The sequence below is a fragment of the Pseudoalteromonas sp. SWXJZ94C genome (assembly GCF_015864385.1).
Lineage (GTDB): Bacteria > Pseudomonadota > Gammaproteobacteria > Enterobacterales > Alteromonadaceae > Pseudoalteromonas.
In genome coordinates this window covers 1-57,671 of record NZ_JADYXF010000023.1, presented here as the reverse complement: position 1 = coordinate 57,671, position 57,671 = coordinate 1, and the positions used below count along the sequence as shown (strand labels likewise).

49 protein-coding genes, 2 pseudogenes and 2 riboswitches are annotated in these 57,671 nt (G+C 38.5%); of the genes and pseudogenes, 26 read left to right on the top strand and 25 right to left on the bottom strand.

From position 1 onward, the window contains the following. Positions 1-151: 151 nt before the first annotated feature. A complete protein-coding gene (locus I6F65_RS11590) occupies positions 152-1,117 on the top strand; it encodes an HrcA family transcriptional regulator (RefSeq protein ID WP_024610342.1) in 966 nt (321 codons plus the stop codon). Positions 1,118-1,175: 58 nt separating this feature from the next. Then, positions 1,176-1,787, top strand: coding sequence for a nucleotide exchange factor GrpE (gene grpE / locus I6F65_RS11585; protein WP_024610343.1), 612 nt, complete (start codon positions 1,176-1,178; stop codon positions 1,785-1,787). 27 nt (positions 1,788-1,814) lie between these two features. On the opposite strand, the gene I6F65_RS11580 is transcribed toward grpE, so the two are convergent. Then, positions 1,815-3,017 (bottom strand): multidrug effflux MFS transporter, encoded by a 1,203-nt coding sequence (locus I6F65_RS11580; RefSeq protein ID WP_166110770.1) that lies wholly within the window; start codon positions 3,015-3,017, stop codon positions 1,815-1,817. A 319-nt stretch (positions 3,018-3,336) separates the two neighbouring features. Here I6F65_RS11580 and I6F65_RS11575 point away from each other — a divergent pair, with 319 nt between their 5' ends. Further along, entirely contained in the window at positions 3,337-4,134 is a 798-nt protein-coding gene (locus I6F65_RS11575; protein ID WP_166110773.1) for a M48 family metallopeptidase, read from the top strand. 76 nt (positions 4,135-4,210) lie between these two features. Here the strand turns inward: I6F65_RS11575 and I6F65_RS11570 are convergent, their stop codons facing one another. The 3 genes from I6F65_RS11570 to I6F65_RS11560 all read right to left on the bottom strand — a co-directional run bounded on the left by I6F65_RS11570 (position 4,211) and on the right by I6F65_RS11560 (position 7,649). Next, positions 4,211-5,227, bottom strand: coding sequence for an alpha/beta fold hydrolase (locus tag I6F65_RS11570; RefSeq protein WP_166110776.1), 1,017 nt, complete (start codon positions 5,225-5,227; stop codon positions 4,211-4,213). 189 nt (positions 5,228-5,416) lie between these two features. Beyond that, positions 5,417-6,205 (bottom strand): nucleoside-binding protein, encoded by a 789-nt coding sequence (locus I6F65_RS11565; RefSeq protein ID WP_197112982.1) that lies wholly within the window; start codon positions 6,203-6,205, stop codon positions 5,417-5,419. Positions 6,206-6,335: 130 nt separating this feature from the next. Then, positions 6,336-7,649, bottom strand: a complete 1,314-nt coding sequence (locus tag I6F65_RS11560; protein WP_024610348.1) for a Na+/H+ antiporter NhaC family protein — start codon at positions 7,647-7,649, stop codon at positions 6,336-6,338. Between the two features lie 372 nt (positions 7,650-8,021). Here I6F65_RS11560 and dapB point away from each other — a divergent pair, with 372 nt between their 5' ends. The 8 genes from dapB (at position 8,022) to I6F65_RS11520 (ending at position 17,783) form a co-directional block, all read left to right on the top strand. Beyond that, the gene (dapB, locus tag I6F65_RS11555; protein WP_197112980.1) at positions 8,022-8,825 is read left to right on the top strand and encodes a 4-hydroxy-tetrahydrodipicolinate reductase; all 804 of its coding nucleotides are present in this window, start codon (positions 8,022-8,024) and stop codon (positions 8,823-8,825) included. 362 nt (positions 8,826-9,187) lie between these two features. Continuing rightward, positions 9,188-10,324, top strand: coding sequence for a glutamine-hydrolyzing carbamoyl-phosphate synthase small subunit (gene carA, locus I6F65_RS11550; RefSeq protein WP_007375827.1), 1,137 nt, complete (start codon positions 9,188-9,190; stop codon positions 10,322-10,324). Between the two features lie 16 nt (positions 10,325-10,340). Further along, entirely contained in the window at positions 10,341-13,559 is a 3,219-nt protein-coding gene (carB, locus tag I6F65_RS11545) for a carbamoyl-phosphate synthase large subunit (RefSeq protein WP_024610350.1), read from the top strand. 48 nt (positions 13,560-13,607) lie between these two features. Next, entirely contained in the window at positions 13,608-14,084 is a 477-nt protein-coding gene (greA, locus tag I6F65_RS11540) for a transcription elongation factor GreA (RefSeq protein WP_024610351.1), read from the top strand. Positions 14,085-14,418: 334 nt separating this feature from the next. After that, a complete protein-coding gene (locus I6F65_RS11535; RefSeq protein ID WP_197112978.1) occupies positions 14,419-15,477 on the top strand; it encodes a S66 peptidase family protein in 1,059 nt (352 codons plus the stop codon). 80 nt (positions 15,478-15,557) lie between these two features. Continuing rightward, positions 15,558-15,739, top strand: a riboswitch (FMN riboswitch). A gap of 247 nt (positions 15,740-15,986) precedes the next feature. Next, complete coding sequence (ribB, locus tag I6F65_RS11530; protein ID WP_197112992.1) at positions 15,987-16,640, top strand: 3,4-dihydroxy-2-butanone-4-phosphate synthase; 654 nt, start codon at positions 15,987-15,989, stop codon at positions 16,638-16,640. Between the two features lie 276 nt (positions 16,641-16,916). After that, on the top strand, positions 16,917-17,303 hold the full coding sequence (locus tag I6F65_RS11525; protein ID WP_197112976.1) for a hypothetical protein: 387 nt from the start codon (positions 16,917-16,919) through the stop codon (positions 17,301-17,303). 78 nt (positions 17,304-17,381) lie between these two features. Beyond that, a complete protein-coding gene (locus tag I6F65_RS11520) occupies positions 17,382-17,783 on the top strand; it encodes a hypothetical protein (RefSeq protein WP_197112975.1) in 402 nt (133 codons plus the stop codon). Between the two features lie 118 nt (positions 17,784-17,901). Here I6F65_RS11520 and I6F65_RS11515 read toward each other — a convergent pair whose 3' ends face one another. Further along, on the bottom strand, positions 17,902-18,558 hold the full coding sequence (locus I6F65_RS11515; protein WP_197112974.1) for a nitroreductase family protein: 657 nt from the start codon (positions 18,556-18,558) through the stop codon (positions 17,902-17,904). Between the two features lie 368 nt (positions 18,559-18,926). After that, on the bottom strand, positions 18,927-19,952 hold the full coding sequence (locus I6F65_RS11510; RefSeq protein WP_197112973.1) for a zinc-binding alcohol dehydrogenase family protein: 1,026 nt from the start codon (positions 19,950-19,952) through the stop codon (positions 18,927-18,929). 133 nt (positions 19,953-20,085) lie between these two features. On the opposite strand from I6F65_RS11510, the gene I6F65_RS11505 reads away from it, so the two are divergent. The 3 genes from I6F65_RS11505 to rhlP are packed head-to-tail and all read left to right on the top strand — an operon-like array spanning position 20,086 to position 22,222. Beyond that, complete coding sequence (locus I6F65_RS11505) at positions 20,086-21,021, top strand: LysR family transcriptional regulator (protein ID WP_197112972.1); 936 nt, start codon at positions 20,086-20,088, stop codon at positions 21,019-21,021. A gap of 13 nt (positions 21,022-21,034) precedes the next feature. Continuing rightward, on the top strand, positions 21,035-21,379 hold the full coding sequence (locus I6F65_RS11500; protein ID WP_197112971.1) for a lactoylglutathione lyase: 345 nt from the start codon (positions 21,035-21,037) through the stop codon (positions 21,377-21,379). A 48-nt stretch (positions 21,380-21,427) separates the two neighbouring features. After that, complete coding sequence (gene rhlP / locus I6F65_RS11495; protein ID WP_197112990.1) at positions 21,428-22,222, top strand: rhombotarget lipoprotein; 795 nt, start codon at positions 21,428-21,430, stop codon at positions 22,220-22,222. 69 nt (positions 22,223-22,291) lie between these two features. Here rhlP and I6F65_RS11490 read toward each other — a convergent pair whose 3' ends face one another. The 3 genes from I6F65_RS11490 to I6F65_RS11480 form a co-directional block, all read right to left on the bottom strand. Continuing rightward, positions 22,292-23,182 carry a dienelactone hydrolase family protein gene (locus I6F65_RS11490; RefSeq protein ID WP_166110803.1) on the bottom strand — a complete coding sequence of 297 codons (891 nt, stop codon included), beginning with the start codon at positions 23,180-23,182 and terminating at the stop codon, positions 22,292-22,294. 179 nt (positions 23,183-23,361) lie between these two features. Next, positions 23,362-26,511 (bottom strand): efflux RND transporter permease subunit, encoded by a 3,150-nt coding sequence (locus I6F65_RS11485; protein ID WP_197112970.1) that lies wholly within the window; start codon positions 26,509-26,511, stop codon positions 23,362-23,364. A 2-nt stretch (positions 26,512-26,513) separates the two neighbouring features. Beyond that, a complete protein-coding gene (locus tag I6F65_RS11480) occupies positions 26,514-27,692 on the bottom strand; it encodes an efflux RND transporter periplasmic adaptor subunit (protein ID WP_166110809.1) in 1,179 nt (392 codons plus the stop codon). 169 nt (positions 27,693-27,861) lie between these two features. Here I6F65_RS11480 and I6F65_RS11475 point away from each other — a divergent pair, with 169 nt between their 5' ends. After that, positions 27,862-28,125: a YkgJ family cysteine cluster protein gene (locus tag I6F65_RS11475; RefSeq protein WP_197112968.1), complete on the top strand. Its 264-nt coding sequence runs from the start codon at positions 27,862-27,864 to the stop codon at positions 28,123-28,125. A gap of 159 nt (positions 28,126-28,284) precedes the next feature. On the opposite strand, the gene I6F65_RS11470 is transcribed toward I6F65_RS11475, so the two are convergent. Further along, a complete protein-coding gene (locus I6F65_RS11470) occupies positions 28,285-30,141 on the bottom strand; it encodes a TonB-dependent siderophore receptor (RefSeq protein ID WP_197112966.1) in 1,857 nt (618 codons plus the stop codon). A gap of 209 nt (positions 30,142-30,350) precedes the next feature. On the opposite strand from I6F65_RS11470, the gene I6F65_RS11465 reads away from it, so the two are divergent. After that, entirely contained in the window at positions 30,351-30,860 is a 510-nt protein-coding gene (locus I6F65_RS11465; RefSeq protein WP_166110815.1) for a peptide-methionine (S)-S-oxide reductase, read from the top strand. A gap of 361 nt (positions 30,861-31,221) precedes the next feature. Here the strand turns inward: I6F65_RS11465 and I6F65_RS11460 are convergent, their stop codons facing one another. From I6F65_RS11460 to I6F65_RS11450, 3 genes are read right to left on the bottom strand one after another with little or no spacing between them, the layout of a single operon-like run. Beyond that, complete coding sequence (locus I6F65_RS11460; protein ID WP_166110818.1) at positions 31,222-31,518, bottom strand: hypothetical protein; 297 nt, start codon at positions 31,516-31,518, stop codon at positions 31,222-31,224. Between the two features lies 1 nt (position 31,519). Next, positions 31,520-32,395, bottom strand: coding sequence for an SUMF1/EgtB/PvdO family nonheme iron enzyme (locus I6F65_RS11455; RefSeq protein WP_197112964.1), 876 nt, complete (start codon positions 32,393-32,395; stop codon positions 31,520-31,522). Between the two features lie 3 nt (positions 32,396-32,398). After that, the gene (locus I6F65_RS11450) at positions 32,399-33,409 is read right to left on the bottom strand and encodes a hypothetical protein (RefSeq protein ID WP_024612705.1); all 1,011 of its coding nucleotides are present in this window, start codon (positions 33,407-33,409) and stop codon (positions 32,399-32,401) included. Positions 33,410-33,792: 383 nt separating this feature from the next. Here I6F65_RS11450 and I6F65_RS11445 point away from each other — a divergent pair, with 383 nt between their 5' ends. After that, positions 33,793-34,461, top strand: a complete 669-nt coding sequence (locus tag I6F65_RS11445; protein ID WP_197112961.1) for a DUF4166 domain-containing protein — start codon at positions 33,793-33,795, stop codon at positions 34,459-34,461. Positions 34,462-34,519: 58 nt separating this feature from the next. Next, positions 34,520-34,900 (top strand): SMI1/KNR4 family protein, encoded by a 381-nt coding sequence (locus I6F65_RS11440; RefSeq protein ID WP_197112960.1) that lies wholly within the window; start codon positions 34,520-34,522, stop codon positions 34,898-34,900. A gap of 141 nt (positions 34,901-35,041) precedes the next feature. On the opposite strand, the gene I6F65_RS11435 is transcribed toward I6F65_RS11440, so the two are convergent. The 4 genes from I6F65_RS11435 to I6F65_RS11420 form a co-directional block, all read right to left on the bottom strand. After that, positions 35,042-35,593 (bottom strand): DUF4136 domain-containing protein, encoded by a 552-nt coding sequence (locus I6F65_RS11435; protein ID WP_024612708.1) that lies wholly within the window; start codon positions 35,591-35,593, stop codon positions 35,042-35,044. A 406-nt stretch (positions 35,594-35,999) separates the two neighbouring features. Continuing rightward, positions 36,000-38,774: an ATPase gene (locus I6F65_RS11430; RefSeq protein WP_197112958.1), complete on the bottom strand. Its 2,775-nt coding sequence runs from the start codon at positions 38,772-38,774 to the stop codon at positions 36,000-36,002. Further along, the gene (locus tag I6F65_RS11425; RefSeq protein ID WP_165728258.1) at positions 38,771-39,319 is read right to left on the bottom strand and encodes a hypothetical protein; all 549 of its coding nucleotides are present in this window, start codon (positions 39,317-39,319) and stop codon (positions 38,771-38,773) included. Before I6F65_RS11425 ends, I6F65_RS11430 begins: the two co-directional genes overlap by 4 nt. A gap of 3 nt (positions 39,320-39,322) precedes the next feature. Continuing rightward, positions 39,323-40,594, bottom strand: coding sequence for a hypothetical protein (locus tag I6F65_RS11420; protein ID WP_165728259.1), 1,272 nt, complete (start codon positions 40,592-40,594; stop codon positions 39,323-39,325). Between the two features lie 222 nt (positions 40,595-40,816). Between I6F65_RS11420 and nhaD the strand changes: the two genes are divergently transcribed. After that, positions 40,817-42,064: a sodium:proton antiporter NhaD gene (gene nhaD, locus I6F65_RS11415; protein ID WP_007375803.1), complete on the top strand. Its 1,248-nt coding sequence runs from the start codon at positions 40,817-40,819 to the stop codon at positions 42,062-42,064. Positions 42,065-42,165: 101 nt separating this feature from the next. Then, a riboswitch (Lysine riboswitch) is annotated at positions 42,166-42,338 on the top strand. A 75-nt stretch (positions 42,339-42,413) separates the two neighbouring features. Continuing rightward, positions 42,414-43,817 carry a lysine-sensitive aspartokinase 3 gene (lysC, locus tag I6F65_RS11410; RefSeq protein ID WP_024612712.1) on the top strand — a complete coding sequence of 468 codons (1,404 nt, stop codon included), beginning with the start codon at positions 42,414-42,416 and terminating at the stop codon, positions 43,815-43,817. Between the two features lie 72 nt (positions 43,818-43,889). Here lysC and I6F65_RS11405 read toward each other — a convergent pair whose 3' ends face one another. Beyond that, positions 43,890-44,648, bottom strand: a complete 759-nt coding sequence (locus I6F65_RS11405; RefSeq protein WP_197112956.1) for a 4'-phosphopantetheinyl transferase superfamily protein — start codon at positions 44,646-44,648, stop codon at positions 43,890-43,892. A gap of 141 nt (positions 44,649-44,789) precedes the next feature. Between I6F65_RS11405 and I6F65_RS11400 the strand changes: the two genes are divergently transcribed. Next, positions 44,790-46,112: a sodium-dependent transporter gene (locus I6F65_RS11400; RefSeq protein ID WP_197112954.1), complete on the top strand. Its 1,323-nt coding sequence runs from the start codon at positions 44,790-44,792 to the stop codon at positions 46,110-46,112. A 93-nt stretch (positions 46,113-46,205) separates the two neighbouring features. Here the strand turns inward: I6F65_RS11400 and I6F65_RS11395 are convergent, their stop codons facing one another. Both I6F65_RS11395 and I6F65_RS11390 read right to left on the bottom strand, forming a co-directional pair. Then, a complete protein-coding gene (locus tag I6F65_RS11395; RefSeq protein ID WP_197112952.1) occupies positions 46,206-47,186 on the bottom strand; it encodes a 2-hydroxyacid dehydrogenase in 981 nt (326 codons plus the stop codon). Positions 47,187-47,317: 131 nt separating this feature from the next. Beyond that, complete coding sequence (locus tag I6F65_RS11390) at positions 47,318-47,881, bottom strand: glutathione peroxidase (protein WP_197112950.1); 564 nt, start codon at positions 47,879-47,881, stop codon at positions 47,318-47,320. 121 nt (positions 47,882-48,002) lie between these two features. Between I6F65_RS11390 and I6F65_RS11385 the strand changes: the two genes are divergently transcribed. Beyond that, positions 48,003-48,884, top strand: a complete 882-nt coding sequence (locus I6F65_RS11385) for an NAD(P)-dependent oxidoreductase (RefSeq protein ID WP_166115263.1) — start codon at positions 48,003-48,005, stop codon at positions 48,882-48,884. A gap of 574 nt (positions 48,885-49,458) precedes the next feature. Here the strand turns inward: I6F65_RS11385 and sbcB are convergent. After that, positions 49,459-50,904 carry an exodeoxyribonuclease I gene (gene sbcB / locus I6F65_RS11380; RefSeq protein WP_197112948.1) on the bottom strand — a complete coding sequence of 482 codons (1,446 nt, stop codon included), beginning with the start codon at positions 50,902-50,904 and terminating at the stop codon, positions 49,459-49,461. 367 nt (positions 50,905-51,271) lie between these two features. Here sbcB and I6F65_RS11375 point away from each other — a divergent pair, with 367 nt between their 5' ends. The 4 genes and pseudogenes from I6F65_RS11375 (at position 51,272) to I6F65_RS11365 (ending at position 54,071) form a co-directional block, all read left to right on the top strand. Next, a complete protein-coding gene (locus I6F65_RS11375) occupies positions 51,272-52,546 on the top strand; it encodes an ATP/GTP-binding protein (protein WP_197112946.1) in 1,275 nt (424 codons plus the stop codon). A 3-nt stretch (positions 52,547-52,549) separates the two neighbouring features. Next, positions 52,550-53,251 (top strand): RloB family protein, encoded by a 702-nt coding sequence (locus I6F65_RS11370; protein WP_197112944.1) that lies wholly within the window; start codon positions 52,550-52,552, stop codon positions 53,249-53,251. Positions 53,252-53,388: 137 nt separating this feature from the next. Continuing rightward, positions 53,389-53,475: pseudogene (locus tag I6F65_RS21795) on the top strand (alpha/beta hydrolase); the annotation flags it as partial. 188 nt (positions 53,476-53,663) lie between these two features. After that, on the top strand, positions 53,664-54,071 hold the full coding sequence (locus tag I6F65_RS11365; RefSeq protein WP_197112942.1) for a hypothetical protein: 408 nt from the start codon (positions 53,664-53,666) through the stop codon (positions 54,069-54,071). Positions 54,072-54,216: 145 nt separating this feature from the next. Here the strand turns inward: I6F65_RS11365 and I6F65_RS11360 are convergent, their stop codons facing one another. From I6F65_RS11360 to I6F65_RS22110, 4 genes and pseudogenes are all read right to left on the bottom strand, one after another. Next, complete coding sequence (locus I6F65_RS11360; protein ID WP_197112940.1) at positions 54,217-55,248, bottom strand: hypothetical protein; 1,032 nt, start codon at positions 55,246-55,248, stop codon at positions 54,217-54,219. Between the two features lie 8 nt (positions 55,249-55,256). Continuing rightward, positions 55,257-56,075, bottom strand: a complete 819-nt coding sequence (locus tag I6F65_RS11355) for a hypothetical protein (protein WP_197112938.1) — start codon at positions 56,073-56,075, stop codon at positions 55,257-55,259. A gap of 288 nt (positions 56,076-56,363) precedes the next feature. Further along, on the bottom strand, positions 56,364-57,083 hold the full coding sequence (locus I6F65_RS11350) for an ISAs1 family transposase (RefSeq protein WP_197112936.1): 720 nt from the start codon (positions 57,081-57,083) through the stop codon (positions 56,364-56,366). A 58-nt stretch (positions 57,084-57,141) separates the two neighbouring features. Beyond that, positions 57,142-57,397: pseudogene (locus I6F65_RS22110) on the bottom strand (ISAs1 family transposase); the annotation flags it as partial. Positions 57,398-57,671: the final 274 nt, after the last annotated feature.

The following is a 57,671-nucleotide window of genomic DNA, read 5'->3' as shown; positions in this document are numbered from 1 at the left end:
ATTGCTAGAGTAACTCAAAATAGAAGTGTTTGAAAACACAGATTTTAGCAAAGTTATTATGAAGCAATTGATTGACTAATTAATCAGGTTTTTTCAAGTATGAGTTTGTGTCAGTACTTGAAATAACCACAAACGCCCCGATATATGTTTCATGCAACAAGATGTAGATACCATGAAAATAAACCCGCGAGATCAGCAAATTTTTTCAGCTGTTATGAACATGTACTGTAATGGTGAGGGTTTACCCGTTCCATCAACAAAAATAGCCAAGCTAAAAGGCATGGCGGTGTGTTCGGCTACTGTTCGTAATGCAATGGCTCGCCTAGAAAAAGTGGGCTTATTGTATTCGCCTCATACATCGGCAGGTCGAGTGCCTACAAATGAAGGGTTTGATTATTGGTTTAATGAGTTTTTTCCATTGGCTGATATTGCTAATTATTGGGAACCAGAGCAAGCACAATTAGTTGAACTTGCTCATGGGCTGAGCCAAAAATACCAAGTGTGTTGTTGTGTAGGTTTACCACAAGCAAGTTCTCAGCAAGTATTTAGAGTAGAGGTTCTCGATTTTGATTCAACAGACTGGCTTATCTTATTAATAGATAGGGCAGGGCAGAGTCATAATATTTGCATTGATAAGCCACATGATTCATCAGACTCTGTTCGCTACCAATTTGCTACATGGTTAAATACAGTATTTAGCCAACAAACATTAATGGAAGGCTTGTATCGTATGCAAGCTATGGCTAATACTGCACCTCGAAATTGTCATGATTCGCTTAACCAGTGGACTCGTCAACTTAGTCAGAAATTAGGTTCAGATAACAGTATTGTTGTCGGAGAAAATTACCTCTACAAACAAATCGATTGTGAACAAAGTTTAAATATAGGTGTTTCATTTTTAAATTATGTAGAGGATAAGCTTGCCTTTAAAAATGGTTTATCGGTACTTAATAGTGAAGAGCTTCCTTTTACTGAGTGTAATGAGTTGATTGTTATTAGCGTGCCATATTTTCAAAATCAGGAATACCAAAGCCGTTTTTGTATAATTTGCCCTAAATCGGCGCAAATTGAAGAAATAATCCAAGAATTTAAATTAATTGAGACCTCTAACTCTTGAATCTTTTTATTCAACCCCCATAATTACCGCAGTTGAAAAGAATTGGAGCAAATATTTTATGTCGGAACAGACGCAAAAACCAGAACAAGAAGTAGAACTAAACGAAGAGCTAGCTCAAATGCAAGCTGATGTAGAGGCAGCAGTAGAAGCCGCTGATCAACATGCAGATGAAGAGCAGAGCCCTGAAGCAGAAATTGCAATGTTATACGCAGAGCTTGAAGCGGCTAAACAAACGATTGCTGATCAAAAAGACGGCGTTGTTCGCGCAGCAGCCGATGTTGATAATATTCGTCGTCGTGCAGCACAAGATGTAGAAAAAGCGCATAAATTTGCATTAGAAAAGTTTGCTAACGAATTGCTACCTGTAATTGATAACCTTGAGCGCGCTATTGAGTTTTCTGATAAAGAAAACGAGACTTTGAAGCCATTGCTTGAAGGTATTGATATGACCGTTAAAAGTTTTAACGAAGCGGTTGCTAAATTTGGTGTTGAAATTGTAGACCCACAAGGTGAGCAATTTAACCCTGATTTTCATCAAGCAATGTCGATTCAACCAAGTAACGATGTATCGCCAAATACAGTACTTGCAGTAATGCAAAAAGGCTATAAATTGAATGGTCGTTTATTACGCCCTGCAATGGTTATGGTATCTAAAGCAGCTGATGCTTAATTAATATTAGTTTTGAATAAAAATGCCTCATTGTGAGGCATTTTTTTTGTCTTTTATACGATGAATAATCTGTACAATAATAGTTAATATAACTGCACCAAACATTAAACTCGAAAATGGTACTGCGCTTTTAGCATGCATTAGTACAAGCAAAGGTCCTACTAAGGCACCGCTGCCAAATCTTAGAGTACCGATTACGGCAGTAGCCGTGCCGGTGTTTTTTTCAAACTTCATTAAAATAAGTGAATCGGCGTTACTTGCTGTTACTCCCAAGCTCATCATTAATGGTGCAATGCTCGCCACTATGTAATACAGCGGCATTTCTAATAGACTAAACGTTAGTAGTGCAGTGCCTGAAATAAATCCACATGTGAGTCCGTAGTAAAGCATTTTTCGTGAGCCAACTCGCGGAACTATGCGTGTGTTTAAAAAATTACCAAACATGAGTGCCATTACGTTAAAGGCAAATAACACCCCAAATAATTGTTCAGAAACTTTAAATAAATCGAGATAGATAAAAGGTACTGATGTTAAAAAGCAAAAAAATCCAAACGACACAAACATAGAACTTAATATATCTGCACGTGCATCGGTATTGCTTAGTACGGTTTTATAACTATCAAAAAATAATGCTAATCCTTTTTTTTCATTTGTATGAATAGGTATATCGATTAAATACACTTGCACAAACGCTAAAATAATAAAGCTATAGGTAGCTAATACTAAAAAAATAGTCGACCAAACAGAAAAGCCTAAAATAAATGAGCCAATAGAGGGGGCAAGTAGTGGTGCAACCATCATGATCATAGACACGTAAGACATACCTTTAGCCGTGTTTTTTTGATATATGTGCCTAATAATACCCGGTACAACCACTGTTGCTGCAGCACCAGTAAATGCTTGCACTGCTCTAAGGATCCAAAAAGTATGTATTTCAGTTGTAAAAGCAAGCGCCATTGAGCTAATACCAAATAAGGTTAAACCTAATTTAGCAAGTTTACGACGACCAATTTGATCAGCAATAGGGCCAAAAAAAAGCATGCCTAACGAATAGCCCGCTAAATAAATACTCAAAGATATTTGTACATTTGGCATGTTTGTTTGTAAATCGTTTGCAAGAACAAGCATTGCAGGCAAATACATATCAATAGCAAGCGGAGTAATAGCCACAATACTCGCTAATAAAGGTAATAAAATACGGATGTTAAAAGACGAGGTCGAGGCGCCCATGTATAAACTCAATCATGACTAAAACGTGGCTCATAGTGTAACAGGGCAAGGTGATTGGATAAACTTAGTTTGCCTGCTAACTTTATAGCTTTATCTCAAATATCAATATAATAATAAACACAATTTAGTATTTCTGAGTAAATTGGTTCTAATGCAAAATAAAACATTTATGTAAGAGTATATTTAGCGCTATTAATAGGTTATTCAGCTTGTTTGCAGCAACTGACTTTTAATGTAATTAGCATAAAGCAAAGATTTTAAACTGGCACCGTGTTTGCTATTCTACAGTTAATGAAAATAATGATTTAAGAGAAACACGATGAAAAAATTGGTAATTGCAATATTAGCGACAGCGGTTCTAGCAGGTTGCAAAACATCTCCAACAGGACGTACGCAAATAGCACTTTATTCAGATCAACAAATGAGTGAAATGGGCACTGCAAGTTTTGCTGAAATGAAAAAAAGTCAGCCCGTTAATACTGATGCTAAAACGAATGCTTACGTAAATTGCATTGCTGAAAAAGTGGTTGCTGTATTACCAAAAGAATATGCTTCTCAAAATTGGGAAGTGGTTGTGTTTGAAGATGAATCTGCTAATGCATTTGCATTACCAGGTGGCTATATTGGTGTACACACCGGTTTGTTAAAAATAGCAACTAACCAAGACCAGCTAGCGACAGTGTTAGGGCATGAAGTAGGTCACGTTATTGCTGAGCATTCAAATGAGCGTGTTTCACAAAGCTCAATTTTAGATACCGGTATGCAACTTGGCAGTGCTGCACTTGAAATGGGTAATATTCAATACCGTAACGAAATAATGCAAGGCTTAGGTTTAGGCGCTCAATATGGTGTGGTTTTACCATTTAGCCGCTCACATGAGTCTGAAGCAGATGAAATTGGTTTAGATTTAATGGCAGAAGCTGGTTTTAACCCAGAGGAATCGGTAACGCTTTGGCAAAACATGAGTGCTGCGAGCAGTGGTACAACACCTGAGTTTTTATCAACTCACCCAGCACCAAGTAATCGTATTAAAAATTTACAAGCGCAAATGAGTAAAGCGCTTGGTGAACAAAGCACAGCTAAAGCACAGGGAAAAAACCCACAGTGTAAGCTGTAACTTAGTTTATATAAATTTAAATCCCCCTGTAAGTAGCTTACTTACAGGGGGATTTTTAATTACTATCAATAAATAATTATTTAGTGCTAAGTGCTTTTTCAAATACGCCTTTAAAGCGTTCAAAATCTTCTATTTGAGGTAAGTGCCCTAGGTTATCAAGTTCAAACAACTGTGCGTCAGGGATCAGCGCAGCGGCTTGTTTACCTAATTTATCGTATCGACCAAGCTCGTAGTTAACTCCGTCTTTTTTCCAGTTCCGACCAGGACCTGTTCTGTCTCGTGTACCAATAATTAATTTAACGGGTACTGTAAAGTTTTTAAATTCAGTAATAACAGGTTGAGTGAAAATCATATCGTATGTTTTAGCGTTTACCCATGCCATTTTTTCTTTATCTGGACCTTGGATTTGCCCTGTTATAAAGTCAGTTAAAGCTGAATATGTTGCATTCCACTTCCCATCATAATAATTTTTTTGCTGGTAATTTCTTACACCCTCAGGTGTTTTTGCTAATTCGTTTTTATAGAAAAAGTTAGTATCTTTGTAATCAACATATTGCAGGTAGTTTTCTAGCCCAATAGGGTTCAGTAAAATTAATTTGCTTGTAGTATTTGGATACATTAATGCAAAACGACTCGCTAGCATTCCACCCATAGAGTGCCCCAATACAATCGACTCTTTTATATTAAGCGAATCCATTAATGCATGTGTATGGTGGGCAAGAGTTGCAAACGAATACTGGTAATCCGTTGGTTTGGACGATTTACCAAAACCAATTTGATCAGGAATTAACACTCCATACCCTAATGATTGAAGGTACTGGGCTGTTGTTGTCCAGTAGTCAGCATTAAAGTTTTTTCCATGCATAAGTGTAACAACAGGCATATCGGTTTTTGTTGGTTTTAAGTAAATATAAGCCATTTTTAATGATTGTTTTTGTGACTCAAGTGCAAAATAATTCACTTTAAAATCGTAGTCATAATTACTTAAAAGTGCATCATAGGAAAGGGTAGATGTATCTTGAGATGTACCTGCTAAGGCATTGTTTGTTATTAATAATAAAGTAGAAAAACAAATAACTTTAATCGACGACATTCGTTACTCCTATTAAGGATAAAAACATGAACCGCATTAGGTAAGGCTCAAAATAAAGTATCACAATAACTAAATCTTAAGTGCTATTCAATTGGCGCTCTATAATGATCAAGGGTTATTTAAATTTAAAGCATAAAAAAGCGAAGCTAAATGAGGCTTCGCTTATTGTAAGTGTTTGAATCTTTATGTTTAAAATGTCCACTCAACATGGATTTGTGGAACTGACTCAGTTACATCTGTTCCTAGTTTGTTATGCCAGTATTGCCATTCCATACCTAAAAGCAGGGTGTTTTCTTTCATTTTAAAAGCGTGACCTAAATCCCAAGTAACAATCGGTTGTGCAAGTATCCACGCACGTACCTTGTTACCAAACTCGTCTTCACGTTCTGCTATATATTCTGCGTGACCTTTAAAGCTAAATTTTTGTGAGCCAATAGTGAAAGGATATTCAAAGGCGGCGTCAAACATCCAACTATTTGTTTCAATAGGTGCACCGCCTTTTGCTACGCCTTCACTATCATCAATGTAGGCAGTGACTAGCGTTTGAAAAAAGTAAAATCCAGGTATATCCCAACTTAGCTTAACACCAGGTAGGTATTTCATTACTTTTGCATCGCCTGCTACGTTAATGCCTGCGGTTAGACCAACATCTAATAATGCGCCAGAACTTATTTTTTTACCTGTAATGACTGATAAGCTAATCGTTGAATACCACTCTGCATAAAAATCAGCATCCTGATAATCGTCATCTATATCGTCTTTACTGTAATCAATAAAGAAGAAATTATCGCCGTAGTCGTAGCCAGATGCATGTTGGACTGAATACACAGTGGTATCGGACTTTTGCTCAGTAAACGGATTTTTTTGATTGCCATTATTAATATGCAACGCTGTACTGCTCCAATTAGCAGCAAATGTTGGATTAGTAAAAACACAGGTAGATAAAGCAAGAAGAGGGAGTACATTTTTAATTTTCATAAGAATTTTTAACTATAAATTTAGTGGCACGCGAAAAGCGAAATTATAGCAGAAGTGATTGATTTGTTGAGTGTTAAATTAACATATGTTGCAGCTGTCTATTAAGCTGCAACATATAAATGCTAACGTATTAAGCTTTATTACGGCGTAAGCAAATAATTGCAATTGCAGTAAATGCTAAAATAAAGCAGTAATAAGAAGACGTTGAAACTTCCCACGGGCTAATTTTAAACGTGGCACCTAATAACAATGCTTGGGCACCGTATGGCAAAGAACCCTGTGTTACACAGGCAAATATATCAAGTAAACTTGCAGAGCGTTTACCAGTTATTTCACCGTCGTCAGCCAGCTTTTTAGCAATAGGACCCGCGACAATAATTGATACCGTGTTATTAGCAATACACATATTACTTGTCATAACTAATGCTGCAATACCTAATTGATCAGCCACTTTACGATGCCATTTTGCAATGATTTTTGTAATTGCCTGAATCTTATGAGCAATATAATCAAGGCCACCATTAATGCGAATAAATTCAGATAATCCACCAATAAACATAGAGAGTAAAAATATCTCCTGCATGTCGGTAAAGCCTTTGTAAATATCTTTTACAAAGCTTGCGCCTTCGTAACTTCCTGTAAAGCCCATAAGTGCAGCAAAAATAATACCGCTAAATAACACTACAAATACGTTTAAGCCAGCAACGGCTAACACTAAAATAAAGGCATAAGGAAGTACTAACCAAATATCGTAATCTTTGGTTTCAACTACTTGTGCAGCAGGTGTTAAGTAAAACAACAAGCCAATAGTTAGTATTGCAGCGGGTACTGCTATTTTAAGATTCTCTTTAAACTTGTCTTTCATTTCACAGCCCTGCGTTCGCGTAGCTGCAATAGTGGTATCTGAAATAATTGATAAGTTATCGCCAAACATAGCGCCAGATACAATCGTACCGGCCATTAACGCAGGGTCGATACCTGTTTTGATGGATACTGCATATGCAATAGGGCCAATAGCACCAATCGTTCCCATCGACGTACCCATTGCAGTAGATACAACCGCTGCAATTAAAAATAAACCAGGAAGTAATAACGAAGGTGGAATAAGTGATAAGCCAGCATTTACTACCGCATCTACACCACCGGTTGCACTGGCAACGGCAGAAAACGCACCTGCAAGTAAGTAGATTAAACACATGGTAATAATATTGTTGTGTCCGGCACCTTTAATAAAGGTCTCTACACACTCGTTTACCGTGCCTTTATTTAAAATAAACGCAAGCATAATGGCAGGTAATATAGCCACTGGAGCAGGAAGTTGATAAAAAGCGTAATCAACCCCTTGAGATTGCAAATATAAACCTGAGCCTAAAAATAGTGCTACAAAGGTTAAAAGGGGTAGTAAAGAAAGTATTGCTTTGTTTTTGTTAAATGATGGCTGCATCATAATCCTCGAAACCAGTTAATTTACAACAGCCAAAAATTCCTCTTTTAGCTGAATTTAGCAAATCTACCTACTATGTTAATCATTAACAAAATTAGGAGAGTGCAGCGCCCGCAAGCCAAAGACCAAATCGACGCGAAAGAGAAGTTTAAATGTATAGATGGCTAAAGTAAACTGGTATTGTTATTATTATTAAATTAAAAGCTTACCTGACTATTGCATGACTTTTAGATAATATCTACAAAGTAACGCGATTTTCAGCGATTAATATTTGTCCAACTGCATAAAAGTGCCCAAGCGCGTATTTGCAGTGCTCCGGATATATACTCAGATTAGTAAAAAACGGATTCAAATTTAAATTAGGTAAAAACAATGACTACAAATCGAATAGGTGTTTTTGGTGCTAACGGCAGAATGGGCTTAGCTCTACTAGAAGCTGCGACAATTAAAGAGCAAACACAGCTTACAGGTGCATACGTTCGTAGCAGTTCGCCGTTATTGGGAATTGATGTAAATCAGATAAATAGTGCAGCCGATAAAAATGTTAGCTTTAGCGACGAAAGTACAATAGATAATGTAGATGTTTTAATCGACTTTACACTTCCTGCTGGTATGAAAAACCATTTAAAAACCGCTGTAGCACAAAAAATCCCTATGGTTATTGGTACTACGGGTTTAACAAGCGACGATATGGCACTTTTACACGATGCAGCTAAATATATTCCTATTGTGTTTGCTAGAAACTACAGTGTTGGCGTGAATGTATTACTTAACCTTGTGCAAACAGCAGCAACTAAATTTGGTGACGATTTAGATATCGAAATATTTGAAGCGCATCATCGTCATAAAATTGATGCGCCATCGGGTACTGCACTGGCAATAGGCGAGTCAATTGCGCAGGCGAAAGGTTGGAATCACGACGATGTTGCAGTATATGACCGAAGCCAAGTAGAAACAGCTAAATCGCAAAATGAGATTGGTTATTCGGTGCTAAGAGGGGGCGATATAGTAGGTGAACACACTGCATACTTCGCTACAATGGGCGAAAGGCTCGAATTGACCCATAAGGCAAGTTCAAGAATGACCTTTGCACTAGGCGCTATAAGAGCTGCAGGCTGGTTGCAAAATAAACCAGTAGGACTTTATGATATGCAAGATGTGCTAGATCTAAAGTAGTTTAGTTACCTTTTTAGCTGTTTGGGTCTAATTTCACCTAAAGTCACTTGTTTATTACAATTTACTAAATAGTATTAGACCTAAAAGGCAACTTAATGTAATATGCAGCCAATTTGCCAAAAATTACTAAATGCGTGTTTCCAATTATACCCAAATGGCTAGTAAATCCGGGGTTTCAGTGGGAATAAAAATAGTTTTAGGCAAGAAAAAATGATTGAAGGTTGAATGCTTTACATCTGCATCATTTAAGACTGCGTAAAACAATTTAAGCTCACAGAAATCTGGTTTTGACGATCCCTCTGGGTATTGGCGGGGTGTTAAGCAATTGCTTACTCCCGTTTTTTACTGTTAGGAGGTTTAACTTGACTAAATCCGCTCTGTTAGTCCTAGAAGACGGCACAGTGTTTCGCGGTACTGCAATCGGCGCTGACGGCATGTCAGTCGGTGAAGTAGTATTCAATACGTCTATGACTGGTTATCAAGAAATTTTGACTGATCCATCATACGCGGAACAAATCGTAACTTTGACGTACCCACATATCGGTAATACGGGTACCAACAGCGAAGACGAAGAAGCGAATCAAATTTGGGCTAAAGGCCTAGTGATCCGTGATTTGCCACTGCTAGCGAGTAATTTCCGTAACGAGCAATCGTTAGATGATTACTTAAAAGAACGTAATATTTTAGGTATTGCGGACATCGACACCAGAAAGTTAACTCGAATTTTGCGTGATAAAGGCGCACAAAACGGGTGTATTATTGCCGGTGACGAGCTAGACGAAAATAAAGCGCTACAAGCCGCGCAAGCCTTCCCAGGTTTAAAAGGTATGGATTTAGCAAAAGTTGTCTCAACCAAGGAAAATTTTGAGTGGCGCGAATCAAGCTGGACATTAGGCGAAGGATTTAAAACCCTTGATGCTGCTGATGAAAAGTTTCATGTTGTTGCCTACGACTTCGGTGTAAAGCGTAATATTTTACGTATGCTTGTAGACCGTGGTTGTAAACTTACAGTAGTACCAGCGCAAACTTCTGCCGCTGACGTACTGGCTTTAAACCCTGATGGTATCTTCCTATCTAATGGCCCTGGCGATCCTGAGCCATGTACTTACGCTATTGATGCAATTAAAACCTTTTTAGAAACCGACACACCTATTTTTGGTATCTGTTTAGGTCATCAGTTATTAGCCCTTGCCTCAGGTGCTAAAACAGAAAAAATGAAATTTGGCCACCACGGCGCTAACCACCCAGTTAAAGACCTAGACCGCGATGTAGTTATGATCACAGCTCAAAACCATGGTTTTGCAGCTCAAGAGTCAAGCCTGCCAAGTACGCTTCGTGCCACGCACAAATCGTTATTTGACGGAACGCTTCAAGGTATTCATCGTACAGATAAACCTGCGTTTAGCTTCCAGGGTCACCCTGAAGCAAGCCCTGGTCCGCACGATGCAGCCCCATTATTTGACCACTTCATCGATTTGATGCAAGCGCGTAAACACTAATTTAACTGGAGTAATAATGCCAAAACGTACCGACATAAAAAGCATTCTTATCTTAGGCGCAGGCCCAATTGTAATTGGTCAAGCTTGTGAATTTGACTACTCTGGTGCTCAAGCGTGTAAAGCACTTAGAGAAGAAGGCTACAGAGTTATATTAGTTAACTCAAACCCTGCAACTATCATGACCGACCCTGATATGGCCGATGCAACATACATCGAACCAATTCACTGGGAAGTGGTAGAAAAAATTATTGAAAAAGAAAAGCCAGATGCAGTACTGCCTACAATGGGTGGTCAAACGGCATTAAACTGTGCGCTTGAACTAGACAAGCACGGTGTATTGGCTAAACATGGCGTTGAACTAATTGGTGCAACGGCCGATGCAATCGACAAAGCAGAAAACCGCGAACGTTTCGATATCGCAATGAAAAACATTGGTCTAGAGTGTCCTCGTGCTGAGATTGCTCACTCTATGGATGAAGCCAAAGACATCATAACGCGCATTGGTTTACCATGTATTATCAGACCTTCTTTTACTATGGGCGGCACCGGCGGCGGTGTGGCGTATAACTTAGAAGAGTTTGAAGAAATTTGTGAGCGTGGCTTAGATTTATCGCCAACGAACGAATTACTAATTGATGAATCACTGATTGGTTGGAAAGAGTACGAAACAGAAGTTGTACGTGATAAAAACGACAACTGTATTATTGTTTGTACCATTGAAAACTTTGACCCTATGGGTGTTCACACTGGCGATTCAATCACCGTTGCACCAGCGCAAACTCTAACCGACAAAGAATACCAAATTATGCGTAACGCCTCTATGGCAGTATTACGTGAAATTGGTGTAGAAACTGGTGGTTCGAACGTACAGTTTGGTATTAATCCTGAAGATGGCCGTATGGTTATCATTGAGATGAACCCACGTGTATCACGTTCATCTGCACTAGCATCAAAAGCAACGGGTTTCCCAATTGCTAAAATTGCAGCAAAACTAGCAGTAGGTTACACACTTGATGAACTTCAAAACGACATTACCGGTGGCAAAACACCCGCGTCTTTTGAGCCTTCAATCGATTACGTTGTAACAAAAATTCCTCGCTTTAACTTCGAAAAATTTGCCGGTGCTAACGACCGTTTAACTACGCAAATGAAATCAGTTGGCGAAGTAATGGCAATTGGTCGTAACCAACAAGAGTCGTTACAAAAAGCATTACGTGGTCTTGAAGTGGGTGCAACGGGATTCAACCCGATAGTTGCGCTTGATGACCCTAAAGCAAAAGAAAAAATAATTCGTGAACTACGTGAGCCAGGCGCTGAGCGTATTTGGTACATTGCTGATGCAATGCGCCATGGCATGAGCGTTGATGATGTTTACGAACTGACTAAAGTTAACCGCTGGTTCTTAGTACAAATAGAAGACATTTTAAAAGACGAATCAAAAATAGCGAAAGTAGGCATGGCGGGTTTAAATGCTGACTTCCTACGTAAACTTAAGCGCAAAGGCTTTGCAGATCCGCGTATAGCAGAAATTGCAGGTGTATCTGAAGCTGAAATTCGTAAAAAACGTCATTTATTAAACATCGTACCAGTATACAAACGTGTTGATACGTGCGCTGCAGAATTTAGCTCAGACACTGCTTACATGTATTCAACTTACGATGAAGAGTGTGAAGCTAACCCAACAGATCGTGATAAAATCATGGTTATTGGTGGTGGTCCAAACCGTATCGGTCAAGGTATTGAGTTTGATTACTGTTGTGTACATGCCTCGCTTGCGCTTCGCGAAGACGGTTACGAAACTATTATGGTTAACTGTAACCCTGAAACGGTATCTACAGATTACGATACATCTGACAGGTTATACTTCGAACCAATTACGCTTGAAGACGTACTCGAAATCGTACGTGTTGAAAAGCCAAAAGGCGTTATCGTGCAGTACGGTGGTCAAACACCACTTAAGCTAGCGCGTGAGCTTGAAGCAAACGGCGTACCAGTGATTGGTACTTCACCTGATGCGATTGACCGTGCAGAAGACCGCGAACGCTTCCAACAACTTGTTGAGCGTTTAAACTTACTTCAGCCAGAAAATGCAACAGTAACTTCAACCGAAGAAGCTTTACTTAAATCAGTTGAAATTGGCTTCCCGTTAGTAGTACGCCCGTCGTATGTACTAGGTGGTCGTGCAATGGAAATTGTATACGACGAAGATGATTTACGTCGCTACATGACCGAAGCTGTACAAGCATCAAACGAAGCACCTGTATTACTGGACCGTTTTTTAGATAACGCGATTGAAGTTGACGTTGACGCAATTTGCGACGGCGAACAAGTAATCATCGGCGGTATTATGGAGCACATTGAGCAAGCGGGTGTTCACTCAGGTGACTCAGCCTGTTCATTACCTGCACATTCTTTATCACAAGAAGTGCAAGACGTAATGCGCAAGCAAGTAACCGACATGGCGCTTGAGCTTGGTGTTGTTGGCTTGATGAATACACAGTTTGCAGTAAAAGAAGACAAAGTGTATTTAATCGAAGTTAACCCACGTGCTGCACGTACTGTACCGTTTGTATCAAAAGCAACCGGTGTTGCGCTTGCAAAAGTAGCTGCACGTTGTATGGCAGGGCAGTCTTTAGCAAGCCAAGGTATTACTAAAGAAGTTATCCCTCCTTACTACAGCGTTAAAGAAGTTGTTTTACCATTTGCTAAGTTTCAGGGTGTGGATCCAATCCGTGGTCCTGAAATGCGTTCAACGGGTGAAGTGATGGGTGTTGGTGATACTTTCGCCGAAGCATTCGCAAAAGCACAATTAGGTGCAAGCAATACTTTACCACGCGGTGGTCGCGCGTTATTATCTGTTCGTAATAGCGATAAGCCACGTATTGTTGAATTAGCCAAAATCATGACCGACTTAGGTTTTGAACTTGACGCAACTGGTGGCACGGCACAAGCTCTTGAAGAAGCTGGCATTGAAGTACGACGTGTAAACAAAGTATATGAAGGCCGCCCACATATTCTTGATTATATCAAGAATAAAGAGTACAGCTATATCGTCAATACCACCGAAGGTCGCCAAGCGATCGAAGATTCGAAGGTGTTACGTCGTGGTGCATTGCAAAATAAAACCAACTATACGACAACCTTGAACGCGGCATTCGCTAACTGTACTGCTAACAAAGCAGATGACCGTAGTAAAGTGACGTCAGTTCAAGAGCTACACCTGCGATTGAACTAAGGAAATGTGCCAAGGCCAACTAAGGCCTTGGTGTAAAGTGAGAAAAGTATGCAATCAATTCCGATGACAGTTCGTGGCGCAGATTTACTGCGTAAAGAGCTTAACGAATTAAAAACAGTTACCCGTCCAAAAATTATCGCCGACATTGCTGTTGCGCGTGAACACGGTGACTTAAAAGAAAACGCTGAGTACCACGCTGCGCGTGAGCAACAGGGTTTTTGTGAAGGTCGAATTCAAGAAATTGAAGCTAAACTTTCAAATGTTCAAATAATTGACGTAACTAAAATGCCAAATACCGGTAAAGTTATTTTTGGCACTACGGTAACTATTGTAAATGTAGAAACCGATGCTGAAGTAAAATACCGTATTGTGGGCGATGATGAAGCAAGTATTAAAAATAACTTAATATCTGTTAACTCACCGATTGCACGTGGATTAATTGGTAAACAAATGGACGACGCAGTGTCTATTCAAACGCCAAAAGGTATTGTTGAGTTCGAAATCATTGAAGTTGAGTATCTTTAACGTATAACTCACTTTAACGTTTTAAATAAAAACCGATGTAATTACATCGGTTTTTTTATGTCTGTAATTTAACCTTTAATGGTAAACGCGCTCGTACAGTATTCATATTCTATAAATATGGTCTATGTTGGTATAGTAGGTACTTATACCGATATTGTTAAAGACGTATATATTCTAGCGCATTGAATAACTTACTCGCGGCGATAAAAATTATTTATATTGAACAGCTATATGTCATGATTTTCGCCTTGTTAATGAGCTATTTTATTTTCGCTATAATAGAGCGCTAATCTAACGCAATTGGTATTAACATATTCTCTAAAAAGGAAAAAATATGGCTAATATACTCTATCCATCACCCTTAAATGTAGGATCAAAAATAGCAGTGTGCTCGCTTTCTGCGGGTGTAAAAGCTAAATATCATGAACGGTTAGACATAGTTATAAATGGACTCAAACATCGAGGATATAAGGTTGTTGAAGGCGAGTTTTTACGACAAAACAAACCAAGAGCGCAATTAAACGCAAAAGCCCATGCAGATCAACTAATGGGCTTTTTATTAGATGATGAAATAGACGCCATAATGCCTCCTTTTGGTGGCGAGTTAGCAATGGAAATATTACCCTTTCTTGATTTTAACGCAATTAAAGAAGCAAAGCCTAAATGGTTAGTTGGGTTTTCTGATGTAAGTACTATTGCATGTGCACTCACGGCTAAATGCCAATGGGCAACGCTACACAGCGCTAATCTAATGCAACTCCACCCAAACGAAAAAAGCCCTTATTGCCTGCAAATATTTGAAACACTAAGTTACGAAGCTGGCAGCAAGTTTGAGCAAGCTCCGTCATCTCATTATCAAAAAAACAGACCCGATTACGCACAAAATCCCAATACATTGTTTGAACACACAGAAGTTACTCAGTGGCAGTGTTTAAATTATTTTGATGAACGTACTATTGAAATGTCAGGACGTTTATTTGGTGGGTGTCTTGATACTGTAGGGTTATTACTCGATTCTCCATTTTTGGCAATACATGAATTTAAAAAAAATAGCGGACCCGAAGGGCTTATTTTATACCTAGAAAACTCAGAGTTGACACCAACAACCGTTGCACGGTTTTTACTTTCATTAAAATTAGCAGGTATTTTTGACGATATAAACGGCATTATTATTGGTCGTAGCGAAATTACTCAAGGTCAAGATGCTTCATTTGATTACCACCATGCACTTGACGTTGCACTAGGGGGTTGTTTATTCCCTGTGATTATTGATGCTGATATTGGTCATGTTCCACCTAACTTGAATTTAGTAAACGGCGCTACTTGTACAATCACCGCTGACATAAATGAAGGTAAAGTAGTCAAAGCCTCATTAAATACCGAGCTTTGTTAGAAGTTTATTCACTTACCTTTGATAAGTAATTAAGTTAAAGGGTATAATAAGCCGGCATTTATAGCGCTTTAGTTATAAAAGTACATTCTCAGGGCGGGGCGAAATTCCCCACCGGCGGTATGTTTAATGTTATTTATAACTTAAACGAGCCCGCGAGCGCTTTATTTAACTTATTTTTTCAGTAATTAGGTTAAGTAAAGGTCAAGCAGATCTGGTGAGATGCCAGAGCCGACGGTTACAGTCCGGATGAAAGAGAATATGGCTTATTATACTAATACCAATTTTATTAAAGACATGATTATTGTATCGCGTTAAGTGAGCTATTTTTTTAGCGCTATAATAGGTCACTAATTTAATGCCGTTGGTATAACAGTGTGCGCTGCTTTTTGCTGCGTGCTTTTTGTTATTTTATTTAAGCTATTTTGGTAGTGATCGTTTTAAATTTAAAGCGATATATTACTGATCCTTTCACAGTCCTGAATCTATTATTTTTTATTTGGAATATAATGATGATTCAGTCTCTACTTACTCAATTCGGCGAAAGCCATATCCGCGTACAAAGCGCAATTGCTGCACTACAGCAAGGGCAAGGCGTACTTGTTGTTGATGACGAAAACCGTGAAAATGAAGGCGATTTTGTATTTTCAGCTGAGCATTTAACGACTTCTCAAATGGCCGAAATGATCCGCGAAGGCAGCGGTATTGTTTGCTTATGCATGGGGGAGGAGCGCATTAAACAGCTCGACTTACCGCAAATGGTAGCTAACAATACGAGTCAAAATAACACCGCTTATACAGTCACTATTGAAGCTAAGCATGGCGTTACAACAGGCGTGTCTGCTGCTGATAGAGTAACTACTATAAAAGCAGCGACAGGCGATAGCGCTAAACCAAGTGATTTATCGCGCCCAGGGCATGTATTTGGTTTAAAAGCACAAACGGGTGGCGTATTAGTTCGTCGTGGTCATACCGAAGCATCCGTTGATTTAATGCAGCTTGCCGGCTTAAAACCATTTGGCGTAATATGCGAACTAACAAATCCCGATGGTTCAATGGCGCGCTTACCTGAGGTGAGTGATTATGCTAATAAACATAATATGACCGTGGTTTCTATTGAAGATTTAGTGCAATACATTCAGGCTGCACAGCTTCAAGTAGGTTAAATTACTATTTATTAGCCTTAGATATATTATAAAGCACGCACCTGTTGCGTGTTTTTTTATGGGTCTAACTTGCTCTTAAAAAAATAATAATTTGTTTTTATTGACGTTATTTAACAAAATTAGCGAAGGAATTGCACTTTTTGCAGCCGCTATAAACAGCCCCTTATAAGGAACTATCCCATTAAAGTCGATTATTCACACTATACACTTGAAGAGTTGCTCGATGTAAAAGCTAATATAGATGAAGATAAATACCATGAGAATTTCAAGGCATTAATGGCTGAATTTTTAAAAAGAGAAAACGAATTCAAACACTATAATGATGCGATAGAAAAAGAGGCTGAGGCTGATAAAATATTACAGCAAATAAGCAGTTCTAATAAAAGAATAGCTGGTGTATTTTTATTTGGTTTGTGTGTCAGTTTACCCTTGGTGTTACTAAATGAACGGTCTGCTTTAAGTACGATTAATCTTTTTTACAGCGCAGTACTTTTAATTATGATGGGATTGCCTTTATTACATTCTTTTCGTTATGGCTGGACACTCGCTAGGCACGGTATAGTGACCGTGACCGACGATGTGTTTTCTTTCACTGTAATGCAATTGTTTTATAGCTCTATTTTTTGTTTAATACTTTTACTCACCATAGTAAGGTGGCCTTAACACGTACTACAGCACATTAGCATGCAGTAACCTGTTTGGCTGAATAGATGATGAGATCTGGTTTTGGGAAATTTTAGTATGAAAAATAAATTAATTTTTAGCTCTGCGTTACTCTTGCTTTTATGTACAAATGTACACGCCGCTATACTTTTAGATGCTGAAATTTGCGAAGTTTCAATGGACAATAATAGTGAAACACTTCAGTTGTCACCTCCATGCTCGGTAGTTAAAACTGTAAATGATAAGGGAGATTTTGTTCAATTTGGTGAAACAAAAATTTATATTATTTCTGGAGCCCCTGCTAAGTTAGCGGAATTAAAAGGTTGGTCAGTTACAGAGAGTGATAGATGTTCATTGGAACATCAGGGTGTTATAGTCGTAAATAATAAATTTTATCTCTCTAAAGTGGTAGATGGAGCTGTAGTGTGTCCTGATATTGGTTTAGACACAAAGTTTTATCAACAATTTTTCCAGTATTAACTCATGAGATTGATATAGTTTTATTGCTTACTTTCTATACCTTATTCATTAAATTAAACCACTTATTTAAATAAGTGGTTTTTTAATATTGTTATCATTTAAGTTTATAACGTATTACTTATAAAACCTGAATAACTTGCTCTTTTGCTAAGCGAGACTTAGGTAATTTAGCATTATAATCCTCAGCGCTATCGTGATAGCCAATTACTAATGCTACGTCGCACACGTAACCATCGAGTTCTTTTTCAAAAACTTCGCCAATCAGCTCGGCATCTACGCCTTCCATTGGAGTAGAGTCAATGCCTAAACGTGCAGCTGCATGCATAGTGTTACCCAGTGCAATGTAAGTTTGTGCTTTAGTCCACTCTTCATTATTGCCTTGCTCATCAGTATTCATATCAACAAACGCGTAAGCACCAAAAGCTTGTTCGCGATTTTCTGCTTTAGTACGACCGTTTTTAATATCTGCATCAATGATTTGTGCGTAATCATCGCGGGTATATTTAGGGTTGTGAGCAAATAATATTATATGCGAAGCTGTTTTAATGTGTGGCTGGTTAAACGCAAATTTATTAGCAAATGTACTATGCATACGCTCTTTAGCCTCATCTGATTCAATTACGATGAATTTCCAAGGCTGCGAGTTAATAGATGAAGGAGACAGGCGCATAGCTTCGTAAATAACGGCTAAATCGTCTTGAGATACACGTTTCGTTGCATCGTAACGTTTTGCTGTGTAGCGCTTTTCTAAGTCATTAATAATAGGGTGAGTCATTAGTTTTTCCATTGAGTAGGTATTTTACCAGTATTTACTATGTTGAGTCAGTTTTAGTAAAAACAAACCCTCTTAAAAATTTATTACAAAAATAATATCGTGCTTTTAAATCACTCTACTTACTTAATACAATCGATATATCTACGTAAAGTAAGGCTTATCAATATAGCTAGGTACGGATAGTAGAGGATTATTACAATATGATAAACAGGTATATTGTTGAATCATTATCAAATATTATTAGGTAATAGTTTCTTTAATAAATATAAATACAGCCATAGCTACCGCAAAATATTGGCTGAAGACGCCAATTGCATTGGCGCCTTTAATCAATTCAGGTATAAATAAGGCGAGTAATATTTATAGAATTAAAAACCTTCCAACACTATTTTGCCAATAGAGCGACCGCCTTCAAGTTCTGTGTGTGCAATACGCAGGTTAGCCGCATTTATAGTGCCTAAGTTTTTACCAATCGTGGTTTGAATGTAGCCTTGGTCAATCAAATCGGCAACATGATTTAATAACTTACTTTGCTCAATTAAATCTTTGGCATTAAACATTGAGCGGGCAAACATAAATTCCCAATGTAGAGATAAACTCTTCATTTTTAATTTGCTAACATCTAATGACTCAGGATCGTCAATCATTGCAATTTTACCAAATGGTGCAAGCACTTGCGTGTACGCTTCAAAGTAAGTATCAGTACTATGCAGGCTTGCTACATGTGTTACCGAGCCAATGTTTAACGCGTCAATTTGAGCAGGTAATGGTTTTGTATGGTCAACGACATAATCGGCGCCTAGTTTTTTAACCCATGCTTGAGAGCTTTCGCGCGATGCAGTGGCAATCACCGTTGCGCCAGTAATCGCTTTAGCAAGTTGAATAAAAATAGAGCCAACGCCGCCTGCGGCACCTGTTACTAAAATAACTTCGTCTGATTTTGTTGTTGCATCAGCAGCTTGTTTTACAATGTTTAAATGCTCAAATAATAATTCGTACGCTGTTATTGCAGTAAGGGGTAATGCAGCAGCTTCAGCATCGTTTAAGCTCTGCGGTTTAAATCCTACAATGCGCTCATCCACTAATTGAAATTCTGCATTACTACCTGGGCGAGTAATGTCACCTGCGTAATAAACCGCATCACCGAGTTTAAATGCCGTTACAGCATCGCCTATTGCAACAACTTCACCAACTGCATCCCAACCAATAACTTTTACTTCACCATCAGCAGGGGGCATAGATGCACGCACTTTGTAATCTGCTGGGTTAACTGCAATAGCTTTAACTTTAATTAATAAATCGCGACCTGTTGCAATTGGCTGTGGTAATTCAACATCAATTAACGATTTAGGATTAGTAACAGGAAGAGATTTTTTATAACCAATAGCTTTCATAATAAATGTCCTAATTTGTTTACGTATAAGGTGCAAGCCATGCTTTGGCTAGCTGATAGATATATAGTAGACCTTGCTTTAATGTAGATAAACCGCATAATCGTTGAATCATTATCAAATATAAATAGATAATATGAACATAGAAGATTTAAAACTTATTTTAAAAGTCGCTGAGTTTAGAAGTATTACGCTCGCAGCTGCTAAGTTAGATATGCGTACAGCCACAGCAAGCGCCGCTATTAAACGTGTTGAGTCTGCGCTTGGTAGCGAGCTGTTTGTTCGTACCACACGTCATTTGAGGTTGTCGGCTGCTGGGGAACGCTACATACCACAATGTGAACAGGCTTTGGCAGTGCTTGAGCTCGCAAAACAAAACCTTAAAGGTGAACACGACGAAATAGAAGGGGAGCTGCGTGTTGCACTTTCATCTGACTTAGGGCGTAACTTGGTGATCCCATGGATTGATGAACTCATGGACACTTATCCAAAACTAAGTTTAAGAACCCATATAAGTGATAGCAATATCGACTTTTACCGTGACTCAGTTGATATAGCGCTTCGTTATGGCTCGCCTAATGATGCAAGCGTTTATGGTTTTAAAATTTGTAACGTACCACGCTTATTATGTGCAACTCACGAATACCTCTTACAAAACGGGACTCCCGTGCATCCTGAAGATTTAGCGTCGCATCAAGGTTTGTTTTATCAGTTGCAGGATATTATAAATAATACGTGGGAATTCACCGATGGTGAATCAAAGTATAAAGTTAAAATGGATGGCAGGCGCGCCTCAAACGATGGCGATTTAGTCAGGCGCTGGTGCGTTGCAGGTAAGGGCTTAGCTGTAAAGTCGGCACTTGATATAGCCGACGATTTACTCAATGACAGGGTAGTTACTGTTATGCCAAATTATCAACATGTTAATGGTGAACTTTGGCTTATTTGCCCAAGTAGGCAGTCAATAACCCCAGCGGTGCGTTTACTACGTGATGCATGCAGAGCAAAATCCCAAGCTATTCTGCAGCAGTTGGTAAATAAAGGAATTATTGATAAAAGCGTACTGAGCTAATTAAGGAAGAGTTATGCAAGTTGATGATATTAGAATTTTTATTCCCTGTAAAAATTATGAGCAATCTCAGCGCTTTTATAAAGCGCTTGGATTTAAGATTGAAGATGCCTCAAATGATTTATATGTGTGTACCTTTGGCGAATGTACGTTCTTTTTACAGCGTTATTATAATAAAACGTTTGCTGAAAACTTAATGCTGCAACTTTGTGTGTTAAATATAGATGAAGCATACGAACTCATTAGTAATTTAAACGGTTTTGACATCCGCTTTGAGGGTATAAAACAAGAACCTTGGGGTAGCGTTATTTACTTATGGGGACCATCGGGTGAGCTTTGGCACGTAACTGAATTAAATTAAAAATAAAAAGGAATAAATGTGAGATTTAATAAATATATAATCATTTTTATGGCGACCTTACTTGCTTCTTGTAGTTCGTTTGTGAGCAACAATACAGGTAAAAATACGCAATCTAGTAGCTTAATGGACTTCTTATATCCTGATCAACAAAGTCGCTCTACCTATAAACCTGAAATACCTGTTTTAAAACTCCCTGTTACTGTTGGAATTGCATTTGTACCGTCTAAAAACTGGCAGCCAGACGGGTTAGAGACCCAAAACCAAGTTGAGTTACTCGAAAAAGTAAAAAAGTCATTTCTACAATATGATTACATTGACCGCATTGAAGTTATACCAAGTACCTATTTAAAAGGAGGTGAAGGTTTTGCAACACTCGAGCAAGTCGGGAGGCTTTACGATGTAGATGTAATGGCACTGGTTTCATATGATCAAGTTACGCAATCGTATGAAAATAATGCAGCCTTACTTTATTGGACAATAGTGGGTATGTACGTTATTCCAGGTAATGAAAATACAATTCAAACCTTTGTGGATACAGCTGTTTTTGATATTAAAAGTAGAAAAATGCTATTTAGAGCACCAGGTATAAGTAAACTTGAAAAAAGAACAACAGCAATAGGTATTGATGAAACGTTATCTGAAAAGTCGGCTGAAGGTTTTAATTTAGCGGTTAGTGATATGAGTACTAATTTAGATGCAGAACTAGCAAGGTTTAAAACACGTGTTAAAGAAGAAAAAATTGCAAAAGTCGAAAATAAAGATGGCTCTAGCAGCGGTGGCTCTTTGAGTATTTATTTACTCGTCTTGTTGTCGTTATTAGTTATGCGTAGCAAAAAAGTTTAAAGTTGATAAAAAACCAAGTATTTTTAATAATGCCACCGGCTTAGAGCTAGTGGCATTATTTTTTATTAGCTAACTTAGCTTTTTATCAAAAAACTCAACGGTACGTTGCCATGCAAGCTCGGCATTGTCTTTATCATAACGACCTGTAGAGTCGTTATGAAAACCATGATTTGCCCCTTTATACATATGCATAGTGTATTCAACGTTATTGGCTTTTAAGTCTTGTTCGTACTGTGACCACGACGCGTTTACACGTTTATCTAGCTCGCCCAATTGAATCATTAATGGTGCTTTAATATTTTTACGTAAACTTTCGCTGGCTGGAGTGCCGTAAAAAGGCACTCCGGCGCTGATTAAGTTGCTATCTACTGCCGCTAAATAATTAACAATGTAGCCGCCAAAACAAAAACCGACAGCGCCTAACTTACCGTTACTGTTAGCATGCGATTTTAAAAAGTGTGCAGCGGCTACAAAATCGTTTTGAATTTTAGCGCGATCCATAGTTTTTTGCATAGCGCGTCCTTCATCATCATTACCAGGGTAGCCACCCAATGGAAAAAGCGCGTCGGGTGCAAATGCAATAAAGCCCACTTTAGCTAAACGCCTTGCTATGTCTTTTACGTACGGGTTTAATCCACGGTTTTCGTGTACCACGAGTACAACAGGAAGCTTACCCTCTACATTTTTAGGGATTGCTAAGTAACCTTTGCCTTTACCGTGTCCGTCTGGCGAATCGAATTCTTCGTACGTTGCCGTTATATCGTCATCGTTAAACGACACTTGTTCAGCCAGTGCGTAATTAGGTAATAATGCTGATGTAAGTACAGCCATCGAAAAGCCAAGTGCAGCAAGGCCACCGAGTTTTTTCATAAACGTACGTCGGTCCATTAAACCGTGGGCGTACTCGTCATACCAATCAAAGGCTTCTTGAGGAATGTGATCAGAGGGAGATGTATTCATGGCTGTTCCTTAATTTTATTATGTCTATTTATTATTTAAATACCATAACGTATTAAGAATAAAAAACGAGCAGTTTATGTCTTAAATAATAGGATCATTTATTTAAGCTAAAGCGAAAAAGAAAAAACTCAGCATAATATGCTGAGTTTTTATGGTTGGGATACCTTATTTATAACCAGTTAATCATGTATAGCTGCTGGTTGAGGATCTGTTATTAAAGGCTTTTTATTTTTCTTTCGCATTAAACGCTTAATGTCCTCTAGTGCAACGTACTGGCACGGTATAAGTATCAGTGTAATTACTGTGGCAAATAACACACCAAAAGCAAGTGATACAGCCATTGGGATAACAATTTTAGCTTGTAAACTCGTTTCAAAAATAATTGGCATGACACCAATAAAAGTAGTGATTGAGGTGAGTAATATCGCTCTAAAGCGACGAGCACCGGCTTGCATTACAGCATCCTTAGTTGCAACACCTTCAGCGCGTGCTTTGTTTACAAAATCAACCATAACGAGGGAATCATTTACGACCACACCCGCTACAGCAATTATGCCAAACATAGATAAGCTACTCATGGTCATACCTAAAATCATATGCCCAAACATAGCGCCCACTACACCAAATGGAATAACCGACATTATAATAAGTGGTTGTGAGTAAGATCGAAGCGGAATCGCTAACAAGGCAAATATAATCATCATTGATAGACCAAAGTCACGAAGCTGCTCTGAAGCGCTATCCATCTCTTCTTGAATACGGCCAGCTACATCACTTGTAACACCAGGGTAGCTTTTAAGTAATGATGGTAAGTATTCATCGCGAATTTCCTCAGCAATCGCAAATGGTTCGGCTTTGTCGGTATTTACCGCAGCCCAAACGTTAACTGTACGTTTAGAGTTTTCGCGACGAATACGGTTTACACCGTCAACCAGCTTAACTTCGGCTATTTCGCTAAGTGGTACTTCAGCGCCTGTAGGCGTAATAATACGCACACTTGCTATGTCGCTAATTGAATTACGTTCGTCTTCTGGGTAGCGGATCATAACTTTAATTTCTTCGCCTTCACGCAATATTCGCTGCGCTTCTAAGCCGTAGTAACTAAAGCTAACTTGCGATGCGACATCAGCAAGCGTTAAACCCATGCTATAAGCGAGTGGTTTTAAATCAAGTTGCACTTCGTCGGTGGCATTTTGCATTGAGTCGTTTACGTCGCCAACGCCTTCCATTGTTTGTAATTTGGCTTTTAATTTACCAGCCACTTCTTTTAGCTCGTCAGCATTTTTGCCTTCAAGTTTAAAGCTAACGTCGCCATCATCTCTACCGCCATTCATTATACTGTCTTGAATGGTCATGGTTTTAACGCCAGGTAAAGCGGGCATTTGCTCGCGCCATAATGCACTTAGGGCAAAGGTGTCGATAGGGCGTAAATCAGGCTCTACCAAAATAGCCATAATATTTGCTTCAGTTCGCCCGCGCAGGCTTACCGATAAGTCACGGATCATCGGTTTACCGTATTGTTCTTTTAGTTGCTGATCGACCTTTAACAACACGCTTTCTATTTTACGTGCGGTTTCAAGCGTTGCTTGCTCAGATGAGGCAAGGTTCATTTCTATATCAATACGCGGAAAGTCGTGCGGTATTTTTGGGTTTGGTACAAACTTAACTAAACCACCTGCAAACATACCTGCGCTTACAATAAGTAAACACATAAAGCCGACAATTACAGTATAGCGATAGTGAATACAGCGGCTAACAAAAGGAAGGTAGTAGTTATTCACAAAGCCTTTTAAGCCACTATCAATTACCATACGTAAGCGATGCAATGGATTTTTAGGGTTTGGTTTACGCGGGTTCATTGCTGCAATGTGTGCAGGTAAAATAAGTTTTGATTCAATGAGTGAAAAAATCAAACATAAAATAATCACGCCACCAATGGCCTTAGAAAAAGCAGCACCAGGGCCGGTTGCGAGTGTTTGTGGTAAAAACGCAGCAATGGTAGTTAGTACACCAAAGGTTGCTGGCATCGCAACACGTTTAACACCGCGTACTACGTTATCAAGTGTATGACCGTATTTTTCTATTTCGGCACTGGCTGATTCGCCAACAACTATGGCGTCATCAACAACAATCCCGAGCACAAGTATAAAGGCAAAAAGTGAGGCTAGGTTAATTGTTACATCTAAAAAGCCAATGGGCATAAACAAAAAGGCACCTAGAAAAGACACCGGTAAACCCATCATTACCCAAAATGCCAAGCGTAGTGGTAAAAATAGTGCCAGTACTATCATTACTAACAAGCCACCCCAAATCATGTTATCGACCATCATATCAAGTCGACCTTCAAGGTAGTAAGTTAAATCAACAATAGGAGAGAGCTTAACGCCTGCAGGTAAAAGCGGCTCTTTAGCGGCCATGTAGCTTTTAAGTACTTTTGCTACATCGGTAATGTCTTGATCTTTTGATGCATTAACTTCAAACGATAATGAGTTTTTACCATTATATTTAGAATATTGTAGCCCTTCTTCAAAGCCATCGTTAATGGTTGCTACATCGCCTAAATAAATTTGTGCGCCATCAGCAAGGGTAATAAGCGGCAGTTTTTCAAACTCAAAGCCACGGTAGGCTTGTTTTTCAACACGCATCGAAATATAACCGTTTTCAGATCGTATTTGTCCCGCCGACATATTGGCCGAAAAGTTTTGCACCGCGCCTGCAATATCTCTAAATGTTAAGCCATATTCGCGCAGTTTATCGGGGCTAACTTCTATACCAATTTCGTACTCTAAGCCGCCGTTAAAATTAACAAGGTTAACGTGAGGCAGCGCTTGCAGTTCATCTTTTATATCGTTGCCAAGCTCTTTTAACTGGTAGTTACTCATGTCCCCATAAAGCGCGAGTATCATTACTTCTTGCTCAAACTTATCGCGGCGAACAACAGGGCGCTCCATCCCCGCAGGAAAGGTGTTTATTGAATCAACTTGTACTTTAATTTCATCAAGTACTTCTTGTGGATTGTATTGCTCTTCTATTTCAACCCACGCTTGTGAAAAACCACGGTTAGAATAGGTAATTAGGCGTTTAATGCCTTCAATACCTTCGAGGTTTTCCTCAACTTTTATGGTTATTCCTTCTTCAACCTCTTGCGGGGCAGCTCCTGGGTAAACTGCTTGTACGCTTATCCAGTTACTTTCAAACTGTGGGAACATTTGTTTGCGAATGGTCATCGCCATTAAAATACCGCCCACTAATATAAATATCATTAGTAGGTTGGCAGCAACGGGATTTCGGGCAAACCATGCTATTAATCCTGTTTCACGAGTGCTCATGATTATTCCTCTTTCAGCGCAAGTTGAGTTACATCAGTTTTATTAGGCACAATATCTTCAACTTTTACTGCCATACCTTCAGTAGGATACTCAAGCGCTGAGGTAACAATTTGCTCGCCATTTTTTAACCCTTGACTGGCTATAATCATGCCGTTTTGTTCGCGTATAATATTGAGGGTTTTAAACGACAATGTTAAATCGTCATTTAAAATGACAATTTTATTATCTTTAACTAAATGGTGCGCAACAATAATCGCGTTATCAAGCGGGCGACCTTCAATTGTAGCGTTAATGTATGACCCAAAACGAAGTGGGCGTGTTTTATCGCCATAAGGTGTTGCAAGCTGTGCAACTAAGTAGCTCATGCGGCTTGTTTGATCAACCACACCTTCGGTGCGAATTACTATTGCCTGCCACATTGTTTGCTTACCCGCATATTCTGCGTTAAATGTAACGTTTGAGCCTACACCGCCGTTTTTTAAATATTGTAGTTCTTGGTCGGCAACCGGTAAACGTACCTCTGCAACTGAGGTTGCACTTAATGCACCAAAGCTGCTACCAGGGTTTACTACTGAGCCTAAGCTAATTGTGCGCTCATTAATAATGGCATCATATGGAGCTTTAATATAAGTACGTTCAAGATTACGGCTAGCACGTTTAACACTTGCTTGAGCAGAGCGGTAACGAGCTAGTTTTTCGGCTAATTGTGGCTTACGTAAATAAAGTTCTGAGGCGATAGCTTCGCTTGAATCTGACTTAATACGCTCCCATTCAGCTTTTGCTACATGTGCTTGTGCGCGTTCTATTTCAAGTGCTGAGCTTGCTTGTGCTAAACCGGCTTGCGCTTCAATAAAGTCTGCCTCGTAATCATTTGCATCAATTCGTGCTAAAATATCGCCTTGCTTTACAAACGCGCCTTCAACAAATTGATCTGATACCGAAATAACTTGCCCGCTTACTTGCGCTATCAGCTCGGTACGGTCCTTTGGTTTAACAATGCCGTACGATTTAACATCGAGCGTTATAGAATCTAAAAGTACGCTTTGTGTTGCAACTAAAGGGCGAATATCTTGCTCAGGCTTTTCTTCGGGTGGCTGTTTCATCATCTTAAAAGCTATAGCTAACGCAATGCCGCCTGCTAAAACAGCAATTGGGAGTATTATTTGTTTTGTAGTAGCCACAAGGCATTCCTTCATAATTGGTGGTGACAGAGCAATAATACGCAATAAAGTGTTTACAAGCTGTTTTAAGATGTAACAAAGAATTACATATGTACATTACAACTCAACATAAGGCTAATTACGTTCCTAAAAAGGAATTAAAGTAAATGTTTTTTATACAGAGGATATTATGAAAACCGAATCTATGAGTTGCAGGCTAGGCTGCGGCGCATGTTGTATTGCCCCCAGTATTAGTTCGCCCATTCCAGGTATGCCAAATGGTAAAAAGGCCGGAGAGCGTTGTATTCAGTTGGACGAACGTAATTTATGTAAGTTATTTGGTGATTCAAGCCGACCTAAAGTATGTAGTGATTTTAGCGCCACATTTGATGTGTGCGGATTAACAAATGCACAGGCTCTAGCGCTTATTACAGAGCTCGAAGAGCTAACTTAGTGGGCTATTAAAATACACATATATTTACACTTATCTATTAGTGAGTATTTATTTTAAGTAATTAAAAGCTGCGCTTTTCACGCGAGCAAGCTCTGCGTCTACCGCCAAAGTGTAGGTTTGTGGTTGTTTTGTAGACGTGAAGCTTGCTTACGTTACTGGTTACCAGCTATACGTTGCGCTTAGCGTGTATTGCTCACCACGCCCTGGTGTACCAGGTATCTCTTCAAACGATTCACCCCATAAATTATCTGCTGCTAACGTAATAAATAAGTTTTTCACCATAGGTGGTGTAATTTTTAACGTTAAATGAGTAAATAAAGCATCGTCGTCACTACCGCGCAGTGCATTTTCGTGTTGCTTGCGCCATTCGTTATCAATTCTAAATTCTAAAATATCGGTAGGGTTCCAAACAGCGCCAAGTGTTATGCGGTGATCAGGAAAATTTAATGCATAAAAACTAGCATCAATATCTGCCGCACCGTAATTTTCTGATTTATGAAGATACGTGTAACTTGCTACAATTCCGGTTGTATCAAAGTGTTTGGTTGCGAAAAATTCTACACCTGTAGTATCAATATCCACAGGTTTTGCAAAGCGTGCCGAGGTAGAATCAAAATTAAACGTCCAGTCGGTTAAATTATTATCTTTACGATAAAAAATAGCCGAATTAAGCTGCCAACTTTGCTCATCTAGTAATAAACCAAGCTCCAAGTTATTAGTGGTTTCGCGCTCAAGATTGTAATTGCTTCTAAATAAGCCACCCGAATCACTGCCGCCAATTGCTGTATAACCGGCTACTTGGCTTGCCTCTGCGTACGATAGATAAAACGTGCGCTCAAAACCTTCGCTGTTTTGTGTTTTTAAGGTTACATCACCAATAAGTGACGTTTCAGAGTCGTCTCTGTTAGTGTCGTCAAAAGCAGCACCTAAACGAATAGTAAGTTGCTGGTTGTCCTCAAGCGCTATTTTGTACTCTGGTAGTACACTAACTTTATAATAGTTTCGAGATGTAAAGTTGTTTTCAAGCGTGGTTGATTCAATAGAATCTTCAATAAACTGTGTTGAATAATTTACTGCAAATACATCACTTTGAGTATGTCGACCTGACAATGCTAACGATTTAACCTCGGTTTCGTGAAAGGCTTCAAATGAGCTTGGGTTCTCGCGCGAGAAAATATAATGATCGTTATGCTTGCGATAATAAGCAGACACTTCAAAATGACTATTATCTGCGTAGTTTTGCTTATGGTTTAGCATAAGCAAACGTGTTTCTAAGTCTTCTGTTTCGTTAACGCCAAATGGAGTGTACAAATTTGGCCAACCAAAAAACTTATCTTGTGAGCCAAAAAATAGGTCGGTTTGAGAGTCAGAACTTGCTAATTGAACACGACCCGCTGCACGCGTAAAATCGTGGTCGCCATTATCAATTGAGCCATCACTTTGTGAGTGAGAAAACTCACCTTCAAAGCCAAGCTTCCAATCTTTTGCTCCTTCAAGGGGCATACTCACACCAGCGTGTAAGCTTTGTAAGTTAAAATCGTTAGTACCAGTACCTAACGATACGCTGCCGCCCGTGTTAATAGGTTTCCAGCCAAACGATACCGTGCCTACAGAGCTGTTAACGCCATTAAGTGCATTGTCAGCGCCTGTTAAAATATAAGGACCTGTAAGCATTTGTGGTGCAATAGGTATTTCAGCAAAGTAATGACCAGATTGTGGGTCGAGCAGAGTAGCACTGCCTACTCTAAAGCCTGTGTTTTCAAAAATACCGCCGCGAATAGTTACATCAGCTTGTGCCTCAGCCATATTGCGCGATTGTAAATCAACACGCGGGTCATATTCTAAATTAGATATAGGAGAGTCAAATGTACCTACAGGTAATTTATTTGCAGTGGGCGATGCTTCAACTGTTATTTGTTCGATTGATGTAGGCTTTTCAGTTTTAACTTCGCCGTAGGCAACGTTTGTAACGCTGCATAGCAGCGCAGGCAGTATAAAGTGCGTGGCACTATTCATGTTATGTGTCTCATTTTTTATATGCAATTTTGGTAACAATTAAATTCAGAACACACTTTTCAGGCGTGATAAAATAATTAGATTGAACAACTGCGATTTTTCGCGTTATTGTACATTAATAAGAAAAAACTGCATTTGATAATCATTTACTGTCATCGTTTTTATAGTTTTTTAAATAATTTATAAATTGAATTTTGGTTACGCTTATTATGAATAACGAACAACACAAAAATCACACCTACTCAGAAATGATTTATTTTGCTGGTGGTTGCTTATGGGGTGTGCAAGAGTTTTTAAAACATTTGCCAGGTGTAATTAGCACTGAAGCAGGGCGTGCTAATGGCACAAGTGATAATACCCAAGGCGAATATGATGGTTATGCAGAGTGCGTAAAAGTAATCTTTAATACCGAAACGGTTAGCCTAAACGAGCTGATTGGTTACTTTTTTGAGATTATTGATCCGTATAGCATTAACAAACAAGGTGAAGACGTAGGACCTAAATACCGAACTGCCATTTATAGTGAAGATCAAAGCCATTTAGTGGTGGCTGGCAATTATATAAATCAGCGAAGTGATGCAGATAAAATAGTCGTACAGGTAGAGCTTTTAACTAACTACGTACCGAGCGACCCTGAGCACCAAGACCGACTAACAAACTTTATAGACGATTATTGCCATATACCGCTTGAGTTACTGCATAAGTATAAAGCTAAATAAAGTCTTATTTAGTTGTTATCGTTTTTGCTTTTTGCCTTTTTTGTTCGGTTTATCATTTTTTTTACGAGGAAACATATCTCGAATTAGGTAAGGAACCGCTAATAAAAAGATCCCAGACCCTAAGTAAAAAAACAGGTTAAAAAGATAAGAAAATGGAGAGGTCGAGAAAAAATAAATTTCAGATTCAACTCGATAATCTGTTGGTGTAAGAACATAGCCGTCATATATAGATTTTATCGTGATTATTATAAGCAATAGTCCTATAGAGAAAGAGAACAAGGAGAATGCTATTTGATTCAATAGCATTCTTGTATTACTAATATCAGCGTGTTTTACTTTGGACTTCTTTTTTTTGCTTTTATTATTTAACCGTTTCATGTTTACCAAAAAAAGTAATAATGATAGCTATCAATATCCCTACAAAACCAACGCTTGAAAAAACTAAACTATATTCACTTTTAATGTTAAAAATATTCAATAAGCTAGTTATTAATAAAAGTGATATTCCAGCTGCTTTTACAAGTGTTTGGGCTTTATTTAAACAAAACCATGCTTGACAAGAAGGGCATTGCTTTTCAATGAAAATGCCTTTTTTATTTATATTTTTTATATCCTTACTATCAACCTTACTTTTACAATTTGGGCACGCAACGTTCATTTTAATCCTTTAATTCGTCTTTATTAATTTCTCTTAATACTCTAAACCCAATTGAGTCGGCTCTTGCATTTATAGTAAAGCCCATTCTTAGTGAGTGATGTACATGCGGCTGTGGCATAGTCCAACTAGCACCTTTCACCGTTCTATCATTACAATCACCAGTTTTATTTGCAGCAGTAGTACCCGTTACATTGTTATGATTATCTACGTAACAGTCTTCCACCCATTCATAAACATTTGAGGTTACATCGTATAAACCAAAAGGGTTTGGCTTTAAAATACCTACTTGCCAAGGGTGTCCTAAATCAGTGCCTTTTGGGCAACCACCTAAATCTCTATCGCAGTGGTCAATGCCTTGTTTATACTCATTACCCCACCAAAACTTACTACTTGTTCCAGCGCGAGCAGCATATTCCCATTCGACTTCGCTTGGTAATCGATATGTATAGCCTGTTTCTTTGCTTAGCCATTTTGTATAAGCAACGGTATCAAACCAAGATATATTGATCACAGGTTGCTTACCACGACCCCAGCCCTCATCGCTTGGGCAAGAGCGTATGCCGGTTTTACAAAATTGGTCATATTGCGCAAAGGTAATTTCAGTTTCACTTAGTGCATAGCTATCTTTTACTGTCGCTTCAAAAATTGGCGCTTCATCTTGAAAAGAACGAAAGTTTTCACCACCTATGGTGCCTGTACCTGGCGGTATTATTACCATATTAGGCGATAATTCACCGTTTTTGAGTTTGTCTTGTATATAAGTAACTTCATGATTAGTGAGTTTGAAACTAGACCAGCTAATATTAAAAAAGCCAACAGAAAACCCAATCAAAATTATAATAATAGCTAGATATTTTATTTTTAGTTTAGACAACATATATCACTCTGTAGTTATACCAATCATATAGGTTGCTGAATTGCTCACTTTATTGTGTAAACCATTTACACTACCGTACATTGTTGCAGCTGTACCAGCTCCGGTAGCGAGTGATTTTTGAGTTAAAAAAGCTTTATAAAAAGAGCTTCTAATCAACCTTTGTACTTGTGCTTGGGTGTACACTTTTGTTGCTTTAGTACCATCGTCTAAAAGGGTTTGCCCACGTATAACTTGTTTAAGTAATTTTTGATTTTTAACTAATCGAGGGTTATTTAACTTTAAAATCTCTACTGCGAGTTTTTTACGGTTTTCACGGGTCATCCCTTGATACATTTTTAGTAGCTTATTTTGCCCAAGCGCTTTATTTTGTTTAAATTTAATTAATAAAGAGCCAGCATCTAAACCTGCTTTGGTCAAATCAGCTACTTGAATCACGTCTAATGTAACCATTAAAGTTGAAAATATAGGAGATGAGTCAAGCCATTGATTATATTCTTCATTACCGTTTAAACTGTTAAATACACGACCAAGACTTACGCCACATTGAAACGTTGAAGCCGCAGTTGAAGTTAATGTTAAAGGAATTGCAGCCCAAGTAGCGCCAACAGTAACAGCCCCTCCACCAGTTTCAACGAGTATTAGTACCCAACCAGAAGCTGCCCCTGCGCATGAAATCATTGAATTTTTCGACTCTTTCCATATTGAAGAGTTTATTTTGTCTACTTTATCTTGAGCTTTCATTTGTTTAGGGAGAACAAACTCCTTAATGTAGATGACTTTTTTATCTGCTCTACAGCTAACTCTTAATACTTTTTGGTCGTAATTACTATTGGGATTAATAAGCAACATAGCTGGATTTACTGAAAGTTTAGAAATATTATCTTTTTCTGCTTCAAAAATAACGCCAGCTTGTCTAAGTTCTGGATCTGAGTCTAATGAGGCATACATTTCTTGTAATACAGATTTGGGAAATAAACGTTTTACTTTAAGTTCGAATGCGGGATTTGATGACACGCTATTTATTCCATTAAATACTTTTTATTGGCGTAATCTAACATAACTTGTTCGTCATTTAAATTTCTTTTTATTTAAGCTAAGACATTGAAATTATTATGTGTTACTTAAAAGTAAATTTAAATAAATGTGAAATTGCATTCTGAATGCGCGCTTAATTTTAATGTTTTATAGGATGGTGTTTTTAAAAATAAATTAAATTAAATGAAGCCGTAAAAGCTCAATAGTAATGTTTTTCCGATTTTTTATTTTCAAAAAATGATCATATTAAAACTGATTGTTTATTATATTTTTTACAGAGACTTATATTTAAAATTTTAATACATTACTTTATGGATTAGACTCTCAAGTCATAAAAATCAGCGTTTAGCGATAGGGAAATCATGAATAAATCGATATTTCAGATAGTATTAAAAGAAAACTGGGATAATCTTGGTGACGTTATTAAACGGCATTATTTTTTAAAGCCATTTTCAAATGACCATATTTGTGTTTCTGGGACAATGTCAGAAATATATCACTCTCCTTTAGCTAAGTTATTTATACCCTTTGGTGTATTGTTCGGGGCAGTGGTTCCATATAAAGGGCGCAATATTCCAATCGATGTAAACTACAATAGCAGTACTAACAATACGAATTTGTATTGGGATAGGGTGTTTAAATTTTCTGATAGTCACCATTTTCACTTTAAATCACATATGGAGCATGTTCAGGATAATGAAGTGATTGAGTTTGTTCGCTTTGGTGTTGGCATGCGACTAAAAGTAACCGCAGAGGACGGCGCTATCGTATTTAGAGATAATGGTTACATTTGGCGGTTATTTAATATAGATATTCCAATTCCCGTAGGGCTTATTTTTGGCAGTGCATATGTAGAAGAGCGACCCATAGACGACAATAATTTCAGTATGAAAATGATTATGAAACATCCACTATTTGGTATTATGTTTCGTTATAACGGTCAATTTAAGTTGGATATTAGCGATAAAAGTACAGCTAAGAGTATAGGTAAGAGTATAGCTAAAATCACTGTTAAAAGTGACGACAGCTAACGTTATAAATTATTATTAAAAATTAGGATTTAGTAACTTAATTTAAGAAAGGAATGGCGTGAATCTAATCGAAATATTAAAAGCTCACTCGAGTAAAGTTGGGCAGGGCCAAAGCATAAAAAAAGTTCATGATTTAGAAGCAAGGTTAAATATTAATTTACCTCAAGACTTTACCGATTATCTTATAAGTTTGAATTATGCAGAAATATTTGATGATCCAGTTTATGGGATTAACCCAGAGATAAAGCGGTTAGATATTTACGAGCAAAATAAACATAAAGAACATTTTAAGTTTGGGTTTCTAGAGGTGTTTTCAAACGATATTGATGGCACTGTTTATATTCGACCAGATACAGGAAATGTATATAACGCTAGCTTTTCAATGCCTATAGCAAAATCGTTCACAGAATTTGTAGCTAACGTTATTAAAGAAGCGTAAATAAGTAGAATTCAAAATAAGTTTATATGTAAGTACAATTCACATTGCTACTACTTATTATAAGTTTTGTGATTACACAGTAAAACAAACAGACACAAAAAAGCTCACAAACCTGTGAGCTTTTTTAAAACTAACTAAAACTTATTGCTGCTTTTGCGGCGGAAAGTTACTTAATATTTCGCTAACTGTTTTATTAATTGAAGCTTCACGCTTTTCTGGTGATTGGTTTTTCTTTAATCGACCTTCTTTAGCGCCGCGCCATACTAGCTGGTTTGATTCACGATCCACAATATCAATAATTAGCGTGCCTACTTCGTATTCACGCGCGGTTGTATCTTTTTGAAAACCACTTCCCCAGTAACCCCAATTATGGCGGTAACCTGTGCTAAACGTGTCTATTTCAAGTTCTTTATCAACCGATGCATGATAATTAACAAGTACATCAGCTTGCGTTGCATCAACTAAGCTCATACCTAATGTTTGGCTCAGCTCTGCATTTACGGCAGTGCGAACACGTTTTTCCATAAGGCCATTTATTTGATAGTTATTTGTGTCTTTAGTCAGGCTGGCGTTTTCTACCCAAGCAAATGTTTTAAAATTATTAAAGTTAGCTGATTTGTCGTAATCCCAATCTGGGGTTTGTGTACAGGCAGTAAGTAGTGCTAGCGCTGCAACAATAAGTATATTTTTCATTACGTTTGCTCCAATAAATTACGTTGATTTAAAATAACACAAATTATTTGAATGTGTATTATTTAAACGTCCTAAATATTAGTCTAATTGTTAGGGCGTGTTGACCTTTCGTGGTTAAATTTGCAGCAGTATGTTTGGTATTTGGGCAAGGCAGAGCCTATGTAGTGTGGTTATTCCCCATAAATAGGTGATAACGCAGCATAAATGCCAAACATGCGCTGCCCGAAGGGTTCTGCCTAGGGGCAATTAACTCTTTGTTGCTCGGTTTTTACTTAGCCCACTAGGTTACAAACCTCACGCCGCGATTAAATTGCCCCTAGATTGAACAAATTTCAATCCACAAAGGTCAACACGCCCTAAGGCTGAACGACTAATTAACCTATGTTAATTAGTCGTTGTTTATTAGCTAATGTTCAACTTCAATCCAATCTTTTTCATCTACCCAGTTTTGTGCACCGTCTTTTACCGAGCGAATCGGCACAATGTAGTCACAACTTATTTGTGGCTTAACTGAGGCAAATATAGGCACAAAACCAAAGCTTAGTGCGGTTTCTATAATTGCTTTTTGATTTTGTGGGTCAATGTCGGCCGCTTCATCTATGTAAATAGGTATACGGTATAGGTTTTGTTCTTGGTCACTTAATAAGTAACGAATAAACAACATGCCACACAATAACTTAATCGTAATACGTGTGCCGTTTGAACCCGCCGAATCTATTTTTTCAAAGTGCTCTGTTTCACCTGCGCGGTTAACCACTTCAAATCGAATATCAAATAAATCGGTAAGCGTTAAACCCGCTTTATCTGAGGCGAGTTTAATTAAGTGATCTTTCGCTTCGTTTACTGCGCTTTCGCTGTACGGTTCTTGGCTAAGTAAATCAAGTGTGTCACCTTGCTCAAACTGATGCGACGTGCTGATAATGGTATCTATACTATCAACCAGCATTTTGCGCGGTATGACGTTAATTTTAAACGCTTGCAGGTTTGAAATACGGTGCTGGCTTATGCCTTTATTAAAGCTGTTCATTTCGCGGCGAAGTCGGTCTAAATCTTCTCGTAAGCCTTTAATGGTCGCAGCCACCTCTGTAAGCGCAACACGAGCTTGGCGCTCAACAGCATCGCGTTCGTTATCAATATTATGAAAGGCGCTTATTAGCTTTTGGTATTTAGTGTATTCGTCGTTTTCGTTGTCGAATTTAGTAATACCCGCGTTATATACATGCAAATAGGTGTTGCGCACGTTTATGTCAAAATTACGCAGCTCTTGGCAGTCTTTATTAAAGTGATGAACAAGATCGCTTAAGTTATCAAAGTCGACCGTAATATCAATCATGTACGGGGTCACTTTGCCGCTGTATAAATCAAGCGTGTGGTCAATTCGCTCGCTTTTAACTTGGCGTAAGCGCTCAGTTTGGCGATTAATTTGATCTTGTTTCGATTTAATTAACGAGCGACGATCGGCAATTGAGCCACTATTTTTTTGAATATCTTGCAAGTAGTCGTCAACTTGTTCGCGCTCAGCTAATAATTGCTCTTTTAGCATGGCTTGCGCTTCAACCGACTGCTGCATTATATCAAACTGCTCTAAGCGTTTTAGGGCGCTCTCTGCGCTCATTAGTTCATCGTATAACGCGTCTTTTTCTTTTTGCTTGTCGGCAACGTTTGCTGCAACATCGCGCTGTTGCTTAAACTCTTTAAGTGAATGCTCAAGTGCACTTAGCTGAGCGGTTAATTGCTCTTTGTTTTCGCCGCTTTGCATTTGCACAGGCGAGAGCTTTTTAAGCTTAATGCTCGCACCTGGCAGAGTTAGTACACCGCCTTTAACGTTTTCGCTAAGTAGCGATAAAAATTCACCAAACGCATCTTCGTCATCAATGGTTATATCGCCATTAGTGGTGGTTGCAAACGAGAGAATATCTGGGTTTAAAATCCGCGATATTTCTTCTACTTCTTTTAACGAGAGGTCTTCGCGCATACGGGTAAACAAATTAAACTCAAGGTTTTTAAGTTGCAGCTTTAGGCTCTTAATTTGTTTTTGTGTTTCGCTAATGCGGTAGTCAAGCGTGTGCAGGCTTTGCCCTTGTGCGCTGGTTATAGAGTGCGAAAGCGACTCGTAATCTTGCTTTAACTGAGTCAGGCTGGTTTTAAGGGTGGCTTTATTTACCAGTTCAAATTCGCTTTTAAGCGCATCGTAATCTAAAAACCACTGCTCAATTTGTGTTTGTCTGCGCTCTATGTCGCGCGATTGCTGTACGTATAGGCTTTGCTTTTGCTCAAACTCGTGTTTTTCGTGCTCTATATCTTCAAGCGCTATACCCAGCTCATTAAGTTGCGATTCTTGATAAGTATCAAAATCAATCAGTGCTTGGTCAATTTTAGGTGCATACGCCGCTAATTTACCTTTAAGCACGGTTTGGTTTTCAAGCATTGATTCAAGCGCGGCTATTGGCTCTTGCATTGACTCAAGGGCTTTTAGTTCGCGTTTTGAGCGGTTTACTTTATCAAACGAGCGACGCCATACTTCATAAAAGTCGACCTTAGAGTTAGACATATGGCGTTCAAACACGCGTAGCATAAAGCGTTTTACGTCGCTTGCGCCTAATTTGTGTAAGTTAAGAATACGTCTAAATATTTCTTTATAAATAGAGGAGTCTTGCACATTATTAAGCGGGATCATTTTTAAGTTAATGTCGCCGTCAAAAGGCGTTGCGCCACCAGTCAATAGCGCGTTTAGCTCTTGTGCTTTAAGCTCAATAGGATTGTAGTTAAGCTCTTTTAAATGGTTGAACAGCTTGGTAAATTTAATAATGGTTTTACCTTGCGTGTACTGCTCTAAATCAAGCTTTCCTTGATAACAAAAGTACTGATGCGCGTAACCGGCAATTTTACCAAGCCCTGCAACGCCAATCACTACTGAGCCATGAGGCAAGTTAGCTTCTAGTAAAATGTACGACTGATCGGATGAAAAATAAAACTTACGGGTTTCATCTAAATCGTGTCCGTCCCATTCTGTTAAGCGCAAATCGTTAATAAGCGGAAACTGCAGGGCGTTAATAACCGAGCTTTTACCTGTGTTATTGGGCGCGCAAATAGAGCTGCTTTTATCAAGCGGGATCACACATTTTGCATAGCCGGCGGTGTTAAGTAGGGCGAGTTTACTCAGTCCGTATAGATTTTTCATTCCTCGTCCTCTGTAATGTAGGTTTCTTCGTTTACTTCCATTAATGCATCTATATAGCGGTGAATCGGCGCTTGTAGCATAAAGCCGCCTTCTACTTCGCGGGCTAAACCTAAGCGCACCATGCGCAGGTATACGTCTTTACGCAGGTCCGATCCCGAAAATATCTCAAGCTGATCAAACAAATGTTTGTTAATTTGCACCAGCGTTTGCATAAGTTCTAAATCGTTTACGTCGTCAAACAATGCGCGCATTGGGTCTTTACCCGTATTGGCGTAGTGTTCAATTAAAATGTAAATAGTGAGCGCGATAGCGCGAGATATCTTGCCCATATTTGGTGTGCTTTCGTCGCTACCAAAATAATAAAATCCACGGCTGTCGCGTTTTAAATCGTTACCTAGGGCTGTAAATAGGGCGGTGTAGTCTTCTATGTGTTGGTCAAGCTCTTGCCACATTACGTTGTCTTGCTCGCAAATGTGATAACCCGCTACTAATTTTTTATTAATGGTTTGTAGATGGGTTAGCTCGTCTAAGTTTATGTGTGTCATGGTTTATTTACCTGCCTTTGAATCTGGCTGAGGCTCTGAATTAAATGGATATAAAGAAAAGTGCTGACCGGCAATTTTTACGCGGGCTTTTTCATCGCTTTGAATTATTTTAATATCGCTGTCGCTGACTAATTTTTGATACAAAAATAGCATTTCGTCGGCATCGAGATTTGGGTAGCTTTCGTCTAAAAATTGCAGCAAGGGCTGCGGTTTTTTGCGTTTTTTATTAAAGCGCTTAGCAAAGCTGGTTTTAACATCGTTGTAGTCAGGAATATTAGGCGTAACAAATGCAGGCACGTCTTGCTGGTCAGGCAATTGGTATTCTTCGTGTTCAAATTCAACCAAGCTTGCCATGTAAGCCACAATATGGCGTTGCTGACCAAGCGAATATCGCTGTGCGTCGCTTACAAAATGTGGCTGCACAGCACTTAGCATGTTGTCTACGCCATTTTTACGTACAAGCCCAAGTACTTTGGCTGCTTGGCGAGTAATTAAGTTATTACGGCGTAACTCTTCGCGCAGCGGCATAAGCATATCGGCACTTTTACGTAAGCTTTCTCGACCCACTAAATGCATTTCGAGTATACGGGTACGTAATTGCTCCAGCATGCGTTTGTCGTTGTACGCTTTACCTGAGCGCTCAATGTGCAGTATTTGCTTACTTATTTGCTCTTCAATGAGGGTAAAACACGCATGAAATTCACCACGTATATCAACCATTTCAAGCATTGGCTCTATGTATTCGTCAAACGCTTCTATTACCGCTTTATAACGCTTTTGCAGCGATTGGACCGCATTATTAGATTTAGCTTGTTCAACAATATTTAAAATGGCGTTTTCGTTGTGCGCATAGAGCTTCATTATTTTACGGACCCGATCATCCATAATGCGGCTGTAGCGGCGTAAATCGTCAAAGTCTTCTATTTCACCAGCGTTATCTAGGCGGTTACCTAAACGTGCAAGGTCGTCGACTAATACGCTAATTTCTTGCGCTAAGCCTAAATGCTCTTCTTGCAGTAAAAACGTAGCAAAATCGGCAATAGCACGATTTATTTCAAGCTGAGAAGATTTAGCCAGTGGAATTAAAATATCTTGGTTTAACAAACGATTTGTTTCTTTATAAATGCGTTCGTTTGACCACGTAGGCTGCTTTTGCTTAATCGCGTTTTGTACGTCTTTTAGGCTAAAGTCAGCCATTTTAAAACGTTTAAATAATAGCTCTAGTACACCCCAATGTTCAGTTATGGTGTTTAGTAGCTTTTTAGCTGGGATCATAAGAGGTTACAACATCCTAGTATTTTATTATTGAGTTCTTTTAGAAGACTCATTATTACGTATTTTTAATTAACCTTGTCTGTATATAGTATTCGTTTTTAAGACCATTTAATAATAGTTTTTGCATAGAGGCAGTGCTAAAATTCGCGCCGAAAATAGGCACATGGAATGGAATGTTATTTGTGTGTTCTTTAAAACTATATCAAAGGTTGTTTAACTACCATGGTTTCCTCGATTATTCTAACCCTGATAGCGATTGCATTTTTACTGATCGTTATAGAAGATATAATCCATGTTAATAAAGCTAAAACCACGCTGTTTTTTGGTACGCTTTGCTGGATTCTTCTTTTTATATACCCTCTACACGGGCAAAGCCCCGATACGATTCAACACCTTTTAAATGAAAATATTTTAGAAATTGCATCTCTATGGCTATTTTTAATGGCTGCGATGACCTTTGTAGCGTATTTAAATTCAAAGGGGTTTATAGAAAATATTGTGCACCGTGTTATGCCAAAAAGTATTAGCGAAAAAAAGCTCATGTTTTTGGTGGGTGGTTTTGCATTTTTGTTTTCGTCGATTTCAGACAACGTAACAGCTACGCTTATATCGCTCGCGGTTGTTATGTCGTTAAAACTTGAACCTAAAAAGCTCATTAAATACGCCACGCTTATTGTGTTTGGGGTTAACTCAGGTGGGGTATCGCTAATAACAGGTGACGTAACCACACTGATGATATTTTTAGACGGCAAAGTAACCATTGCTCATTTATTACTACTTATAGCGCCAGCACTTGCAAGCGTTATGCTGCTAGCCGCGTTACTGTCTATAGGTATGAAAGGGCGTGTTGAGTTTGCTGGTGCAGGTAAAACCCGCATCGAAAAAACCGACATTACCATTGCTGTTATATTTTTATCTACCGTAGTGAGCACACTTATGCTGAGTGTAGTTTACAGCGTACCGCCTTTACTCACCTTTTTGTTTGGCTTATCAGTGATGTTTTTAGTCGCGCAATTTTTAATGCGCAAAAAAGACATTAACAAAGACATAATCGACTTTGTTCGCGATATAGAATACGACACATTATTGTTTTTTGTAGGTGTACTTTTACTTGTAGGCGCACTTAAAGAAATTGGTATGTTGAGTAAATTTACCGACCTATATACGGTAATGGCACCCGAGTACGCAAACTACTTAATGGGCATATTATCAGCAGGGGTCGATAACGTACCGCTTACTGCTGCTTTATTAAAAGCCGATATAGTAATGAGCCAACAACACTGGTTGTCGTTTACGTATGCAACGGGCGTGGGCGGTTCAATGCTTATCATTGGGTCGGCTGCGGGCATTATTGCCATGAGCAAAGTTAAAGCGCTTACCTTTATGAGCTACTTGCGTTTATCGCTGCATTTATTAATTTGCTACACGGTTGGATATGCGGGCTCGTATTACATGGGCAGTTTTATTTAGCTCATAAATTATTAAATGCTTGACAGCTAGACGTCTAAACGATAACTTTCAAAGCCCCGCTACTTAGTGGGGTTTTGTTTTATTAGCCACTGGTTAATAAAGCATTCAGAAGAGGTGCGATACTTAGGTACTTAATGTTAGGCGACGAAAGCCGATGATCATTAAGGAGGGAAGTACTCGCCGAGGAAAATAATGGTACGTCGTCATTGTTTTTCGGTTTATGGGGCTGAATCCTCAAAACTGTCACCAATATAGGTGGAGAGCTTCTGGCAGTGGACTTATCTTCAAGCATTCCTTTGCCAAGTTCTTCTTGTTTTATTGCGATTTGGATATCGCGAAAGGAGACTAAATGACTACCCAATCAGCGCCGCAAACAGTGCCTAAAACAGAGTTAAGCGCAAAATCAGATTACATCGTTGCCAAATTTGGCGGAACCAGTGTTGCAAATTTTGAAGCGATGAGTCGCTGTAGCGAAATTATTGTTGCAGATAAAAGCGTACGTATTGTTGCCGTGAGCGCCAGTGCCGGCGTAACTAACCACTTAGTTGCACTGTGTAAATCAAGCATTACTCCTAGTGAGCGTCAAGAACACATAAACGGCGTGCTTGCTATTCAACAAACTATTTTAGATGAGTTATCGCTAGATGCCGATTTAGCGGTTGGCTTTAACGAAACCCTAAAAGCATTTCAAACATTGGCTCAAGAGTCACTAACAACCGATCAGCAACACGACGAGCTACTTAGCTTTGGTGAGCGTTTGTCGTCGTATTTATTTGCACAGGTACTTCGTTTACAAGGTTTAAATGCCGATCGCTTTGATGTGCGCAAGGTGCTTAAAACCGACAGCCAATTTGGTAAAGCAACGCCCAATGTTGCAGCCACAGCGCAAGCTGCTAAAGAACATTTAATCCCGTTATTAGACGCTCAAGTAATTGTGACTCAGGGCTTTATTGGCAGTGACGAATACGGTCAAACAACAACGCTTGGACGTGGTGGTTCTGACTACAGTGCTGCATTATTAGCTGAAGCAATTAACGCTAAAAGCGTGCATATTTGGACCGACGTAGTGGGCATTTTTAGCACCGACCCGCGTTTGTGCGCAAAAGCGACGCCAATTGCACGTTTAAGTTTTGACGAAGCCGCCGAAATGGCAACCTTTGGCGCAAAGGTATTACACCCAGCAACTATATTACCAGCAAGCCGTAGCCATATTAACGTGTTTGTAGGTTCTAGCCGAGAGCCAGAGCGCGGCGGTACGTGGATTGAGCGCGAAAAATCGCAGCAACCAGGTATACGCGCAGTAACGCAACGTAAAAACCAAATATTGCTTACGCTTAAAAGCCCAGAAATGCTACTAGCAAGCGGCTTTTTAGCACGCGTATTTACACTATTAAGTGAGTACAATATATCAGTAGATTTGGTAACTACATCAGAAATCAGCGTAGCTATAACCCTTGATAACGCGCAAAACGCATCGCGCCCAGAGCTCGACCAAGAATGCCTAGATAAGCTTGCAGAGTTTTGCCATGTGTCGGTAGAAAACAACCTAACATTGGTGGCACTTATTGGCTCTGAGATTCAATTACGCCAACACGAAATGAACTTAATGAGTGTACTAAAAGACTTTAACATTCGATTAATTTGTCACGGTGCTAGTAAGCACAACCTGTGCTTTTTAGTAGAGCAAACTGAGTCAGATAACGTAGTACAGTCTATTCATAGCCGTTTATTAGAAAACGATTTTGCTGCGTAAGTAATCGTTATTAAGGAAAATAACCTAGTAAAATTAACTAGTAAAGTTACTTAATAAAGTGACTTAATAAAGTTAATTAACAAAGTCAGTTAATAAAAAGCATCGCCAGTCGGTGCTTTTTTTATGCACCACACTCACATCAAAACAAACATTGCTGTTATTACTATCAACTACAGTAACGTTATTACTGCTAGCACTCAGCTTTGCACTATTTAATTCGTCAAACACATTGGGGCTAAGTAATTTTGCAATAGGGCGGCTGGTGGCTTTAGCAAGTGACTCTTTTAATGTCCAAATTCTAAAAAACGTATCTGCTTGGGCTTGGGTATTAGTAGGCTCGGTAATAAGTGTAATTTCATCATTATGATAAAAATGCTTAGCGAGCTTTTCAAACGGGCGCTTTAGGCTTACTTTTTCAATATCAAACCCAAACTCACTTTTATCAAGATTTAGCGCGACCCCAACCAAACCATGCGAGTGCGAAATACAGGTATTAATAACATCACCATTTACGTGTATTTGCAGCTTTGAGCTTGCCTCGTCAAATTCGGTACTCATTTTATTAAGGGCTACGTGCGCATGTTGCGGCTGCGCTACTTTAATAAGGTGTTTTAACAATAACCGCGTCGCTAAATACTCTTGCTTAGCTTGTGGGCTTTTGCGGCGGTTTATAATGGTTAACTCAAATGGGCTTAAGCAGTCGGGCAAATTAAAGTCACTAAGCTCAAGTGTTTTAGCATTAAATAATAAAATACTGTTACTCGCTAAAGACAAATTTGCCAATTGAGTTGAAGTAATACTCAAGGCATTTTTAAAATAGTGTTCAGTCATAAAAGCCCTAAAGCAAAAGAAGTCGCTGATATTGTGAGCGGTTAACGCCACTAATAAAGGCTGGGTACAATTTTATTACTCAGCTGGCATGAAATATGGTTTAATTCACAATAATCAAAATAATAACAGATTTGTAGATGTATGGCACAAGTGCGTGATGGGTTTCAAAGCCGACTTGGTTTTGTTTTAGCCGCTGCTGGCGCAGCAGTGGGTTTAGGTAATATTTGGGGTTTTCCTACGCAAGCGGCCAACCATGGTGGCGGTGCATTTTTACTGGTTTACTTTATTGTTATATTTTTACTTGCGCTTCCTGCGCTGTATACCGAACTTTATTTAGGTCACAAAGCACAAGCTAATCCGGTAAAAGCATTGGGCGATGCATGGCAAAACACTAGCCGTAAAGTAGGCGCAGCAGCCGGTTACATAGGTCTTGCGGGCGCAGTTGTTATGCTAAGTTTTTACTCAATAGTAGCAGGGTGGATGCTCTCGTACGCTATTGAACCTATAACCACCTTTTTTGGGTTTACAGGCGCAAGCGAGTTTTTACATAGCGACTCAGTGTTGCGTAATTTTGTATTTACGCCGCTTATGCTTATTTTAACCGCTAGTATTATTTTAAAAGGTGTTAAATCGGGAATCGAAACCTGGTCGCGCCGTTTAATGCCACTGTTACTTGTGCTGCTTGTTGGTTTAATTGCCTACATTGCAACACTAGATGGCGCAAGCGAAGGCTTTGCTGCGTATTTAATTCCTGATTTTAGCCAAATACTCGACCCTAATTTAATTATTGCCGCAATGGGGCAAGCGTTCTTTTCGCTCTCACTAGGTGTAGGCTGTATGATGATTTACGGCTCGTATTTACAGCCAGATGCTAATTTACCAAAGCTTACAGTAGGTGTTGCCTTACTCGATACCAGTGTCGCGTTTTTAGCGGGCTTACTTATTATTCCTGCTATTTATGTGGCGCAGCACAACGGTGTAGAGGTATTTAGTGGCGGTAAACTAATTGGTGAAGGGCAACTTATTTTTGCTATTTTACCTGAGCTATTTAGCACCATGGGCGAAATTGGTTTATTAGTTGGTTTATTGTTTTTTGTATTAATGTCTATCGCATCGGTTACGTCAACTATATCGACCACCGAAATTCCGGTAGCGTTTTTAGTCGAAAATCACAACGTTAGCCGCACCAAAGCAACATGGGCAGTAAGCGCCGTTGTTCTTGTGTGTGCAAGCGCGATTATATTAAATTTTGATTGGTTATTTGGCTTAGTCATTATGTTATTTACTCAATACCAATTGCCGCTTATGGGTTTGTTTTACTTTATTACGGTAGGTTGGATGTGGCAGCGTGGTAATAAATTACATCAAGCAACAACAGGCGTACATTACTGGTTTGCTCAGTATATTCGTTTTGTTTGCCCAATATTAATGACCTTGGTATTTGCAAACGTCGCGTTTGGTTAAGCTCTATTTAAAGTGACTTTTTAAACAAAAAAGCGAATAGGGCTTACCTTATTCGCTTTTTTTGTACCTGTTATTTAGGTACAGCTAAGGTATTTATAAAACCTCATTAGTTAGAGATTTACTTTCACTTACTTCAAACGCGTTAAGCAGGGTTACGTTTGCTATTTCGGTGAGCGCTTCTTGGGTAAAAAAGCCCTGATGCCCCGTTACTAATACATTTTTAAAGCTCACTAAGCGAGAAAATATATCGTCTTGGTTTATTTCGTCGCTGTGATTTTTAAAAAACAGCTCCGACTCTTGCTCGTATACGTCGAGCCCCAAGTAGCCTAATTTTTTAGTTTTTAGCGCACTAATACATGCGCTACTATCAAGTAATGCACCGCGTGAGGTATTAATTAACATAACGCCGGTTTTCATTTTACTAAATGCCTCGTCATTTATTAAATGATGAGTTTGTTCCGTTAGAGGGCAATGTAAAGAAATCACATCGCTTTTGCTTAGTACGGTGTCTATATCGGTAATTGTATAATTACCTGGTTTTGCATAAGGGTCGCACACTAAAACATGCGCACCAAAACCATTTAAAATATTACACAACGCAATGCCTATTTTACCGCACCCAATTATGCCTACTGTTTTATTATGAAGATTAAAACCAAGTAGTCCGTTTAAATCAAAGTTGTCTTCGCGTACGCGGTTATACGCTTTATGAGTTTTACGGCTAAGCGTTAGCATAAGTGCAATACAATGCTCGGCTACGGCTTCTGGGCTGTAAGCAGGGACGCGTAATACTTTAATTTTGTGTGCTTTTGCTGCAGGTAAATCAACATTATTAAAGCCCGCGCAGCGCAGCAAAATAGTTTTTATACCTTGGCTTGCCAATTGTTCAATAACAGCAGCATTTACGGTGTCGTTAACAAATACGCATATGGCATCAAATCCGTTTGCTAAGATAGCCGATTGATCGCTTAGCCCTTGCTCAAAATAGGTAATATTTATATCACTATAATCACGTGTACTTTGTTCAAAAAAAGACAATTCGTATTTTTGTGCACTAAAAAATGCAATGTTCATGGTATTAGCTCCAACGCTTAGATGCTTGTAAAGTAGTTAACCTTTATTACAGTAAACTACTTTACAAATAAGCGCCTAGGTAACGAGCATTTTATTGATCTAAATTAACGAATAACGTTTAAAAAATCACTTTAAATACTGTTAAGCGTAGTAAACGTAGATGCTATTTTAGCTATTTTTTTATCACTGTTTATATTTCCCAGCTTTGCCGCTTCGAGTAGATTACTTTCAATAACGTGCCTTAAAGTATCGGGTTTTGTGCGCGGTGCATAACGCGATACTAACTGACCTTGCGAGTTAATTAAAAACTTAGTGAAGTTCCATTTAATTGCGCGATTTTGCGAAATTCCACGGGTGTGCGATTTTAAATAACTAAATAGCGGGTGCGTTTCAGGACCATTAACCATTACTTTGCCAAAAACTTCAAACGACACACCAAACTGCGCTTGATAAAAGTCTTTAATGGCAAGGTTATCAAGCGGTTCATTTTGACCAAATTGATTGCACGCAAACGCAAGCACCGTAAACCCGTGGTGTTTGTATTCTTGATACAATTTTTCTAACGCGTTTAATTGCACCGAAAAATTACACTTACTCGCTGTATTTACAATGAGGACTGTTTTGCCTTTTAACTGACTCAGCGCAAAGTTTTCGCTGTTATAAAGTGGAGCGTTAAATTGATAAATACTATCCATAGGTTACCTATTCACCTTTCCTGGTAAGGAAATTTTATAAAGATTTTCATTCGCTTTTTGAACGACCGGTTGACATAATCGAGGTCTAGTTTCTAAGTTATCAGTTTAATAGGTCAGTTTTATGTCAATGAAAGTCGCATTTATAGGTTTAGGCGTAATGGGTTACCCAATGGCGGGGCATTTAGCTAAAGCTGGTCACAGCGTATGCGTTTATAACCGCACTCAAGCTAAAGCACAAGCGTGGACTACAGAACATTCAGGGAGCTTTGCACCCACCCCACGCGAAGCTGCGAGCAATGCCGACATCGTATTTATGTGTGTTGGTAACGATGACGATTTACGCTCTGTGGTGTATGGCGACGACGGCGTATTAGCTGGCATGTTACCGCACACTATTTTGGTTGATCACACCACAACCTCTGCCGAAGTAGCCCGCGAAGTTGCAGCAAAAGCGGCATTACAAAATATCGACTTTATAGATGCTCCCGTATCGGGCGGACAAGCAGGCGCCGAAAATGGTGTATTAACAGTAATGGCGGGTGGCAGTGAAGCCGTATTTGCTAAAGTGCAGCCAGTTATGGCAGCGTTTAGTCGTTTTAGCCAATTGTTAGGCGGCGTTGGTTCGGGTCAATTATGTAAAATGGTTAATCAAATTTGTATTGCTGGCGCAGTGCAAGGTTTAGCCGAAGGCTTACATTTTGCCAAGCAAGCTGGGCTTGACGGTGAAAAAGTAATAGAAACAATATCTAAAGGCGCAGCCGGTTCGTGGCAAATGGAAAACCGCTACAAAACAATGTGGGCGGGTGAATATGAGTTTGGTTTTGCCGTAGATTGGATGCGTAAAGATTTAGGCATTGCACTCGATGAAGCTAAAAACAACGGCGCAACACTACCAATGACTGCAACGGTCGATCAATACTACGCCGACGTACAAGCACTTGGCGGCGGGAGATACGACACCTCAAGCTTACTAGCACGTATTGAAGCATTGCATAAAAAATAACGTTGCACGTTTTAAAAAATTAAAAGCCTGCGCGTTTAACTTGTAGACGCCAAGCTTGCTTGCGTATAAAAACGCAGTTTTTAAAATGATAAAGAGATTAAAAGCGGCGCTTTTCACGTGAGCAAGCTCTACGTCTACACCCAAAGTGTAGATGCGCGTTTAACTTGTAGACGCCAAGCTTGCTTGCGTATAAAAACGCAGTTTTTAAAATAATAAAGAGATTAAAAGCGGCACTTTTCACGTGATCAAGCTCGACTCTTACAGCCAAAGTGTAGCAGTGTGTTTAACTTGTAGACGCCAAGCTTGCTTGCGTAACGGGCATTGCCCGTCAATAGGGTTCAAAAAGGCGATAAGAGTCGCTGGACTCTAAATAATTAAAAGCTTCGCTTTTCACGTGAGCAAGCTCTACGTCTACCACCAAAGTGAAGGTTTGTGGTTTTTTTGTAGACGTGAAGCTTGCTTACGTAACGGGCATTGCCCGTCAATAGGGTTCAAAAAGGCGATAAGAGTCGCTGGACTCTAAATAATTAAAAGCTGCGTTTTTCACGTGAGCAAGCTCGACTATTACAGCAAACTACATGCTTTGTGCGTAGTTATACAACGCCTTTAAAATGGTAAGATTTTTTTCGCTGTCGTCATGTTCATGCGCTAAATTTTCGAGGGTGATCATAAAATCTTGTGCGTTAATTGATGGTTGATCTTCCCCGTGCATTAACTTGTTTTGGCAATATTGACGCCATTGATCAAGTTCTTGTTGGTTTAGCGTTTCTGGCCAGTTACGAGCGCGGTATCTAAACAACAACGTATTAAACTTTTTATCTTCAAAATCTAAATTCAACCCAGCCAAATCATCTGGCTTAGCATCACGAATAATCGCAAATTTAGCCTTGTCGGCATGGCTTGTAAACCCATCGTAAAGTAAGTAGTCAACGTTAGTGGTTGCGCTGTAATCGCCTTGCTCGTTAAACACTTCAGTTACTTTATCGCGAAGGTCGGTATTGGCTTTTAAAATCGCTAAGTTAGCTAAGCATTGCTCACGGTCAATTCCTAAACGGGCGGCGTTTTCAGGCAATAACGTTTTAGCAGGCGCTAAAATAGGGCACTTGTTTAAATGCACCAGTTTTAAGCCAACAGGTAAATCGCCCTCAGCTAAATCTAAGCGTTTGGTGTATAAACGTTTGCGTAACTCTTCCACATTTAAATCAATAAGTACTTGCGGGCTTTGAGTTAAATCAAAACAAATAACCGCGTTTTTATTAACTGGATGAAAGCTCATTGGTGCAACCCAGCTTGTACAGCCTTGCGTTGCAGGTATGCGCGACGTGGTATGCACCAGCGGCGTCATATTAAAAACATCAACCAACTCAGCAAGCGCTTTTTTACTACGCAAACCAAAAAAGAAGTTATACAGCTTTGGCTGTTTTTCTTTTATTAATTTAGCCAGTGCAATAGTGGCGGTTACATCACTTAGCGCATCGTGCGCTGCGGCGTGTTCAATACCATTGGCTACAGTTAAATGCTCTAGCTTAAAGCTTGGGCTGCCGTCTTCTTTTAACGGCCATTCAATGCCTTCAGGGCGCAGCGCGTAACAAGCACGTACTAAATCAATAATATCCCAGCGGCTATTATTGTTTTTATATTCGCGCTCGTACGGGTCGTAAAAGTTACGGTAAAAGCTATAACGGCTTACTTCGTCGTCAAACCGAATACTGTTATAACCAGCAACACAGGTGTTTGGTACACTAAATTCGGCATGAATTTTTGCTATAAACTCAGCTTCAACTAAGCCTTTTTTCATCGCCACTTGTGGCGTAATACCCGTAATTAAACACGCCTCAGGGTGAGGCAAGTAATCCGCTTGCGGCTTACAATATTCAATAAGCGGCTCGCCAATAATATTTAAATCAAGATCGGTACGAACACCTGCAAATTGGCTCGGCTTATCCTTTTGCGGGCTTGCCCCCCACGTTTCGTAGTCGTGCCAATAGATTGTTGCTTGATTTTGCTCTTGATATGCCATGCTGAAAACCCTGAGTAGTTAACTTAAAAACGCCTAAATGCGCGCCAAGTTACTAAAATAATGAATTATTTAGATTATGGCATATGGGCGAGGGAGTTTATAGGTTTGGGTGAGAAATGATGTATAAGTTGATCTTTTTCAAGTATGTAAGACAAGAATTTATTCTTTTGTCTCTACTTTTATATATTAACTAATTAACTTTAAAGTCTGCTTGAGGAGCAAAATTATTTATAAATAACTGAATCAAAGTATGAGTAAAACTTTACTTGCATAAATGTTAGAACAATGTATAAGTAAGCTTAAATAGCAATAATTCTGTCTAATATGGCATTTATAGCCAAAAAAAGACTTTTAATTGGGTTTGTATATGATTGTTGAGCTAGTAGTTGAAAATTTTCGTTCAATTAAAGAAAAACAACGTTTAAGTCTTGTAAAATCTAACTTTGGAGATGCAGATAACAATTCATTTAATCCACTAGCTCCTGGGACATCTGATTTACTTAAAAGTGCTGCAATTTATGGAGCAAATGCTGCGGGAAAATCTAATTTCATCCTTGCATTATCAACAATGCAAGAAATAGTTATTATGTCTGCTAAAGATAGACAAAGGGGCTATAATTTACCCGTCCAGCCTTTTAAACTTTGTGACTCAACTATAGATGAGCCAACTGAGTTTGAGGTTACTTTTATTGCTGATAGTGTTAAATATCAATATGGCTTTTCTACAAACTCAACACAAATCACAGCAGAGTGGTTATACGCTTTTCCAAACGGAAAGCCCCAAAGATGGTTTATTCGTGTATTAGATCCAGAAACTAGTGAATATGTTTGGGATTTTGGGTCTTATCTAATGGGAAAAAAACAACTTTGGAAAGAAGCAACTAGATCAAATTCATTGTTTTTATCTACTGCAATTATGTTGAATAGTGAGCAATTAAAACCAGTTTACGATTGGTTTTATAAAACACTTAAGCTATCTGGTATTAGTGGATGGAATATGGAATATACAGCTAAACTTTGTCAAAAAAATGAGAGCAAAGAGCATGTATTAAATTTTTTAAAAGCTGCTGATTTAGATATTGATGATATCAGGGTTGATACAAAGAAAATGGACAAAACATATTTTCCTGATGAACTACCTGCTTCAATCAAAGAAAAAATGTTAGAAGAATTAGAAGGCGAAGAGTTCCACGAAATTAAGACAATACATAAAACTTCTTCAGGGAAGAATATGTCATTTGATTTAAGTGACGAATCTGATGGAACTCAAAAGATCTTCGCGTTTGCAGGACCTTGGATTGATAGTTTAAACAAAGGTAAAGTGCTCTTTATTGATGAGTTACATGATAGCTTACATCCGAGTATTGTTAAATTTCTAGTTAGCTTGTTTCATGATAAAAAAACAAATCCTAATAACGCTCAACTAATTTTTACTACACATGAAACATCAATTTTAGATCAAAATATCTTTAGAAGAGATCAAGTATGGTTTTGTAATAAAGAAAAGAATCAATCTACATCGCTTTATCCATTAACAGATTTCAGTCCTAGAAAAGGTGTTGAAAATTTAGAAAAAGCATATTTGACAGGTAGATATGGTGCTTTGCCTTTAATCTCAGCATTAGAATATATTGGAGAATAAATTTTGGGTAGTGAGGATTTATTTCATAAACATAAAGCTAAAAGACAGAAAGATTTAGAACGTAAAGTATCATCAAGAAAGCCTTACGATCGTATCTTAATAGTCTGCGAAGGTAGTAAAACTGAACCAATATATCTTGAAGAAGCTCGAATTGAACTAGAGCTTGACTCTGCGAATATTATGATCGATGGAACTTGTGGTTCGAGTCCTATATCAGTAGTGAAGCATGCAGAATCTATATTCAAAAAGGAAGTTTTTAGTGGAGGGCTATACAATCAAGTGTTTTGTGTGTTTGACAGGGATAACCACACTACTTATTTAGAAGCAATAAAATATGTAGATGTGCTTAATAAGAACCTTATTCAAGAAAATATAAGTAATGAGCCTATATTTAATGCAATTCATTCAGATCCATCTTTTGAATTTTGGTTGTTGTTGCATTTCAATTATTCAACGAAACCGTATCAACCCAAACAGGGTAAAAGTGTAGGAGATCAAGTAATAGATGACTTGAAAGTTTATATGCCAAAGTATAAAAAAACTCAAAAAGGTATTTTTAAAACATCACTTGATAATGGTTCATTAAATACAGCACTAAATTATTCTCAGCAGATATATGATAGAGTAAAAGGGTCAAATAATATGAACCCAAGTACAAATATGCATGAGTTGATAACATATCTTCAAGAAGTTAAAGGGTCATAAATTAGAAATATCCATTTAGGTAACTTATTTAACTCGATATATTAATTTCTTCTGAATTCAGAAAATTATTTACAAGAGTATAAGTTCGTATTTATTGACATTGAGCCTAGGCTAATCACTAATATGAATAATTTACCACAAATAAAAGTTATCACTATCCACAAAATGATGAGCCAGAAATGGTTGTAGCCCAAGTAGTTAAGTTACTTGAGCGCACTAAATAAGGTGTGGGTTTGGTTGCTGATTATATAAATATCAATTGCGGTAAATTAGTAGTTTGGCATTAGATTAAAGTCTATAGATTAGATTTATTCACTTGTTAGGTTTGTTTTAATCGTTTGTCGGTTTTGTGTTAATTCTCTAAAGTTTAGTTGTCGGCAACAAGTACGACTAACTTAACAGGACAATAATCATGAAACTTACTCTTATCAAAACTATCGCTCTTAGCTCACTACTTACATGTTCAGCTGCTGCAATGGCTGAGCAAAGTGATTACAAATTAATGGTTATTGAAACTGCAACAGCGCCACAGCCACTTGAGCAATCATTTAATAGCTGCGCACTGAATGTTAAGTCGAAAAATTACGCACAAGCTGAAGCAATTTGTACACAAGCAATCGCACTTTTAAAAGACGCTGATGGCCCTAAACTTAAAGTACGCCAACTTACGTCATTTGCATTAAGCAACCGTGGTGTTGCACGTTTAAAAGCAAACAATGACACGGCTGGTCTTGCTGATTTATACGAAGCTAACCAAATGTCTAAAAGCACGATGGTATCGCACAACTTAACTCGCGCTAAAGAAGAATTAGCGTTATAAAAAACCTTTATAACGCGTTTTATAACCTGCTTACTAAAGCATAATATAAAATAGCGAGAGTAAAAAAGCCCATGTTAAGTATTAACTTAACATGGGCTTTTTTGTTTTATTAACTCACCTCGATGCTCTGAGCGTTTGTTATAAGTTAAAACCCAGAACAAGCCCCTTCAAATAGAGCTTTATCCATATTTTTAATTCCTTTTTCATCATAAATTCCGAAATAGTATCTACCACTATTAATCTCTGCTGTAGTTCCAACCGCAAACTCTTGTACTCTAGCGCTGCAGCCCTTAACTGGCTCAAACCCTCCGATTGAGGTATGGAATTTTACTATTTCTGTGTCATTTATATTTTTAGATTTATTACGGCTATCTGATGACCACGTGCCTGTAATTGGTGTTTTGGACCCATTATTATCAACGTAATAGTAATGCCAGTTAGGAGGGTTTTCATCCCATACAGGGCTGCCACTTGCTTGAGTTAACAAAACACCCGATTGTGGTATTTCAAAAATAGTGGATCCGTTTTCATATTTAGCAGGTTGACCTTTTGGTGCATTATAAATTATATAAAAGGTTCCTTTATAGCTCTCAGGTATTAAATAAACACTCGGGTTGGGCGTTATTCTATCTGGACACATTCCATCAAAAATAGATTTATCAATGTTTTTTATGCCTTTAGCATCGTAAATATCAAACATATTTATATTATCGAGTAATTGCGATTTAGTTCCTATAGAAAAGCTCTTATAAGTTGCATTGCATCTTCTTAGGGGTTCTATTTGACCAACCCCACCACCAAAAACAATCGTTTTACTATATTTTCTGTTCTCTGGTGTGTCATGAATTGTTGAAGTGGCGCGATCTATAATTTGTGTTCTCGTGCCGTCATCATTTTTATAATAAAAAAGCGCTTCACCATTATTATACCTAGTTTTCATTTGCGTTATTAACATACCAGATGTAGGTATTTCATAAATACGAGATTCTCCTTCGTATTTAGGTGTTTCTCCATTGGGTATGTCGTAAACAATGTAAATTGAACCAACATAACCTTCAGGTATAAGATAAATAGTAGGAGCATTTTCTTTACTATCAGAGCAGGCTGAAAGTAAAGTTAGAGTAATACACATAAAAGTAATTTTTAGTGCTTTTATATTTAAAGAAAGTGTATTCATTTGAATCTTCACTTTGATATACCGCTAAAGCAATTTTCTAAACTTGCTTTTTCGGTTAGCATACAATGCCCACTGTTTGGAGGGATTGATATAAAACGATAATTCCAATCAGTAATTTTATGAAAGTTTAATTTAGGATGGTTATTAGCTTGTCGGAATAATTCATCTCCAACATTTCCTTCGAAACTACCATTTTTATTGAGGGGTAAACGTACTGCACTTGCTATCATTGGGTAATCGCTATTTAATGCTAAACTCAGTGGGGCCCCACCTTTTCTAACATGTATTCCTAAAGAGATAGGTTGACCTCCGGGACCAACGATGAACGCTTCACAGTTAGGAAATGCATCGCCAGTAATGTAAGTAACAATATCCATGTAGTTATTAACTACGTCGATTTCTATTATTATTTTGTAATTTACATTTAAAGTGGGGACGTAAGAAAATCCTAAGTCTCTTGTCCATATCTCCGAGCGAGGCATTGCATGATTTACTCCGCCGTATTGACCTTTTATAGTTAGCTTTAAATTACCATTAGGAAGTTTATCATCTTTTATTGTTAATCGACCTCTAGGCTCTAACTCTTTTTCATAATCTTTAGGCTTATCTGACCAAGGAGCTTTAGAAGGGTCAGATTTGGTTAGTATATTCTTTACTTTTTTCTTTGAGGTAGAAAGTGTAAATTTATGCCAGATTCTTGATGTTGTAGGTTTTACACCACTAGGCTTAAGTGAAAATCCACGATTATCACCTTCAAACCAAATACCGGACCACCCAAAGTCTTTTTCAGGGTGAAAAGAGCGTATGTTAATTTCGTAGTCTGCCAAATGTTATTCATAAGTTAAGTTCCATTTATAAAAAATCAAATTCCTGTAACCGTAATGGTAACACTAAAGTGTTTGGCTAACAATTTAGTGTTTATTAGGTTTGCTTTAACCGTTTTCAGATCTGGGTTAATTCGTTGGTAATAAATAGAAGACGGTGAAATCTACCTTAGCTTTTGAATCTAACTGAGCGATACACCTATTTTGATCTATGTTACTTAGTTTTAACCTTAAAAAGTAACTTATTCAGTTTTTTAAGTGAGAGTAGCTAGGGCAAGAGCATGAAAAACACTATAAATTCAATACCCTTTCAAGATAAGCTGTACTGAGCATCGTTTTCTTCTGCTTTGCTGGCATACCTTTACTAAAACTGGTCTCAGCCTTTAATTGATTAAATGCGATATGCCTCAACCCTGCAAATACAGGCGCTGCACCTTCGCGCCTAATTCGGCACTCATCTTCTTTAAACCCTACGTCTAAACGCCAATGTAAGCCATTCTCTATTTGCCAATGTCCCCGCGCTGACCTTGCCAATTCTTCCGCCGTTAAATGTGCTGAACTGATATAGTATCTATAACATAACTCATTGCTTACTTTGCTTTTTTCCTTTCTATAAGAAACAATAACGCCCACTGTCTTTGCGCCTTCCCAGTGTATCGTTTCTGATAAATTACTTATGTCATGGCTAACTGCACAACACCTAAACTCCTCTCTACTTTTTTGATAATCGGCTTCATTAAACAAAATCCCTTCAGACGCTTGTCGTGTTATCTCCGGTAATAAAACCCTCTCTATTTGCGACAGGAGTCCTTTATGATTTGCTTTTACGGCAAGAAGGTAATCAGCGTCTTTGCTCACTACTTTTTCTGCAATTGATTTTTGACATCCCATGGCGTCAATTGTGACTAAGCACCCCTTTACCTCAAGTAACTCAAGGAGTGCTAGTAATGCTGTTATCTCATTCGATTTTTTATCAACAGGAAATTGCGCTAAACGACACCATTTTCGCATGCAAATACACTGACCATATAAAGTCCATCGCGCCTATCCGATTAATTAAAAGACCTTTTTAATCGTTTCCGTCAATAGCCACGACATCATACTGGGTTAATTTAGCGCATGCTTTTATCCAAGAAGAAAAAGAATCTTGAAATTGCCTCATATCAATACGGCTTAGTACACGGGCAATTGTGTCATGCCGGGGGATTCCTTGCTCTAGGGAGACATATTTCCTGAGCCAATCTATCATGATAAAAATTCTCAATATCTTCCCAGCCTTGGCATCCAGACACAACAGCGCTGACGGCTAAGAATATGATATCAAATAGTTTATGACCACTTTGGCTTGTTGGCGAGGATCATCGATTGATTCGAAATATTTAAATAGCTGAGTATCAAACATGAGAATGCTCCTTAAAAAAGGAGTATAAGATCATATTTTTAAGTCAAGGTAAAGTTCGTGGTCTTGCCCAGAACAAGCCCCTTCAAATATAGATTTATCCATATTTTTAATTCCTTTTTCATCATAAATTCCGAAATAGTATTTATCACTATTAATTTCTGCAGTCGTTCCAACAGCAAATCTTTGCAGATTAACAT

What these genes read in the sequence shown, in the direction of transcription:
- I6F65_RS11535 (WP_197112978.1), top strand. Translation starts at nt 14,419, where the DNA reads ATGGCTAATATACTCTATCCATCACCCTTAAATGTAGGATCAAAAATA.
- I6F65_RS11385 (WP_166115263.1), top strand. Translation starts at nt 48,003, where the DNA reads ATGTCAATGAAAGTCGCATTTATAGGTTTAGGCGTAATGGGTTACCCA.
- I6F65_RS11485 (WP_197112970.1), bottom strand. Translation starts at nt 26,511, where the DNA reads ATGAGCACTCGTGAAACAGGATTAATAGCATGGTTTGCCCGAAATCCC.
- I6F65_RS11570 (WP_166110776.1), bottom strand. Translation starts at nt 5,227, where the DNA reads ATGTCGTCGATTAAAGTTATTTGTTTTTCTACTTTATTATTAATAACA.
- I6F65_RS11515 (WP_197112974.1), bottom strand. Translation starts at nt 18,558, where the DNA reads ATGACTCACCCTATTATTAATGACTTAGAAAAGCGCTACACAGCAAAA.
- I6F65_RS11420 (WP_165728259.1), bottom strand. Translation starts at nt 40,594, where the DNA reads ATGATCCCAGCTAAAAAGCTACTAAACACCATAACTGAACATTGGGGT.
- grpE (WP_024610343.1), top strand. Translation starts at nt 1,176, where the DNA reads ATGTCGGAACAGACGCAAAAACCAGAACAAGAAGTAGAACTAAACGAA.
- greA (WP_024610351.1), top strand. Translation starts at nt 13,608, where the DNA reads ATGCAATCAATTCCGATGACAGTTCGTGGCGCAGATTTACTGCGTAAA.
- nhaD (WP_007375803.1), top strand. Translation starts at nt 40,817, where the DNA reads ATGGTTTCCTCGATTATTCTAACCCTGATAGCGATTGCATTTTTACTG.
- I6F65_RS11395 (WP_197112952.1), bottom strand. Translation starts at nt 47,186, where the DNA reads ATGAACATTGCATTTTTTAGTGCACAAAAATACGAATTGTCTTTTTTT.
- I6F65_RS11505 (WP_197112972.1), top strand. Translation starts at nt 20,086, where the DNA reads ATGAACATAGAAGATTTAAAACTTATTTTAAAAGTCGCTGAGTTTAGA.
- dapB (WP_197112980.1), top strand. Translation starts at nt 8,022, where the DNA reads ATGACTACAAATCGAATAGGTGTTTTTGGTGCTAACGGCAGAATGGGC.
- I6F65_RS11460 (WP_166110818.1), bottom strand. Translation starts at nt 31,518, where the DNA reads ATGAACGTTGCGTGCCCAAATTGTAAAAGTAAGGTTGATAGTAAGGAT.
- ribB (WP_197112992.1), top strand. Translation starts at nt 15,987, where the DNA reads ATGATTCAGTCTCTACTTACTCAATTCGGCGAAAGCCATATCCGCGTA.
- I6F65_RS11445 (WP_197112961.1), top strand. Translation starts at nt 33,793, where the DNA reads ATGAATAAATCGATATTTCAGATAGTATTAAAAGAAAACTGGGATAAT.
- I6F65_RS11390 (WP_197112950.1), bottom strand. Translation starts at nt 47,881, where the DNA reads ATGGATAGTATTTATCAATTTAACGCTCCACTTTATAACAGCGAAAAC.
- I6F65_RS11590 (WP_024610342.1), top strand. Translation starts at nt 152, where the DNA reads ATGCAACAAGATGTAGATACCATGAAAATAAACCCGCGAGATCAGCAA.
- rhlP (WP_197112990.1), top strand. Translation starts at nt 21,428, where the DNA reads ATGGCGACCTTACTTGCTTCTTGTAGTTCGTTTGTGAGCAACAATACA.
- I6F65_RS11465 (WP_166110815.1), top strand. Translation starts at nt 30,351, where the DNA reads ATGAATAACGAACAACACAAAAATCACACCTACTCAGAAATGATTTAT.
- carB (WP_024610350.1), top strand. Translation starts at nt 10,341, where the DNA reads ATGCCAAAACGTACCGACATAAAAAGCATTCTTATCTTAGGCGCAGGC.
- I6F65_RS11500 (WP_197112971.1), top strand. Translation starts at nt 21,035, where the DNA reads ATGCAAGTTGATGATATTAGAATTTTTATTCCCTGTAAAAATTATGAG.
- I6F65_RS11455 (WP_197112964.1), bottom strand. Translation starts at nt 32,395, where the DNA reads ATGTTGTCTAAACTAAAAATAAAATATCTAGCTATTATTATAATTTTG.
- I6F65_RS11430 (WP_197112958.1), bottom strand. Translation starts at nt 38,774, where the DNA reads ATGAAAAATCTATACGGACTGAGTAAACTCGCCCTACTTAACACCGCC.
- I6F65_RS11575 (WP_166110773.1), top strand. Translation starts at nt 3,337, where the DNA reads ATGAAAAAATTGGTAATTGCAATATTAGCGACAGCGGTTCTAGCAGGT.
- I6F65_RS11350 (WP_197112936.1), bottom strand. Translation starts at nt 57,083, where the DNA reads ATGCGAAAATGGTGTCGTTTAGCGCAATTTCCTGTTGATAAAAAATCG.
- I6F65_RS11580 (WP_166110770.1), bottom strand. Translation starts at nt 3,017, where the DNA reads ATGGGCGCCTCGACCTCGTCTTTTAACATCCGTATTTTATTACCTTTA.
- I6F65_RS11475 (WP_197112968.1), top strand. Translation starts at nt 27,862, where the DNA reads ATGAAAACCGAATCTATGAGTTGCAGGCTAGGCTGCGGCGCATGTTGT.
- I6F65_RS11365 (WP_197112942.1), top strand. Translation starts at nt 53,664, where the DNA reads ATGAAACTTACTCTTATCAAAACTATCGCTCTTAGCTCACTACTTACA.
- I6F65_RS11405 (WP_197112956.1), bottom strand. Translation starts at nt 44,648, where the DNA reads ATGACTGAACACTATTTTAAAAATGCCTTGAGTATTACTTCAACTCAA.
- I6F65_RS11435 (WP_024612708.1), bottom strand. Translation starts at nt 35,593, where the DNA reads ATGAAAAATATACTTATTGTTGCAGCGCTAGCACTACTTACTGCCTGT.
- I6F65_RS11565 (WP_197112982.1), bottom strand. Translation starts at nt 6,205, where the DNA reads ATGAAAATTAAAAATGTACTCCCTCTTCTTGCTTTATCTACCTGTGTT.
- I6F65_RS11490 (WP_166110803.1), bottom strand. Translation starts at nt 23,182, where the DNA reads ATGAATACATCTCCCTCTGATCACATTCCTCAAGAAGCCTTTGATTGG.
- I6F65_RS11375 (WP_197112946.1), top strand. Translation starts at nt 51,272, where the DNA reads ATGATTGTTGAGCTAGTAGTTGAAAATTTTCGTTCAATTAAAGAAAAA.
- I6F65_RS11470 (WP_197112966.1), bottom strand. Translation starts at nt 30,141, where the DNA reads ATGAATAGTGCCACGCACTTTATACTGCCTGCGCTGCTATGCAGCGTT.
- I6F65_RS11360 (WP_197112940.1), bottom strand. Translation starts at nt 55,248, where the DNA reads ATGAATACACTTTCTTTAAATATAAAAGCACTAAAAATTACTTTTATG.
- I6F65_RS11425 (WP_165728258.1), bottom strand. Translation starts at nt 39,319, where the DNA reads ATGACACACATAAACTTAGACGAGCTAACCCATCTACAAACCATTAAT.
- I6F65_RS11400 (WP_197112954.1), top strand. Translation starts at nt 44,790, where the DNA reads ATGGCACAAGTGCGTGATGGGTTTCAAAGCCGACTTGGTTTTGTTTTA.
- I6F65_RS11510 (WP_197112973.1), bottom strand. Translation starts at nt 19,952, where the DNA reads ATGAAAGCTATTGGTTATAAAAAATCTCTTCCTGTTACTAATCCTAAA.
- sbcB (WP_197112948.1), bottom strand. Translation starts at nt 50,904, where the DNA reads ATGGCATATCAAGAGCAAAATCAAGCAACAATCTATTGGCACGACTAC.
- I6F65_RS11525 (WP_197112976.1), top strand. Translation starts at nt 16,917, where the DNA reads ATGGCTGAATTTTTAAAAAGAGAAAACGAATTCAAACACTATAATGAT.
- I6F65_RS11520 (WP_197112975.1), top strand. Translation starts at nt 17,382, where the DNA reads ATGAAAAATAAATTAATTTTTAGCTCTGCGTTACTCTTGCTTTTATGT.
- I6F65_RS11560 (WP_024610348.1), bottom strand. Translation starts at nt 7,649, where the DNA reads ATGCAGCCATCATTTAACAAAAACAAAGCAATACTTTCTTTACTACCC.
- lysC (WP_024612712.1), top strand. Translation starts at nt 42,414, where the DNA reads ATGACTACCCAATCAGCGCCGCAAACAGTGCCTAAAACAGAGTTAAGC.